The sequence below is a fragment of the Enterobacter cloacae complex sp. 394I7 genome (assembly GCF_057320345.1).
In genome coordinates this window covers 1-56,284 of record NZ_JBXWCR010000002.1, presented here as the reverse complement: position 1 = coordinate 56,284, position 56,284 = coordinate 1, and the positions used below count along the sequence as shown (strand labels likewise).

Here is a 56,284-nt window from a genome sequence, read left to right as displayed (position 1 = left end):
CGTCGTGCCATCTCCTCGCCGACGGCAGCAAGATCCTCGCGGAGCCTGACCTGCGCATCTTCGTTCGACCTGGCAATCCGCTGTGCTTCGGATAACTGCTGAAGCAGCGTGTTGATAGTGTTTTTTTGATCGCGGGCGATCTGGTTGGCTTTAGCAAGAGAGCGGGACAGGTTCACGTTGTCATGACGAAACCACAGCGTGATGGCCAGCAGAACGGCCAGTACCAGCAGAAGAGGTTTCATGGCATCCCCTTCAGGCACCAGGCCTTCTCACGAGCTCGACGGTTTTCCAGTCCGGCATTTTTGACCCCATTGACGTACACCCAGCGGGTAAGCTGATTGCACGCCTGCGGCCACTGTTTACGCTTAATGAATGACACCAGCGTGGAACGGCAGGCAGCCCCTGTTCCAACGTTAAAGGCAAAACTCACCAGCGCATCATAGACACGGGGCGGCATCTCCACCGGTGCGCATACAGCCAGCCGTCTTTCAACGTTCATCACGTCGACAACAAGGTTCGCTGCCGCCTCACGCTCTGTAATTTCCCGTCCCGGCACGACGCCTGACGTATGGCCAATGCCTGATGTCCATACGCCCGCACTGCAACGATAAGGCGACAGGCGACACCCTTCGAGATCAGCAATGAGCGCCAACCCCTCCGGTGAGGTGTTCAGTAACCGGAAGTCAGGCATCAGCACCGCCAGGGCCAGTACGCCCGCGGCGCTGCAACGCTTAATGATTGAGTTCACGAATACTCTTCTTATCGAGTCCAAGAGAGGTCAGATAGCGATAGGTTTTCCGCTTAAACCAGTAATTCGTCAGCGCGGTAAAAATGGCGCAGAGGCTTCCCACGTATAGCGCGACTTTTTCAGGAGACATCGCCCCGAACCAGGCCAGCGCTACGGCCAGCCAGTAGGCGATAAACGTGGTGATTTTCTCAAGACTCAGTCCCATAGGTTCACTGATTCTTTAGTCGGTGCGCTATCAACCTCTGGCATGTCTATCGGCGTGCCATGAGGTAAGATGACCCCCAACTCCGCGAGGCCAGAATTGGCGTTCAGAACGGTTTCAACCACCCCTGCCGTGCGCCCATAATAACGGGCACAGATGGCATCAAGCGTGTCCCCCTGCATTGCATAGATTTTCATCAGACGCTCCCAACATCCGGATTTCCAGGTACCGTTGAGTTTCCAGCGCTGGCGCCCTTTTTGCTATCGCTGCAGGATGGACAATCGCGGACACAACAGACTGCCCGCGAGATGGCAGAGGGCCTAGCGCCAGCTCTCGTCTTCCCAGACTTCCCGGAGGATATTGTCCAGCGCTTCGCGATCGGCCTCTCTTTCAATCCCCTGCAACTCCACGCCGGTCATGGATCCTTTTTTGACGGTAACCAGCGTTGACGGAAAAACGGATCTTATCCTGCGGGTTAATTCATCCTGAAACGCCTCCACGACGGACGGACCAATAAGCTGATCCTTATCCAGGGTAATGTTCACCCGCACGCTCGCCTCTTTTTGATTCTGTCCGGAACGGGTGATGCCGAGAAAACCACGGTAAACGCGTTGTTCCTGATTAAATTTCCTCTCGCAATCTCAGCGATCAAATTCAGGGCAATTTCACGATCTCTTTCCTGACACGTTCCTTCTGTCGTCAGCCGCGCAATCATCTCGACGCGTTCAATCATGACTTGCTCGTTCAACTCTCTGTCCACACAACCTCCACCACGAGATACTGTATAAACATACAGTATCATGTATTCATAAAAAGAGTGAAGCAAAAAATCAGAACCATGCGAGGTATGTACATGATATCGATGAAGATTAGCGAATCCCTTTGCTTATCAAATGCGTTAAATACCTCATACGTTCAAGGATTTTCCGGGCCTTTTGCTGATAAGACGGTGCCGCAGGAAATAGCGATCCGTCTGCAGATCCCCGGCACCATTTGTCGTTAAAACGGCTAATGCCCCCCGCCATAAGATGCAGGGCTTCCCCCCGGCTGATCGTTATTCCGGTGGCGAGCCGTATCTCATCAATCACTCTCTCTGCCACTCCGTTCTGCGGATCCTTGTCATAGACAAAGGGAGTCTTTGCAACCGGTCTGGGGAGGGTTATGCGTGCGGCTAACGCGCGTCTCGCACGCCGGCTGAGGGGTTGAGAGACGTCGCTCACCGTACAGTTATTGACAGAACTCCAAGAACGCGCAGCGGTGCCGTTAAGGTCAACGGCCAAATCAACGGCACGCTTCGGCACAATTTTCCACTGCGTGAGGCGGGTCAAAATCGGCGAGCCCGGGCCGAGTGCGGCGTCGTAAACGCCGCGAATACAGACTCGTTCTTCGCCGTACTGATTATATTCGGCACGGGGCTCATACAGCGTGCGCACCTGCAACGCGTCCCGACGGACAAACGGTCCTCCCTGTGCATTGACGTATCCTGCCCAGTCTCCGGCGTCCGCGGCATCATGCGCTGCCGCAAATTCTACGCTCAGACCGTGTGCGGCCTGCGTATCAGTCAAACGGCGCAGCTCGCGGTAGACGGTCACCGGTGCACCGCCGATAAACTGAAACTGACGGATATGCCAGCGCGCCGCCCAGGCCGAAACAGCAGATGCAGTCACTTTAAGCAACTCGCCGCTTTCGTTATCTGTCTCGCCATCAAGGGCATAGCCGTCGATATTCTTGGAGATGTATTTAGCGATATAACCGGTGGCGCTGCCCTTTTGCGGGTCTATAGCTTCAGCGTGAAAGCGAGCTTTTCTGACGTTATCGCTTTGCAGTTCAAAAGCGTCTTCCTCCTGTGTGTATTCCTCCATAATGCGGCGAACGCGCTCAACGTTTTCGGGCAGCATGAACATCAGCATGTGCCAGTGAGGCGTACCGTCATGGTGGGGTTCAGCAACGCGGATGCCAAACAGACGAATCGCCTGCCGGTGGAGTTTTGCCCGGATCCGCGCCCACAGTTTTGTCAGGTAGCTTTGTGTATCCGCAGGGCTCGCCCCGTTCCATTTGCCGTTACGATAGCCGGTGTTCAGGGTGGCGTGATATTTCGACGGCGCGGTTAAGGTATAGAACTCGCCCACGTAGCCAAGCTCATGGCAGATATTTTCAAACCCGCGGATGCGGGTCATCAGTTCGCAGCGACGTATCGCGGGATTGGCCACCGAGCCATCGTGCCTGGCAATCAGGCTTATACGGTTGCCCTCTTCATCCTCCAGTTCCAGACCTTTAAGAAATTCACGCGTGCGCCGCTTCTGTTCACGCCAGTCAGTGATGCAGCGTTTACTTGCATAGGCAGACTTCTTTTTGCTGACGTTTCCAAGTGCAATCTGCACATGCTCACGCCAGGCGGCCGCCATGCGACGCAGTCGTCCACGCCACCAGTCTTCGGAAAACATGCGGATCACCGCTGGCGCAATGTCCTCTTTGTTAAAGAGTATCTTCGACACGCGCTCCCAGTGAGGAGGCAGTACATTGAACTGGCGGGTGATTAATCCAGCGCGCTGATACCAGACATGAAGGGTTTGAAATTCGCCGAGGCCAGCGTCATTGATATTCGCCAGCTCGGAACGAATAAAGCCAGCGATGTCAGCGGCCAGCAAATCAATATCGGCGCGGGACATATCCGGGAGACGGTTGAAGCGGGCAATCAGCGTAACCATCCGCGATGCAAGATATTGCGAAAGCGGCGTGTCGAAGTGTCCACCAAAAACGGCGGTGGAGACGTTACGGTCAACACCTGAACAGGCATACCGTGCAGAGACCTGCTGCAGACGTGGTAATACCCTGTTGCAGAACCGAATCAAAAAGGCATTGGCTCGCAGGCTGCCCTGATGGAGTTCAAGAGCATCAACCGTGCGCCAGACGTCAAAACGCACGCAGTCAGGCTGCAGAGCGAGCGCTTTTCTGGCTTGCAGCAGCGCCGCGAACAGACGGTCGCGACGCTGTAATTGGGGGTGAGTCAGGTAGGGGCTGGCAATAGCCGATCGGGGTTCATTCCACGGATAAGCAAATGACATCACCAATTTATCCTCCCCGGAAATGTTTGTTTTTCAGCTCCGTTATCTCCTGGCAGGTGACGCATAAGGCCACTCCAGGTAACGCCTTTCGCCGCGCCTCGGGGATGGGGATGTCGCACTCCTCGCAGGTAAAACGCGAGGGCGATGCGCATCGCTGGCGGGCGCTATTAATATGACGTTCGCGATCTTCAAGCTCACGCTCCTGCGCCAGATCGATAAAATCGGCCATCAGTGCAGCTCCTGGGATTCGCGTTCGTAACGGGCAGCCTCGTGACACAGCAGTTCCGCTGCGTCTTCGCCACACATTCCGGTCTTATAGATGTGACTGGCTAAAGCCTCCAGCCGCAGGGAGACGGCGAGTGCGAGTGCCCTGCGCTCCTCCATCTTCGCCTGCACCAGCAGGTGCTGGAGTTCCTCGCGCCCGTTCAGAAAAGTGCGGTTTTCGCTATTTCGCATCACTCATTCTCCTTAATTCAGGCAATAAAATGCCCGGCGGGTTTACGCCATTACGTTTTGGGGTGGATTAAAGCGGCATGGTCAGCCGTTCAGGAAATAAACTCACGACTGCACGGAAATGATTCATGGCTCCGATAAGCGCTCTTTTCTCCTCAGTCGTCAGCTCGTTGATACCGCATTCGTGACGGGCGGCGGGTAATTTAGCCAGGAAAAAGATGGCCGCCAGCGCCCTGTTATTCTCCTCAAAACTGGGATCGCGCTTATCACGCATCTCGGCCAAAAACCGCGCCAGCGCTTTCTCGTTATCGCCCCAGTACCTGGCACGCAGTTCGGCCACGTGATTAAGCCCGGAAAGACGTGCCCCCACCTTGAGTGGGACCGTTGCACGTGTCGCTTCTATTGCCATAACGTCCCTCGCGTTGATTCACACTGTGTGAATTACTCACCCGTAACGGGCTGAAAACGGGATTGGCCTACTCGTTACGCCACTTTCCAGCGCAGCGAACTGCGCCAGCCTAACGACAGGGCTGGCACTTTGATGATTGCGATTTCAGAAGCCATGTTGCATGATTCCCATTTTGATAATGTCTGCAATCATTAGCCTCTGTTTGCCAACTTCTGCCGCTGATTGCCCGAATTCGCATTGATACTAATACCCAATTGAGTATTAGTAAATACCCAAAGGAATATATTTTGATTTTAGATTCTCAAGTGAATAATGAAGAGTTACTCGATAGAATCTGTCAGGTATATGGTTTTACCCAAAAAATCCAGCTGGCTCGGCACTTCAATATTGCCGCCAGTTCCCTTCAGAACCGCTACGCGCGCGGCACCATCTCCTACGACTTCGCGGTACAATGTGCACTGGACACAGGGGCCAGCCTGCGCTGGTTGATGACCGGACAGGGTGCCCAGTTTGAAGGTAACCCTGCGCCTGGCGATCCCGTTGCTGTTGTAACATTCACTCTCAGTGATGGTCAGCTGGAAGAAAATTCCACTTTGAGTATCGATTCACATCTCTTTAGCAAACCGCTCACTCGCGGTATCGCAGTCCGGTCTGAGGCAAAGCTCCACTTTGTTGAAAAAGGGGCGTCATTAACCGACGGGCTATGGCTGGTTGAGATTGAAGGCACTATCAGTCTTCGTGATTTAACCCTGCTGCCGGGGAAAAAACTCCACGTCGCGGGCGGCAAAGTCCCCTTTGAATGCGGTATCGATGAGATAAAAACACTGGGCCGTGTGGTGGGCATCTACAGCGAGGTGAACTGATGGCGGGTCGTATGGTACGTATGGCATCATTCGATTTCGCTATGCAGGGCATTCAGCCTTAGGTATTCCTTCAGGACTGGCAGAACAAGAACCGGGGCCAACGCTCCCCCGCCAGCCTTTCGGCTTCCTGTTCGTGCCACTCTTCTTCACAAACCCTAAAAACTAAAGAAATCCCCCATCGCGCCGATCATCATCCGTGTGTATTATTTCCTGTAGCGTTTACAACAATTAACCTTAACTCAAATACTTAAGCGCCAAAGCGAAAGGCATCATGAGCACACCGATCAAACGGCTAGAAATCATAAAAAATGCGATTGAACTGGAAGACGACGACATCATCCAGAGCCAGCTGACACGGCTGAAAAATGAAGCGTTTGACGATGAGCTACAGGCAATCGTCGCGGCGCTTGAGCAGAAAAACTATACCGTTGCCATGGCGGCGATCGCTGCCTGGCTACAGGGCCAGCGCGCCATGACGCAATGGCGTGACCCGCAGGTGGCGGCCAGCAAGATGGAGCTAAAAGCGCTGGAAGAGCGCCTCAGGGATTTGATTGACCGTCGCAATGCCCGCGTGCAACAGCTCGATGAATTCAACGATCTCTATTTCTCCCGCCTCGGACCGCTGATGCAGCAGATCCTCGCCCTGCGTAAAACGCTGGCGGAGCTGAACCTGCGACGTCAACAGGCGGAGGCGCGTCGACGTGAGGAAGACTACCGTCGCTGCCAGCGCTATATGGCGCAGGCGGTGGAGGTGCTGGCGATGCTGACCCAGCGCTGGCGCGATCTGCCTGCGGATTCCGTACAGGCCGCCGAGGCGCGTAAGCAACTGCAGCAGCAAATCAATCTGATTGCTAACCTGCTGGCCGAAGCGCTGGAGCTGGAGAGTGGCTTAACGCGCGAAGAAGAGCCTGCACGTCAGGCGCGCGACGAGGCCAATGAAGAGTACGAGAAATACCGCGAGCAGCATCACGATGCCGAAATGCGTCTGCGTAAAGGCAAGAACCTCTCCGAGGAAGATCAGAACGAACTGAAGCGTCTCTGGCGTCAGGCGAGCAAGCTCTGCCATCCGGACCTGGTCGCTGACGATCTGAAAGAAGAGGCCAACGCGATGATGGTGCAACTCAACCAGGCCAAACAGCGTGGTGACGTTAAAGCCATTCGTTCGCTGGTGGCACGTCTGCAGCAGGGCTTTGAGCCGCTGATGGCCAGCGACAGGCTGAACGATCTGGAACGTATCCGCAAAAAAATGGCGCAGGTTCGCGAGCAGATTGACACGTTAGTGAACGAGCTGGCGGAGCTGGAGAAAGAGGAGTCCTGGCTGCTGGTCTCGTCGCTGAGCAATATGGAAGCCTACTTTGCCCAGCAGGAGAAGGCGCTGCACGACGTTCGCGCCTCGCTCGAACATCAGGTGAGCGAAGCGCAGCTGGAGTCCGCAGCCTGATTATTTAGCGTGCCAGTATGCACTGGCACGCACCAGCTGCTGGTCGATTGCGTCGGTTTCAAACTGACGGCTCAGGTTTTTCACCACCTTCCCTTCCCCGGTCAGCCAGATAAAATAATCTTCCGCAGGCACCGTCAACGCCGCCAGACGCTCGGCCACCGCCTGTTCGCTGTGGCCGACAACCCAGGTGATGTTGAACGCGCTCAGATGGGCCAGATAGTCCTGATACGACGCATCACCGACCGTCACCACCGCATGAATGTCCGGGCGAACCGGCAGTGTTGCGATGCTTTCCAGGCGACGGCGCAGCGCGGGCATGCCGGATTCATCGCACACGTACAGTTGCCAGGCATAATCTTCCGGCACAACCAGCGAACCGCGCGGGCCGCCAATCGTGAGCGTGTCACCCACTTTTGCCTCTGTCGCCCAGTGACTTGCAACGCCGCCATCGTGTATGAAGAAATCGAGCACCAGCTCATGCCGTTCGGCATCGTACAGGGGTGTATAGTCTCGCGCCTGCGGACGCACACCGTCGCCCCAGTCGATACCTTCATCGGTAACAACCGGTGGTACAAAGGTCGCTCCCGGGGCCGGGAAAAACACTTTTGTGTGGTCGTCGAAACCGCGAGAGCTAAAGCCCTCCAGCGCCTCGCCGCCTAAAACAATGCGCTGGAAACCTGCGCTGACACGCTCAACGCGAAGCACGTCCAGCTTGCGAAAACGGAGATCATTACGAACACGTTGTGGGTAACGGGTGGATGTCATGGTGAGACCCTTCTCAGGTGAATACGATATATCTAAATCAATTTTAAATGATAATGATTGCTAATCAGCAAGAATGCAAGATCTTTTAGATTGCATCTGAATATATCTAAGATATAGTTTAGATATATCAATTTGAAGGGATGAGTATGCGAAACGAACACGACGGCGGCGGACGCCGACCACGCTTTTTTGGTCACGGCGATCTGCGTCTGGTGATACTGGATATCCTGACCCACAACGCGAGCCATGGCTACGAGTTGATCAAGGCGATCGAGAACATGACGCAGGGGAATTACACCCCAAGCCCTGGCGTTATCTACCCGACCCTCGATTACCTTCAGGATCAGACCTATATCACCATCACCGAAGAAGAGAATGGCCGCAAGAGAATTGCGATTACCGTGGCCGGTCAGCAGTGGCTGGATGAAAATCAGGAGCAGCTGGCGCAAATTCAGGCGCGTATCAAAGCGCGCTCCGTCGGCTTCCAGCTGAGAAAAAACCCGCAAATGAAGCGGGCTCTGGATAACTTCAAAGCGGTGTTAGACCTGAAGGTGAACCAGGGCGAACTCAGCGATGCGCAGCTTAAGCAGATCATCGGCGTGATCGACCGCGCAGCGCTGGAGATCTCCCAGCTGGATTAAGCCGGTACGCGATCGCTCACGCGGAAGACGCGGACAAGGTCTTTCAGGTGCATCGCCTGTTCGTTCAGGGACGCTGCTGCCGCGACAGACTCCTCCACCAGGGCGGAGTTCTGCTGCGTGGTGGCATCAATCAGGCCGATCGCGCTGTTAATCTGCGAGATCCCTTCCGTCTGCTCATGGCTGGCCTGGCGGATCTCACGCAGAATGACATCCATCTCTTCCACGTTGCCGACCATACCGTTAATCAACTCGCTCGCTTTCTCGACCAGGTTCATCCCGTCCTGCGTCTGGCTGGTAGAACTTTCGATCAGCTGACGAATTTCACTGGCGGATGACGCACTCTTCTGCGCAAGCTGACGCACTTCGCCCGCCACCACCGCAAAACCACGACCGTGCTCGCCCGCACGTGCCGCTTCCACCGCCGCGTTCAGCGCCAGAATGTTGGTCTGGAAAGCGATGGCATCGATCAGGTCGATGATGTCGGACATCCGGTGAGAGGTCTCGTTAATCAGGCGCATTTTGCTGGTGACCTGCTTCATCATCTCGCCGTTGTTTTTGACCACCATGGCGGCGTCCGCCGAGAGGTGAGTTGCTTCTCCGGTGTGTGAGGCGGTGTTTTTTACCGTCGCCGTGATCTGCTCCATCGAGGCAGCGGTTTGTTCAACAGAGCTGGCCTGCTCTTCGGTGCGCGCGGCAAGATCCTGGTTCCCCGCGACAATCTGCGCGGCGGCACTCGAGATATTCTCCGAACCGGTCTGGACCTGCTGCACAATGTCCAGCAGACGCGTTTTCATCTCCATCAGCGCATGCAGCAGCAGGCCGGTTTCGTCTTTACCGTGCGGCGTGATGCTGCCGGTCAGATCGCCTTCAGCAATGGCTTTTGCAAAATCCACCGCCTCGCCCAGCGGACGCGTGATTGAGCGCACGATAAACCAGCCAATCAGGCTGCCGGTCGCGACGCTAAAGAGCGTGATCAGGATCAGCAGCAGGCGGTTCGATTTGAAATCGCCCTCGACCTGCACTCCTGCGCTTTGCATTTCCTGGTTCTGAATCGCGATCAGCGCCTGCACGTTGGCTTTATAGGCCTGCTGTAGCTTCAGGGTGTTGGTCATCATCTCCTGAATAGCGCCCGCCCGATCGTTATTCTGCACCGCCTGCAAAATGCGATAACGCGAGTCCAGATACTGCTGACGCACGCCGCGTATCTCAGCAAGAACCCGCTGTGATTCTGGATCCTGCAGCGCAGTATTCAGCTCGCCGAGGATCACCGTAATCTGTTCGCTGATCGCTTTAAGACGCTGCTGTGACTGCGCTGTATACGTTCCCTGTTCATCCAGTAACATCAGCTGCTGAGTGCCAATAAATTCCTGGAAGTTGTCGATTAACTGGTTCGCTTTTACCGTGGTCGGATAATCACGGGTAATGATGGATTGCATTCCGTTGTTCGCCCGGTTCAGGCTTAGCAAGGATAAACTCGCACTGACCACCATCAGGACAATAAAGAATCCAAACGCCAGAAATAATTTCGTGCCGATCTTTACGTCATGTAAGAACATATTTTCTCCATCGATGTGATTATTTCTCAAACGATCACCGTTATCGGTAACGAAACCGCTAACTTTATGACTTTGATCGTTTTTTTATTTCATAATCACGGCAATGGATAGGTGTAGACTATTAATATCCGCAAATCGATCGTTACCTCACCCTTAGATGAGGCATTTTCAAAATAGCATCGGGGAAAACGGACTTAGGCTGGGGTAAATATCTGATGTGCTTTCTTTAGTTACTTAATATAAAGTTAACAATAAAAGACATTAATAATTACATTCAGAAAAAATAAAGCCGCTTATTCCTGATGAAATAAACGGCTTTCTGGAACCTTACTGGCTCAATGGAGCACGGTTACCGCATCCTTAAGACGCCCGGCGCGATGCTTCACCATTGCGGATATGTGGGCACTTTCCTCAACCAGATCGGCATTTTTCTGCGTGATGCTGTCCAGCTCGGCCACCGCACGGGTGAGCTCTGACAAGCCGGTAGCCTGTTCAGAGGTGGAGTGGCTGATCTGCGCGATAAGCTGCGTCACGTTTTTCACCTGCTCGACGATATCATCCATTGTACGACCGGCGGCATGAACCTGATCAGAGCCGGACTGCACCTTGCTGGCGCTGGCATCAATCAGCTTGCGAATATCGTTGGCTGCACTGGCGCTACGGCTGGCGAGATGGCGCACTTCGCCGGCGACAACCGCAAAGCCTTTCCCCTGCTCACCGGCTCTTGCCGCCTCCACCGCCGCATTCAGCGCCAGAATATTGGTCTGAAACGCGATGTCGTTAATAAGGGAGGTAATCGAGCCAATCCGCTGCGTGCTATCCGCGATGTCATCCATGGTTTTCACCACCGTCTGCATCGCGTTTCCGCCTTTGGTCGCCGCGCTGCTGGCGGCCACTGACAGCTTGTCCACTTCGGCGGCGGTTTCTGAATTACTCTGCACGGAGGCGGCCATCTGGTTCATTGTCGCCACGGTCTGCTGCACATTGGCCACGGTCTGACGCGTCCGATCGTTCAGATCTTCATTCCCCTTTGCCAGCCTGTCGCTGCCATCACGCACGCTCACCACCTGGCTTGACACATCGTTAATCAACCAGCGGCACATCAGCCCCAGTTGCCCGACCGCACGCAGGGTCAACCCCAGCTCGTCGCTGCGGTTCAGGTGCTGCACGCTGTTGCGCTCGCCGGTGGCGACTTTCAGCGCCTGACGCGCCACGTTTTCGATCGGACGAACAATCTGCTGCTCGAACAGCAGCGTGCCCAGCAACATGACTACCGCGGCGGCAGCCAGCGGGTACGCACCCGCTGAGGTGGCCACCAGTGTGGCAGCCAGCACCGCAAACAACCCCGCCATCACGCTGCGCACGCGCCAGCGCAGCGGCATTGCCGGAAGTTTCCCCAGCCAGCCTTTCCTTACCACCAGTCCTTTGTGAATACGTTTCTTGCAGCGCCCGTCATTTAGAGCACGATAGAGCGGCTCCACGCCAGCAATCTCTTCTGCCGTGGCTTTGGTGCGAATCGACATATAGCCCGTCACCTGCCCGTGACGCACCATCGGCACCGCGTTGGCGCGCACCCAGTAGTGGTCGCCATTTTTACGTCGGTTTTTGACAATGCCGCTCCACGGCTCGCCCTTTTGCAGGGTGTACCACATATCGGCAAACGCCGCTTTTGGCATATCGGGGTGGCGCACCAGATTGTGCGGCTGGCCCATCAGCTCATCAAGCTGATAGCCACTCACCTGCACAAAGGTGTCGTTGGCGTGGGTCAGGTAACTGTGGATATCGGTGGTCGACATTAAGGTGGTGTCATCGTCCAGAGGATATTCATTCTGGGTGACAAAGGTTGGAGCGGACATCGTGAGCATCCCTTGCAGGTTATTTGAATGTTAATTTTGTGGATTAATGTTTTTTCGGCGGTAAAGAATTTATCTTTAGTTGTTAAAGTTGATAGAGATCGCAGATTTCACTTAAACCGCACTTTTTGTAAGATTTTATAATTCATTGATTTCAAATACTTTCGTAGAGAAATTACCTGCAGAGTATGACGCGTTAACGCCCACTTAAGTCGCAGCGTCTGCACTCTATAAGTGCAATGGCCTTTTAATCGCACCTCCCCAGGCCTTTTCCGCCGTACCGCTAAATCCCGTATCGGTTATATCGGCATGATTAAATTTTGCGCAACATAATGTTAACCTGGTGTTTATCCTGATTTTCGTTAAGGCATCTGAAGTGGCGTAATCCCTGCAATACTTAATCCAGTATCATGTGATACGCGATCCCCAGGAGCACATTTTGAACAGGTTACCTTCCAGCGCCTCGGCTCTTGCCTGTACCGCGCACGCACTGAATCTCATTGAGAAGCGAACGCTTGATCATGAGGAGATGAAACAACTTAACCGAGAGGTCATCGATTACTTTAAAGAGCATGTCAATCCAGGGTTTTTGGAGTATCGCAAATCTGTTACCGCCGGCGGGGATTACGGAGCCGTAGAGTGGCAAGCGGGAAGTCTTAATACGCTTGTCGACACCCAGGGACAGGAGTTTATAGATTGCCTGGGTGGTTTTGGAATTTTCAACGTGGGGCACCGTAATCCAGTTGTGGTTTCCGCCGTACAGAATCAACTTGCGAAACAACCTCTCCATAGCCAGGAACTGCTCGATCCGCTTCGCGCTATGCTCGCGAAAACGCTCGCGGCCTTAACGCCCGGCAAACTGAAGTACAGCTTCTTTAGCAACAGCGGCACGGAATCGGTCGAAGCGGCGATTAAACTCGCCAAAGCGTACCAGTCGCCGCGCGGCAAATTCACGTTTATCGCCACCAGCGGCGCGTTCCACGGAAAATCGCTGGGCGCACTGTCGGCTACCGCCAAATCTACTTTCCGCAAACCGTTCATGCCGCTGCTGCCGGGCTTCCGCCACGTGCCGTTTGGTGACATTAGCGCTATGCGCACCATGCTGAGCGAATGCCGTAAAACCGGCGACGACGTGGCAGCGGTGATCCTGGAGCCTATTCAGGGTGAGGGCGGCGTGATCCTGCCCCCGCAGGGCTATCTGCCTGCCGTGCGTCAGTTGTGCGATGAGTTTGGCGCACTGCTGATCCTCGACGAAGTCCAAACCGGGATGGGGCGTACGGGCAAGATGTTTGCCTGCGAGCATGAGAACGTCCAGCCGGACATTCTCTGTCTGGCAAAAGCGCTGGGCGGCGGCGTGATGCCGATTGGCGCGACGGTGGCGACCGAAGAGGTCTTCTCGGTGCTGTTCGACAACCCGTTCCTGCACACCACGACGTTTGGCGGTAACCCGCTGGCCTGCGCGGCCGCGCTGGCGACCATCAACGTGCTGCTGGATCAAAACCTGCCTGCACAGGCGGAACAGAAAGGCGATATGCTGCTGGACGGTTTCCGCCAGTTGGGCCGGGAATATCCGGATCTGGTGCAGGATGCGCGGGGTAAAGGATTGCTGATGGCCATTGAGTTTGTCGACAACGAAATCGGCTACAGCTTCGCGAGCGAGATGTTCCGCCAGCGTGTCCTGGTTGCCGGAACGCTCAACAACTCGAAGACCATTCGCATTGAACCGCCGCTGACGCTGACGGTTGAACAGTGTGAGCAGGTGCTGAAAGCGGCGCGTAAAGCGCTGGCAGCCCTGCGGGTAAGCGTGGAAGAAGCGTGATATCCCCTCCCCCTCCTGACGGAGGGGGCGTTTTTAGCGGTGAAACTCCGCCACCGTCATGGTAAACCGCAACACATTTTCGCCCTCATTCGCGTAGCCGTGTGCCGCTTCCGTTTTCGCCACCGCCGAAGCGCCTGCCGCCACCTGCGTGACCGCCTCTTCGACCGTCAGGGTCAATCCTCCCTCAGTGACATGCAGCAGCTCAAACGTTCCCGCCGGATGCCCCGGTGAGGTAAAACGCTCCCCCGGATGCATTACCCACTGCCAGAGTTCAATCATATCCGGGCCAGACGTGCCCGCGAGCAGCCGGGCATATCCGCCCTGTGGGCCCTGCCACAGAACCGGGATCGCCGCTTCTTCTATGACGTGCACCCGCGGCTCGCTGGAGACGTTTACGATATCCGCCACCGAAACGCCCAGCGCGGCAGCCAGCTTGCAGAGAATGGCAATGCTGGGATTCGCCGCCCCTTTTTCAATCTCCACCAGCATGCCTTTGCTGACGCTGGCGCGGCGTGAAAGCTCATCCAGCGACAATTTTTTCTCTTTGCGCCAGTTGCGAATGCGGGTGGCGACGGCCAGGCTTACCTGGGCGATATCGGCACCCGAATCGGTCATTATATTGACTTTATCAGTCATTGGTCACTACCATAGTATAAAACAGTCAATACAGGATTATTTATGTCTCTCGTTACGCCGTCAATAGACCCGCGTCTTACCGGGATTGCCCCCGGCTTTCGGGCGCTGAGCATTCTGGTTGAAGCCGCCCCGATAACCCAGCCGGACGTGGCCTCTGCCGCGCTGGAACAGGCCTGCCAGCAGGTCCTCACTGATGATGTCGCCTGGGCGGAAGCGCACCTCAGCGCCTGGGATGACGTGTTCAGAGCGTTTGGTGCGAAACCGAAACGCACGCCCTGCTCGGCATCGGCCCTGCGTAAGCGAGTGCTGAAAGAGGGCGCACTGCCCCCGCTCGATCCAGTGGTCGATATTTACAATGCCATCAGCATTCGTTACGCCATTCCCGTCGGGGGTGAGAACCTTGCCGCTTATGCAGGCGCACCGCGTCTGACGCTTGCCGAAGGTAATGAACCGTTTGATACCCTGAAAGAGGGCCAGCCGGTTATCGAATACCCGGATGCGGGCGAAGTTATCTGGCGCGATGATGTCGGCGTCACCTGCCGTCGCTGGAACTGGCGCCAGGGCGTGCGTACACGTCTCGATAGCCAGGCGCAACACATGTGGTTTATTCTCGAAAGTCTGCCGTCGATGCCGTTATCGGCGTTGCAGGAGGCTGGCGATGAGTTAGTCAGCAACCTGCAGCGGCTGATGCCGGGCTCCACTGCTCACCTTCAACTGATTGAACTCTAAAAGGATAAGCGGATGTTTCACGGGTTAAGCGCATTCCCTCTGACGCCATTGCGAGAGGGGAAATTTGATGAGCAGGCGTTTGTGCAGTTGCTGCGCCCGCTGGTGGATGCCGGTGTCGATTCGCTGGGGATCCTCGGTTCGACGGGCAGTTACGCGTATCTGATGCCTGAAGAGCGCACGCATATCACCCGTTGCGCCGTGTCGCATGCCGACAACATTCCGGTGAGCGTAAGTATTGGCGCGCTTCGCCTCGACGATATTCTCCGTCTTGCGGATGAGGCGCAAAGCGCCGGCGCCCGCGGGGTGTTACTGGCCCCCGTGTCGTACCAGCGCCTGACGGCAGAGGAAGTGTTTACCCTGTATGAGACGGTGACCCACCGCATCTCTGTTCCGCTGTGCATTTACGACAACCCGGCCACCACCGGGTTCGAGTTTAACGACGATTTGCTGTATGCCGTGGCGGCGCTACCGAACGTCAAATCCGTCAAGCTCGGGCGCATACCGGACGATATCGCCCACATGCGTGCCCGTCTTCCTGAAAACGTCACCCTGGGCATCAGTGGCGACTGGCGGGCGGCGTCAGCCCTGCAGGCCGGGTTTGATGTCTGGTATTCGGTTATCGCAGGGCTCTATCCGCAGACGGCACTGGCGATTGCCCGAGCCAAAGACACCGCCCCCTCAGACCGGCTGGCACCGCTGTGGGCGCTGTTCCGCCAGTACGGCAGTTTGCGGGTGATGGCCGCAGCAGCAGAAATGTCAGGGAAAGTGGCCGCGCCTGCACTGCCGTTCCCGCTTGCGTCGCTGAGCGGGAAACCGCGCGAAACGCTGGCGGCGATCCTGGCGGACCTGGCCCTCGCCTGAGCATCGCCGGGCTAGCGTAAGCGCTACCCGGCGGTCTGTTACTCCGGCAACAACCCGACAAAACTGCGTTTTTTGCGCGGCTCTGACATCAGGTCCTCAAGCTTATCCACGCAGGCAAGATAGTGCGGGGTTTTCTTGTGCGCCAGCACCGCCTCTTCATCCTTGTAGGCTTCGTAGATAAAGAACCGGGTTTTCACGCGCGGATCCTGTAAAACATCAAAGCGCAAATTGCCCGGCTCCTGAATCGCCCCTTCGTGGTTAGCGCGAAACACCTCCAGAAACTCATCGACCCGCTCGGGTTTGATGTTGATTTCCACTAATGTCACGTTCATTTTGCTTCTCCCTGTTTCTCTTCCTGCCAGAACTGGAACGCGTCCCGCGCGCTCATGTTCTCATGTACCACTTTTTTCACCGCTTTCAGCATGGCCAGCGGGGCGCTGGACTGGAAGATATTGCGGCCCATGTCCACGCCGGACGCCCCCTGGTCAATCGCCCGCCAGCACATCTCCAGCGCGTCGTGCTCCGGCAGCTTTTTGCCTCCGGCAATCACGATCGGCACCGGGCAGCTGGCGGTTACTTTTTCAAACCCTTCGTCGACATAATAGGTTTTGACGAACTGCGCCCCCATCTCGGCCGCGATACGGCTGGCAAGCGAGAAATACCGCGCGTCGCGCGCCATCTCTTTGCCAACGCCCGTTACCGCCAGGGTCGGCATGCCATAGCGCGCACCGGCATCCACCAGTTTGATGATGTTGTTGATCGACTGATGTTCAAACTCACTGCCGATGTACACCTGCGCCGCCACCGCGCAGACGTTCAGGCGCAGCGCATCTTCCATCGCCACCGCCACGCACTCGTTGGAAAGTTCCCCTAAAATCGAATTGCCGCCGGAGGCGCGCAACACGACGGGTTTATTGGTGGCGACAGGCACCTGGCTGCGCAAAATACCGCGGGTGCACATCAGCACGTCGGTTTCCCCAAACAGCGGGGCGATAGAGAGATCGATACGCTCAAGGCCGGTCGTCGGTCCCTGGAAATAGCCGTGGTCAAAGGCCAGCATCACCGTGCGGTTGCTTTTTGGGTTGAAGATGCGCGCCAGCCTGGACTGCATTCCCCAGTCCAGCGAGCCGCACCCCTTCAGGGTAAACGGCACGTTCTGCTGCGGTGTGCCGATGCCAAAATCTTTGCCGTCTTTGATGTCGTCTAAATCAGCCATTTGCTCCCCCGTCAGAAATCGTATTTGTTGATGTTCTCTTTGGTAAACACCACCCGCTCCGGCAGCAGCACAATGCCGTTGCCCTTCGCTTCATACTGGTAGCCCTGCACGCTGTTCGGCTCGACCTTCAGCGTACCGATATCTTTCACGTCCACGCTGTCGCCAACGTTAAGATCGCCTTTTTTCAACAACCGATCGGCGACATTGACCGCAATTTTGCCCTGTTGCACCACATCCCACAGGCCGAAGGCTTTCACCGTGCCGCGCTCTACGTACGGACGCATCACGTTAGGCGTGCTGAAGCCGACAATCGCCACCCCTTCTCGCTTCAGGTTTTCCGCCGCCTGCGCCGCCGCCGGCAGGGCGTTGGCATCCGGGGCGATGATCGCATCCAGATCCGGATACGCTTTTAAGATCCCCTCGGCGGTTTGTAGCGATTTGGTGGCATCGTTATAGCCAAACTGCGTGGTCACGACCTGCCACTGCGGATGATCTTTCTCGATTTTGGCCTTCGCCTCTTTCACCCACTGGTTCTGGTCGGTAACGGTCGGGCTGGAGTAAAAGAACGCCACTTTGGCATTCGGTTTGGTGACCTGTTTACCGGCCATGTCGACCAGCAGGCCGCCGAGCTGCGCCGGGGTGCCCTGGTTGATGTAGATGCTGCGGCATTCCGGTTTGGTGTCGGAGTCCCAGGTCAGTACTTTGACGCCACGCTGCATCGCGCGCTTCAGCGCAGGGCAGAGGCCATCCGGCGACACTGCCGAAACGATAATGGCGTTATAGCCCTGGTTAACGAAGTTATTGATGAGCTGCACCTGGCCTGAGACGCTGGGCTCGGTCGGGCCGTCGTAGGTGACGTCCACGCCGAGATCTTTACCCGCCTCTTTCGCGCCATTGCCGCCGCTGGTAAAGAAGCCAACGCCCACCAGCTTGGGGATAAAGGCGATGCGGTCCGCGGCCTGTGCCGACGCGAAGCTGAGTGCCATCGCCAGGACTATCAGTTTTGTTTTCATCTTACGCTCCGGGTATGTTTTGTGAGGAGAGAGCGCACCCATTCACGGTGCAAACTCAGTGAACGTCCCATCACCACCACAACCAACAGCGCCCCTGACAGCGCGCTCGACACCTGGTTGGGGATGCCGACCATCTGTAAACCCTGCTGCAGATACCCCACCAGCAACGCCGCCAGGGCCGTACCGATTACCGACCCCGAACCGCCATAGATATTGGCGCCGCCGAGGACCGCTGCGGTCAGTGCAGGCATCAGTAAATCGCGTCCCAAATCCGAACGCGCCGAACCGAAATAGGAGACCATCACCAGCGCAGCAATGGCCGAAGCAACGCCCACCAGGCCATACAGGGCGTAGGGCATCCCGTTGACCGAGAGCGCCGCATAGCGCGCCGCGCGTGGGTTCTGCCCAATCAAAAACAGATGGCGGCCAAAGCGTCCGCGATGGGTAATCAGCCAGAAGAAGACGGTAATCACGGCGAACAACACCAGCGGGATTGGCAACCCCAGGAACGTGAGGTTAGCGAACGCGGTAAAGCTGTCCGGGAAGCCACCGATGCCTTCGTAACCGGTCGCCCCCGCCATGCCGGAGAGCAGCAGTGCGCCACCGCCGTAGAGATAGAGCGTGCCGAGGGTGATAACCAGCGGGCTGATGCCGGTGTAGTGGATCAGCGCAGCGTTGACCAGACCGCACAGCAGGCCGAGCAGCAGCGTCAACGGTATGGCCAGCGCCATCGGCCAGCCCGCCTGCATCATCACTCCCAGCGCGATGGCACACAGGCCGATGGTCGAACCGAGAGAAATATCAATGCCGCCGCTGATGATCACCAGGGTGAGCGGCAGCGCCACAATGCCAATGCAGATAAAATCACTGGTGCTGAACAGCAGCATGTTGATATCGAGCATGCGCGGATTGATGGCCCCAAAGAGCAGGATTTCCAGCACCAGTAATATCAGCAGCGCGCTTTCCCAGTTAAGCTTCATTTACGCCACCTCTTTTTTGTGTTTCGTAAACGGGGTGACATGCTTCCCCCCTTTGTTACCGGGCTGGAAGCGGCTGTACTTGAGTGCCCGCTGATGCCGGGCCAGCGCCTGGCGCAAGCGCCCGTCGAGCACCAGCACACCGAGCAACACCAACCCGGCGATAAAGTCATTCCACCACGCGGGCAGCCTGAACAGCACCAGCACGGTGTCGATTTGAGTCAGGAAAAAAGCCCCCAGTAAGGCGCCAATAAGCGTCCCGGTACCGCCCAGCAGAGAGATCCCCCCGAGTACGCAGGCGGCAATGGCTTTCATCTCCAGCCCGCTGCCGGTCTGGTTAGGTACAAAGCCAATCTGCGAAGCGAAGACAATCCCCGCACACGCGGCCAGCATGCCGTTCAGCGTAAAAGCGATCATTCGCGTCCGGTTCACCGCCACGCCCAGCTGGCGTGCGGCGGCAAGGTTGTCGCCCACGGCGTAGAAATCGCGTCCGAAGGCGGTGCGCGACAACGTCCATGCGCCGACCGTGGCTAAAAACACCACGCCCATTCCGAGCGGTGAAATACCCATAGCGGCAGGTTCAGAGAGCGATTTCAGGCTCGGCGGTAGCCCTTCAATCCACTTTCCTCCCGTCCACAGCAGCATCGCCCCGCGATAGAGACCCAGCGTGCCGAGGGTGGCCACAATTGCCGGAATACGCAGCCCCACCACCAGAAAACCGTTAAATGCTCCCGCCAGTGCGCCAATCGACAGCGCAAAGAGAATCGATACCGGCAGGGTGTAGCCGCTGTTCAGGGCCACCCCCACGGCAATGGCAGACAGCCCGACGGTAGAGCCGACGGAAACATCAATATTGCGGGTCAACATCACCAGCGCGGCGCCGAGCGCCAGCAGGATCAGGATTTGCGAACTGGCGAAGATCATCCCCAGCGTTTGCAGGCTGAAATAGGCCGGATTGAGCCCCACCAGCACCGCGAACAACGCCAGAATGGCGATGAACGCGCTCAGTTCGCGATTTTTCAGTAAGGTCTTCATGACTGCCCTCCGAATGCCAGCGCCATCATTCTGTCGAGACTGACCGCGTGCCGGGACAGCTCGCCGCTGAGCACGCCCTGGTGCATCACCAGCACGCGATCGGCAAGCCCGGGGAACTCATCCAGATCGCTTGAGATCATCAGCACCGCCACGTTCTGCGCCGCCACGCTTTTGATGAGCTGATAGATATCGGCCCGCGCCGACACATCCACTCCGCGTGTCGGTTCATCGACGATCAACAGCAGCGGATTCGCCTCCAGACAGCGCGCCAGCAACACCTTCTGCTGGTTGCCGCCGGAGAGCGTGCGCACGGTTTGATCCGCATGGTTAAGCTTGATCCCCAACGCCCGGTGATAGCGCTCCACCACCGCCGACTCCCGTTTGCGCTGCTGCCAGACCGAGGGCTCATTCAGCGCCACGGTGTTCCAGCGAATCGGCGCATCCAGGAACAAGCCGGAAACCTGTCGGTCCTCTGGCAGGTAGACCAGCCCTTTCTCCAGCCGTGCCGCCACGGGTTCGCCGGTTATTTCCTGATTTTCCAGCCAGACTCGCCCACCGCGCACCGGTCGCAGCCCATACAGCGTTTCCGCAAATTCGGTGCGCCCGGAGCCGACCAGCCCGGCGAGGCCAACTATTTCCCCGGCATAGATTTCCATGCTGAGATCGATAAACCCCTCACCGGTAAGCTCTTCCACCCGCAGCACCGGGAAATCCTGCGGCTGCGTGCGGCGATTGCCCGGCAGCGCCAGCCACAGTTTTTGTGCATCACTTAATCCTTTTTCGCGGCTCACCGGCGTCATGGCCGCAATCAGGGCGTTATCGTCAAACTGTGCAGTTTCACCGCTGAGCACGATCGCGCCGTCGCGCATTACCGAGACGTGGCTCGCCAGCTGGCGGATCTCCGGTAATTTGTGCGAGATAAAAACAATGCCGACGCCCAGCGCCTGCAACGCGCGGATCTGGCGAAACAGCCGTTCGGTTTCCCCCGGGGTGAGCGACGCCGTGGGTTCATCAAGGATCAGGATCTTCGCGTTACGCATCAGGCCGCGCAGGATCTCCACCATCTGTTGATCCGCCACTTCCAGGGTGCTGGCGGTGGCATCAAGATTGAGCTGACACTGCAGCTGCTGGAGTTTCTCCGCCAGCCGTTCCCCCATACCGGCCTCACGCGGCAGGCGGAAAAGGATGTTTTCCCGCACCGTCAGGTTGGGGAAAAGCAGGGGTTCCTGCGGCACCAGATAAATCCCCAGCCTGTGGGCCTGCGCGGGCGAAAGCCGCGCAAACGCGTGGCCGTCAACCGAAAGTTCACCGCTGTCCGGCGTTTCCACCCCGGCGATGATTTTCATCAGCGTTGATTTTCCCGCGCCGTTACCGCCCATCAGCGCATGCACCTGACCCGCAAGCAGCGTGAAATGAATACCTTTCAGGACCGGTACGCCGGAGAACTGCTTGCTGATATCACGTGCTTCGATAAGTGGCGTCATTATCGCTCCGCTATTGAACAAATGATTTTTAGATTTAATAATGTTCAAAAGCGTAGACGGTGAACTATATTTAGAACCGTGCAGGGATCACAAATTTATCGATTAAGATCCACACAGACACAAATCAATCTAAAAGATCTGTTTTGTCGCGTGGTTCACACTTTCTTTCTGCGCGATCACGAACATATGATCTAAATTTTTATAAGAGTTCAATTATGAGCGATAAACGCACTGCGGAAGAAGGTCGTTTTGCCGGGCTGGCACTGGCGGAAGAAGAGCTGGTTGCCCGCGTCGCCTGGTGCTACTACCACGACGGATTAACCCAGAATGACATCGGCGAGCGGCTCGGACTGCCGCGCCTGAAGATCTCGCGTCTGCTGGAGAAAGGACGCCAGTCCGGGGTGATCCGCGTGCAGATCAACTCCCGTTATGAGGGGTGTCTGGCGCTGGAAACCGAGCTGCAGCAACGCTTCGGGCTCAAGCTGGTTCGCGTGTTGCCGGCCCTGAATACCCCGCCCATGAATGTCCGGCTGGGCATTGGCGCAGCGCAATCGCTGATGGGCGTGCTGGAGCCCGGCCAGCTGCTGGCGGTGGGATTTGGTGAAACCACCATGAGCAGCCTGCAGCACTTAAGCGGTTTTATCAGCTCGCAGCAGATCCGCCTTGTGACGCTTTCCGGCGGCGTTGGGCCGTATATGACGGGCATCGGTCAGCTTGATGCCGCCTGCAGCGTCAGCATGATCCCCGCCCCGCTTCGCGTTTCCTCCGCCGAAGTGGCCGGGATCCTAAAACGCGAATCCAGCGTGCGGGACGTGATCCTCGCCGCTGCCGCGGCCGATGTGGCGGTGGTAGGCATTGGTTCAGTAAACCAGCGCCGGGACGCCACCATATTGCGCTCCGGCTATATCAGCGAAGGTGAACAGCTGATGTACGCCCGCAAAGGGGCGGTGGGCGATATCCTCGGCTATTTCCTGAACGCCGAAGGGGAATGCGTGCACGAGCTGGAGATCCACCGGGAGTTACTGGGCGTCACGCTCGATGAACTGGCGCAGTTGCCCACCATCGTTGGCGTGGCCGGAGGTGAAGAGAAAGCCGATGCGATTTATGCCGCACTCAAAGGCCGCCGTATTAATGGCCTGGTGACGGAGGAGACGACAGCCCGCGCGGTGCTGGCTCTGGCGAGCTAAGAGCCTGTCCTGCGCCTGACACGAGGCATGCTCATGAGTTACCTTTTAGCGTTAGATGCAGGGACAGGCAGCGTTCGCGCCGTAATTTTCGATTTGCAGGGCAACCAGGTTGCCGTCGGCCAGGCCGAGTGGAAACACCTGAGCGTGGAGAATGTGCCGGGCTCGATGGAGTTTGATCTCGACATTAACTGGCGGCTCACCTGCCAGTGTATTCATCAGGCGCTGGAGCGCGCCCGCCTGAGCGCAGCGGATATCCAGTCCGTGGCCTGCTGCTCAATGCGCGAGGGGATCGTGCTGTATGACCGCAACGGCGACGCCATCTGGGCGTGCGCCAACGTCGATGCCCGCGCCAGCCGCGAGGTAGCCGAACTCAAAGAGATCCACGACTACCGTTTTGAATCCGAAGTGTATGACGTCTCCGGCCAGACCCTGGCCCTGAGCGCCATGCCGCGCCTGCTGTGGCTGGCGCACCATCGTCCGGACATCTACCGCAAAGCCGCCACGATCACCATGATAAGCGACTGGCTGGCGGCAAAACTGTCCGGCGAGCTGGCCGTTGACCCGTCCAATGCCGGGACTACCGGTATGCTGGATCTCTTCTCCCGTGACTGGCGTCCGGCGCTGCTCGACATGGCCGGGCTGCGTGCCGATATCCTCTCTCCGGTGAAGGAGACCGGCACCGTGCTCGGTGCGATCACCAAAGATGCCGCACAACAGAGCGGCCTGCGCGAAGGCACGCCGGTGGTGATGGGCGGTGGCGACGTGCAGCTTGGCTGTCTTGGGTTAGGCGTCGTGCGGGCCGGGCAAACGGCCGTGCTGGGCGGTACCTTCTGGCAGCAGGTGGTCAACCTGCCGCAGGTACGCACCGACCCGGAGATGAACATCCGCGTGAATCCGCATGTGATCCCCGGCATGGCGCAGGCGGAGTCGATCAGCTTCTTTACCGGCCTGACCATGCGGTGGTTTCGTGACGCCTTCTGCGCGGAAGAGAAACTCATCGCGGAGCGGATGGGAATGGACACTTACTCCCTGCTTGAGGAGATGGCCAGCCGCGTGCCTGCCGGTTCACACGGTGTTATGCCGATCTTCTCAGATGCTATGCACTTCAAGCAGTGGTACCACGCCGCGCCGTCGTTTATTAACCTCTCCATCGACCCGGAAAAATGCAACAAAGCCACGCTGTTCCGTGCGCTGGAAGAGAACGCGGCGATTGTCTCGGCGTGTAACCTGACGCAGATCTCACGGTTCTCAGGGGTAACGTTCGACGGTCTGGTGTTTGCAGGCGGTGGCTCGAAAGGCACGTTGTGGAGCCAGATTTTAAGCGACGTGACCGGTTTGCCGGTGCGTGTCCCGCAAGTGAAAGAGGCGACAGCGCTGGGCTGCGCGATTGCTGCCGGAACGGGAGCCGGGCTGTTTTCGGATATGGCGGCGACAGGCGAACGGCTGGTGAAATGGAGCCGCGAGTTCACGCCAAACCCGGCGCACCGGGAGCTGTATGACGGTATGATGCAGAAGTGGCAGGCCGTTTATGCCGACCAGCTTGGGCTGGTGGACAGCGGACTGACGACATCGATGTGGCAGGCACCGGGTTTAGTGCGAGCCCCCTCTCCCTGAGAGCTATAACGCCCCCTCTCCCTCGGGGAGAGGGGGTCAGGCCACACCAATATTTGAATCCCATCACAATCGCCGCATTCCCCTTTTCCCTTTTACTCATCGCTGGCTAAATTAGTAACTCATCCGACCACATAACAATAATTTTACACTGGAAGAGACTATGAGCCACTACCCGTCGTTATTTGCCCCCCTCGAGCTGGGGTTCACCACCCTTAAAAACCGCGTGCTGATGGGTTCAATGCATACCGGGCTTGAAGAACATCCGGACGGGGCCGAACGTCTGGCGGCCTTCTATGCCGAGCGCGCGCGTCACGGGGTGGCGCTGATTGTTACCGGCGGGGTGGCCCCTGCGCCTTCTGGCGTGGGGATGGAAGGCGGTGCGGTGCTGAACGACGCCAGCCAGCTGCCGCATCATCGCGTGGTCACTGACGCCGTTCACCGGGAGGGCGGGAAAATTGCCCTGCAGATCCTGCACACCGGGCGTTACAGCTATCAACCGAATCTGGTCGCACCGTCGGCCATTCAGGCCCCGATTAACCGCTTTACGCCCCATGCCCTCAGCCACGATGAGATCCTGACGCTGATTGACGACTTCGCCCGCAGTGCAGCGCTGGCGCGTGAAGCGGGCTATGACGGTGTTGAGGTGATGGGCTCGGAAGGCTACCTGATCAACGAATTCCTCGCGGCCCGCACTAACCAGCGCGACGATGAGTGGGGTGGCGATTACGCGCGCCGTATGCGCTTTGCAGTGGAAGTGGTGCGCGCCGTGCGTGAACGTGCCGGGGCGGATTTTATTATTATCTACCGCCTGTCGATGCTCGACCTGGTGGAAGGCGGCGGGACGTTCGACGAAACCGTACAGCTGGCGCAGGCGATTGAAGCCGCCGGCGCGACCATCATCAATACCGGCATCGGCTGGCACGAGGCGCGTATTCCGACTATCGCCACGCCGGTGCCACGCGCGGCGTTCAGCTGGGTCACGCGCAAGCTGAAAGGGAAAGTGTCTGTCCCGCTGGTGACCACTAACCGCATTAACGACCCGCAGGTGGCGGAAAATGTGATTGCCGCCGGTGATGCCGACATGGTCTCCATGGCGCGTCCGTTCCTTGCGGATGCCGAGCTGCTTTCCAAAGCGCAGAGCGGGCGTGCAGATGAGATTAACACCTGTATCGGCTGTAATCAGGCCTGTCTGGATCAGATTTTTGTCGGCAAGGTCACTTCGTGTCTGGTCAACCCCCGCGCCTGCCACGAAACCAAAATGCCGATTTTCCCGGCGGTGCATAAAAAACGCCTGGCCGTGGTCGGTGCCGGCCCGGCGGGTCTGGCGTTTGCGGTGAATGCCGCCTCGCGCGGCCACAGCGTGACGTTGTTCGATGCCGCCGCTGAGATTGGCGGGCAGTTCAATATCGCCAAACAGATCCCGGGCAAAGAAGAATTTTACGAAACCCTGCGCTATTACCGCCGAATGATCGACCTGACGGGCGTGGATCTGCGCCTCAACCAGTTTGTAAACCCGGTGGATGTAATGGAGTACGATGAGGTGATCCTGGCAAGCGGGATCGCACCACGCAGGCCTGCGATCGAGGGCATCGATCATCCGAAAGTCCTGAGCTATCTGGACGTTTTGCGTGACAAAGCGCCGGTGGGGGCAAAAGTGGCGATCATCGGCTGCGGCGGGATCGGGTTCGATACCGCGATGTACTTAAGTCAGCCCGGCGAACCCACCAGCCAGAACATTGCCGACTTCTGCGTGGAATGGGGTATCGACACCAGCCTTAACCAGTCCGGCGGCTTGCGGCCGGAAGGACCCCAACTGCCGAAAAGCCCGCGTCAGATCGTCATGCTGCAGCGTAAAGCCAGCAAACCCGGTGAAGGCCTGGGCAAAACCACGGGCTGGATCCATCGCGCAACCCTGCTCTCTCGCGGGGTGAAGATGATACCGTCGGTGAGCTATCAGAAGATCGATGACGCGGGGCTGCACGTGCTGATCGGCGGTGAGCCGCAGCTGCTGCAGGTGGATCATGTGATTTTGTGTGCGGGTCAGGAGCCGAAGCGCGATCTGGTGGATCCGCTGCGTGAGGCGGGAAAAACGGTACACCTGATCGGCGGATGCGACGTGGCGATGGAGCTGGATGCGCGACGCGCCATTGCGCAGGGCACAACGCTGGCATTGAGTCTCTGAGTGACGCAACGCTCACCGGGCCTGCACGCGAGGCAGGCCGGTGTAAACTCAGCGCCCCGCGTTAGCGGCGGCGACCCAGCTTGACGGATTTCAGCACCACGAATTTGTTATTGGTGGCAACCGTGGTGCAGTTACCGAAGATCTTCTTCAGCTTGTGGAAGTAGTCCAGGTGACGGTTCGCCACGATATACAGCTCGCCGTTAATTTTCAGGCAGCGGCGTGCATGGTGGAACATCTCCCAGGCGACGTTATCCGTCAGGGCGTGTTTCTGGTGGAACGGGGGATTACAGAACACGGCATTAAAGCGGAACGGCTCAACGCCCGACAGCGCGTTATTAATCATAAACTCGCAGCGATCCAGCGCGTCCGGCATGTTAATTTCAACGTTCAGACGACTGGAGGCCACCGCCATCGGCGACTCATCACTAAATACAACGCTCGCGTCAGGGTTCTTCGCCAGCAGCGTCAGGCCAATCACACCGTTACCGCAGCCCAGATCGACGATTTCGCCTTCCAGGTTATCCGGCAGATTTTCAATAAAGAAACGCGCCCCGATATCAAGGCCGGTGCGGGAGAAGACGTTCGCGTGGTTGTGGATTGTCCAGTCAGTGCCTTCCAGCGTCCAGCTCAGGGTTTCTGGCGCGTCGGCCAGTTCCGGGGCACTGAAAGTACAGTTAATGAGACGCGCTTTTTTCCAGGCCAGCGTCGTGGTGGTTGGGCCGAGCACTTTCTCGAACAGTTCCAGCGTTGAGGTATGGATATCACGCGCCTTGGCCCCCGCGATAATACGCGTTTGTGGGGTTACGACGTTGCGCAGTGCGCGCAATTGTTGTTCCAGCAGCGCCATTGTTTTCGGCACTTTGATCAGCACCACGCCCGGCGCCTGCGGGTAGTCCGCGGTGCTGTCGAGGAACTTAACGCTGGATTCGTCGATGTCGTTGTGGCGCAGGTTTTCCCGCGTCGCCAGCTCGCTCAAGTAGGAATCACCGATGCTGTAAGGCGTGTGTTCTGCCAGAGCACAGCCCAGCGCGCCAAACGCGTCATTCAGGATCAAAACCGGGCCGCTGATTTCAGTGTCATCCAACTGTTGCAGCAGATATTCATCCGCCGCTTCCCATGCCTGAAGCGGGTTAACGTCGTCCGTTTCCGGGAAACGTTTAAGGTTGAGTGAACGGAAACCGTTGTCTAAGTGGCTCATCGGCCCTCCTGAATGGTAAAATTTCGGCGTTATCCCTGAAAAGGGTGCGTGAGTATACCCGTTTTATTGTCAAATTGGGGCGTTGATGAACCAACTAACTTATCTCCAGGGCTACCCGGAGAACTTACTTTCTCAGGTTCGCAGCTTAATTGCCGAGCAAAAGCTGGGCGCGGTGCTGGAAAAACGCTATCCGGGTACGCATGACTTCGCGACCGATAAGGCGCTCTGGCAGTATACCCAGGATCTGAAAAACACCTATCTGAAGAGCGCGCCACCCATCAATAAGGTGATGTACGACAACAAGATCCATGTGTTGAAAAACGCGCTCGGCCTGCACACTGCCGTTTCCCGTGTTCAGGGCGGCAAGCTCAAAGCGAAAGCGGAGATCCGCGTTGCCACCGTGTTTCGTCACGCGCCGGAAGCGTTCTTGCGGATGATCGTGGTGCATGAGCTGGCACACCTGAAGGAAAAAGAGCACGACAAGGCCTTCTACTCTCTGTGCTGCCATATGGAGCCTCAGTACCACCAGTTGGAGTTCGATACCCGTTTATGGCTTACGCATTTATCGTTAAAGAGTAATGCGCAGTAGCGCACTGGTTTTGCAATAATCACGTGCTACAGTGGCTAAAGGTTCCCTGCTACGGAGTACGTAAACGTTTATGATACGTTTCGCAGTTATTGGCACGAACTGGATCACCCGCCAGTTCGTCGACGCCGCCCATGAAACCGGCAAATTTAAGCTCACCGCAGTCTATTCCCGCAGCCTGGAGCAGGCGCAGAGTTTCGCGAACGACTATCTGGTTGAACATCTGTTCACGTCGCTCGATGAGATGGCGCAAAGTGACGCCATTGACGCGGTCTACATCGCCAGCCCAAACTCCCTGCACTTTCCGCAAACGTCGCTGTTTCTCAGCCATAAAAAACATGTGATTTGCGAGAAGCCGCTGGCCTCGAACATTCAGGAAGTGGAAGCCGCGATTCAGCTTGCCCGCGACAATCAGGTGGTGCTGTTCGAAGCGTTCAAAACCGCCAGCCTGCCAAACTTCCTGCTGTTACAGCAGTCTCTGCCGAAGATTGGCAAAGTGCGTAAAGCGTTTATTAATTACTGCCAGTACTCGTCGCGCTATCAGCGTTATCTGGACGGTGAAAACCCGAACACCTTTAACCCGGCCTTCTCTAACGGCTCGATTATGGATATCGGTTTTTACTGTCTGGCCTCTGCCGTGGCGCTGTGGGGCGAGCCGCACAGCGTCACCGCCACGGCCAGCCTGCTGGAAAGCGGTGTGGATGCGCACGGCATCGTGGTGCTGGATTACGGTGATTTCAGCGTTACGCTGCAGCACTCCAAGGTGAGCGATTCCGTTCTGCCCAGCGAAATTCAGGGCGAAGCGGGCTCACTGGTTATCGAGAAGATTTCCGAGTGTCAGAAGCTGAGCATTGTCCCACGCGGCGGCAAAGCGCAGGAGCTGACGCAGCCTCAGCATATTAACACTATGCTCTATGAGGCAGAGGTCTTCGCCCGTCTGGTGGAAGACAACGAAGTAAATCACCCTGGGCTGGCGGTCAGCCGCACCACAGCGAAACTGCAAACCGAGATCCGCCGTCAAACCGGCGTGGTCTTCCCTGCAGATGGCGTGGGCGCAGAAGCTATCGCGTAAAGCTGTGTAATGAAACGGTGCAGACCATTGACGAAATCACTGGTCTGACATATTTTGTTACCTGCAAAGGGGAGTAACTTCCTTGCCGGTGGATCGTCATTACGATGCGTGCAAAACCGCATCCGGTCGCCGGGCAATCAAAAAGCCCGTCTTTTTGGTTGTAAGTGAGACCTTGCCGGAAGGCGAGGTCTATGCATAAAAAGCTAACGGCTATCGTCTTCTGACCATGGCCGTTTTTGTTTTTTATGTGTAAGGAAAATAGTATGCATTCTGTCGGCACTCCCATGTTGTGGGGCGGATTCGCGGTTGTCGTGCTCATCATGCTGGCGATCGACCTCTTTTTGCAGGGGCGTCGCGGCGCACATGGCATGACCATGAAACAGGCTGCGGCCTGGTCACTGGTGTGGGTCACCCTCTCCCTGCTCTTCTGTGCTGCCTTCTGGTGGTACCTGGCCTCAACGGAAGGCCGCGCGGTTGCCGATCCTCAGGCGCTCGCGTTCCTCACCGGCTATCTGATTGAAAAAGCCCTGGCGGTCGATAACGTCTTCGTCTGGCTGATGCTGTTCAGCTACTTTGCCGTGCCTGCGGCCCTGCAGCGTCGCGTGCTGGTGTACGGCGTGCTGGGTGCGATTATCCTGCGTACGATTATGATCTTCGCCGGAAGCTGGCTGATTACGCAGTTCGAATGGCTGCTGTATGTCTTTGGCGCATTCCTGCTGTTCACCGGGATCAAAATGGCGCTGGCAAAAGAAGATGGCTCCGCTATTGGCGACCGTCCGCTGGTGAAGTGGATCCGTGGTCATCTGCGCATGACCGACAAGATCGAGAGCGAGCACTTCTTCGTGCGTAAGAATGGCCTGCTTTTTGCCACGCCGCTGCTGCTGGTGCTGATTCTGGTTGAGCTGAGCGATGTGATTTTCGCGGTAGACAGCATTCCGGCTATCTTCGCGGTCACCACTGACCCGTTCATTGTGCTGACATCTAACCTGTTCGCCATCCTCGGTCTGCGTGCCATGTACTTCCTGCTGGCAGGCGCGGCTGAGCGCTTCTCAATGCTGAAATATGGTCTGTCGGTGATCCTGGTGTTTATCGGTATCAAGATGCTGATTGTCGATTTCTACCACATCCCTATCGCTATCTCGCTCGGTGTGGTGTTTGGCATTCTGATCGTGACGTTGCTTATCAATACCTGGGTTAATCGTCAGCACGATAAGAAGCAACAGGTGGAGTAATTACGGTCCTTCCTGCTGCCTTTACGCTGGCCCTCTTTCCCCCAGGGAGAGGGTCAGCACACTTTTGTAAATGAATAGTTAAAAACTATGACGCAACACGTAAAATGCAGCATTTTACGCTTCCCTCCGCATCCGGTTTCCCTATACTCAACCAGGCAAACATTTTCTTACATCCGGACATAAATGTGACTTAGAGCACATAAAGGATGGAACGCAATTTCACTTAGGAATTTTTATGAGCACACAATCAACTGGTCTCTTTGCGCGCCTGGCGCAAGGCAGTCTCGTTAAACAAATTCTGGTAGGGCTGGTACTGGGGATTCTGCTGGCAATGGTGTCAAAACCGGCTGCGGAAGCGACGGGGCTGCTTGGCACCATTTTCGTTGGCGCACTGAAAGCCGTGGCACCGGTGCTGGTGCTAATGCTGGTCATGGCGTCAATTGCCAATCATCAACACGGACAAAAAACCAACATTCGCCCTATCTTGTTCCTGTATCTGCTGGGCACCTTCTCTGCAGCCTTAACAGCCGTCGTTTTCAGCTTCCTGTTCCCGTCCTCGCTGCACCTGACCAGCGCTGCGGGTGATATCACCCCGCCATCCGGTATTGTGGAAGTGCTGCGCGGCCTGCTGATGAGCATGGTCTCTAACCCGATTACGGCACTGATGAACGCTAACTACATCGGCATCCTGGTCTGGGCGATCGGTCTTGGTTTTGCCCTGCGTCACGGCAACGAAACAACGAAAAACCTGGTCAACGACGTGTCGAACGCCGTGACCTTTATGGTCAAAATCGTGATTCGCTTTGCGCCAATCGGCATCTTCGGTCTGGTCTCTTCCACGCTGGCGACCACCGGCTTTGGCGCACTGCTGGGCTATGCGCAGTTGCTGGTGGTACTGATTGGTTGCATGCTGCTGGTTGCGCTGGTGATTAACCCGCTGCTGGTGTTCTGGCAGATCCGCCGTAACCCGTATCCGCTGGTGTTAACCTGCCTGCGCGAGAGCGGTGTGTATGCGTTCTTCACCCGCAGCTCTGCGGCAAACATTCCGGTTAACATGGCGCTGGCGGAGAAGCTGAATCTGGATCGCGACACCTACTCGGTTTCCATCCCGCTGGGTGCGACCGTGAATATGGCGGGTGCGGCAATTACCATTACCGTGCTGACGCTGGCGGCTGTGCATACGCTGGGCATTCCGGTCGATCTGCCCACGGCGCTGTTGCTGAGCGTGGTGGCGTCGCTGTGTGCGTGTGGTGCATCGGGTGTGGCGGGTGGTTCGCTGCTGCTGATCCCACTGGCGTGCAATATGTTCGGTATCCCGAATGAGATTGCCATGCAGGTAGTAGCCGTCGGCTTTATCATCGGTGTATTGCAGGACTCCTGCGAAACCGCGCTGAACTCCTCAACGGACGTGCTGTTCACCGCAGCGGCATGCCAGGCGGAAGACGCGCGTTTAGCGAAGAACGCGTTACGCGGGTAAACAAAAGCCCGGTGACAAAACGTAAAGCAAAACGGCAACCGAAGGTTGCCGTTTTAGTATTTGACCCTCTCCACAGGGGTGAGGGCATCACCCGCACCACACTTACAGCGTCACGCCACTCTTGAAGATCGCCAGTTCGCGGAAGTCATTCTTCTCGTTACAGGTCTGTCTGCCGTTGGCAAACTCCACAATGGTATCCACGAATTCCGTCAGCAACTGCGGCATCCCTTTGCCGTGGATTAACTGGCCTGCATCAAAGTCGATCCAGTGTTTTTTCTTCGCTGCCAGCTCGCTGTTGGTCGCGATTTTGACCGTCGGCACAAAGCCACCGTACGGTGTCCCGCGCCCGGTGCTGAACAGCACCATGTGACAGCCGGCGCCGGCCAGCGCGCTGGTCGCAACCGCATCGTTACCCGGTGCGCTGAGCAAATTCAGACCGTGCGTTTTCAGACGTTCACCGTAGCGCAGGACATCAACCACCGGGCTGGCACCCGCTTTTTGCGTGCAGCCGAGAGACTTCTCTTCAAGCGTGGTGATCCCGCCCGCTTTGTTACCCGGAGACGGGTTTTCATAAATCGGCTGGTTGTGGGCGATAAAGTACTGTTTGAAGTCGTTCACCATGGTGACGGTCTTCTCAAACGTCTCTTCGTCGCGACAGTGGCTCATCAGAATACGTTCAGCACCGAACATTTCCGGCACTTCTGTCAGCACCGTCGTACCGCCGTTGGCGATCACATAATCTGAGAAGCGGCCCAGCATCGGGTTCGCGGTGATCCCGGACAGGCCATCAGACCCGCCGCACTCCAGGCCGAACTTCAGCTCACTCAGCTTGCCCGGCTCACGCCTGTCGTGACGCATCACCTCATACAGCTGGTGAAGGTGCTCAATGCCCGCTTCCACTTCATCATCCTGGTGCTGACACACCATAAAGTGCACGCGCTCGGGGTCAAACTCACCCAGCGTGTCGCGAAACGCATCCACCTGATTGTTCTCGCAGCCCAGGCCAATCACCAGCACCGCGCCCGCGTTCGGGTGGCGGACCATGTTTTGCAGCATGGTGCGGGTGTTGATGTGGTCGTCGCCAAGCTGAGAACAGCCGTAGGTGTGGCTGAACAGGTGCACACCGTCCGTACCTTCGGCGTCGTGGGTCTCTTTCAGGAAACGCGTCTGGATTTGACGCGCGATCCCATTCACGCAGCCGACGGTGGGAAGGATCCACAGCTCGTTGCGGATCCCCACCTCACCGTTCGCCCGGCGGTAGATCTGTACCTCGCGATCCGCCGCCTGCGCTTCTTCCGCCGCTAAATCAGGTTGATAGCTGTACTCGTCCAGATCGCTCAGATTGGTGCGGGTGTTGTGGGAATGAATATGCTCACCCGGCGCAATATCCGCCAGCGCATGACCAATCGGGAGACCGTATTTAACAACGTTGTCTCCTTGGGCGATCGGCTTCACGGCAAACTTATGCCCGCGAGTCACCGCCTGACGCAGGATTATCGTCTGGTTATCAACGGTGACAACTTCACCTTCGGCCAGATCCGCCAGCGCGACGGCAACGTTATCCAGCGAATGGATTTTGATGTATTGCATATCAACCTCAAACGGCCTTAGTTCAGTTCAATGGCGAAGTAGTCGCGCGCATTGTTAAAGCAGATGTTTCTCACCATTTCGCCCAGCAACTGAATATCGGCAGGGGCCTCACCCGCGGTCACCCAGCGGCCAATCATCTGGCACAGAATGCGGCGGAAATATTCGTGGCGCGTGTAAGAAAGGAAGCTACGGCTGTCGGTCAGCATGCCCACAAAGCGGCTTAACAGACCCAGCTGTGCCAGCTGCGTCATTTGACGCTCCATCCCGTCTTTCTGGTCATTGAACCACCAGCCGGAACCGAACTGCATCTTGCCTGGCATACCTTCACCCTGGAAGTTACCGATCATGGTACCCAGCACTTCGTTATCGCGCGGGTTCAGACAGTAGAGGATGGTTTTTGGCAGCAGATTTTGCTCGTTCTGTTTGCTCAGCAGCTTAGAGAGTTCTTCCGCAAGCGGGCGATCGTTGATGGAGTCGAAGCCCACGTCCGCGCCCAGCAGTTTAAACTGACGCTGGTTGTTATTGCGCAGGGCACCAATGTGGTATTGCTGCACCCAACCGCGGCGAGCATATTCCGCACCGAGGAAGACCAGCACCGCCGTTTTGAACTGTGCCACTTCGTGCTCGCTCAGGGATTCACCGGACAGGCGACGTGCCAGAATGCTATCAAGCTCAGCTTCATTTGATTCCGCAAACATCACCACATCCAGCGCGTGGTCAGAGACTTTACAGCCGTGTGCCGCGAAGTGGTCCAGACGTTTGGTCAGCGCGCTCTGCAGGTCTGCAAAACGACGAATGTCGGTGTCAGACACTTCCGCCAGCTTCGCCATGTAATCATTGAACGTCGCCTGTTCGATATTAAAGGCTTTATCCGGACGCCAGCTTGGCAGCACTTTAATATCAAACGAGGTATCGCGGGCGACCACCGCGTGATGTTCCAGGGAGTCAATCGGATCGTCAGTGGTCCCCACCATCTTCACGTTCATCTGCTTCATGATACCGCGGGCGGAGAAGGTATCCTGCGCCAGTAATTCATTGCACCGATCCCAGATTTCATCGGCGGTAGCCGGGGAGAGCAGCTTTCCGGTGATGCCGAACGGACGGCGCAGCTCAAGGTGCGTCCAGTGATATAACGGGTTGCCGATGGTGTGCGGAACGGTCGCCGCCCAGGCGTCAAACTTCTCGCGGTCGCTTGCATCACCGGTACACAGGCGCTCCGCCACGCCGTTGGTGCGCATCGCACGCCATTTGTAGTGGTCACCTTTCAGCCAGATGTCATACAGGTTTTTGAAACGGTAATTTTCGGCAACCTGCTGCGGCGGTAAATGGCAGTGGTAGTCGAAAATTGGCTGGTCTTTGGCGTAGTCGTGGTACAGGCGGCGAGCAAATTCGGTATCTAACAGAAAATCTTCGGTCATAAACGGTGTCATTATCGTCTTCCTCGTAACGAGAGCGTCAGAAAGCTTATGCTCAGATGCTGCAAAGTTATCACACCAATTTCCAGAGACAGAACATTTTTTCGTGAGTTAGATCAATAAACGCAGACAAATTAATTACCTCAAATGAGGTAAACCCTTCGCCAGGCCGCGCCAGAACTGGCTTTATCCGTAACACATAATGTCCCTACAAATAATCATGCATTTGTGATGTCACTCACCTTTTAAAGTTGTATGACAAGTTATCTTTTCGCCGTCGCAAACACTAAGCCGACGGAATGCATTCCCGGTGTGAAAACATCGGTTTTAACGGTACGGATACCGACTTATGCACGCTTACTTATGGCAAGGTTCGGGCCGTTCCGGGACATCTCCCGGTTAAGCCCCTCCCGTTACACAACCGCTCCCGGACACGGTCGAGAGGTTGCCGTGCAAGGCACGGAATTAACATAACGATGAGGTTTTAGATGCGTAAAATTAAAGGGTTACGTTGGTATATGATCGCACTGGTGACGTTAGGCACCGTGCTGGGCTACCTGACACGTAACACCGTGGCAGCCGCAGCCCCGACGTTGATGGAAGAGCTGCATATCTCCACTCAGCAATATTCCTACATCATTGCTGCTTATTCCGCGGCTTACACCATCATGCAGCCTGTCGCAGGCTATGTTCTGGATATTCTCGGGACCAAAATCGGCTACGCCTTCTTCGCCATCGCCTGGGCTATTTTCTGCGGCGCCACGGCGCTGGCAGGCAGCTGGGGCGGTCTGGCGCTGGCACGTGGTGCGGTAGGTGCAGCGGAAGCGGCAATGATCCCGGCCGGGCTGAAAGCCAGCTCTGAGTGGTTCCCGGCGAAAGAGCGTTCTATTGCCGTCGGCTATTTCAACGTCGGTTCTTCCATCGGTGCGATGATTGCACCACCGCTGGTGGTGTGGGCTATCGTGATGCACAGCTGGCAGATGGCGTTCATTATCTCTGGTGTACTGAGCTTTGCGTGGGCCATGGCGTGGCTGATTTTCTATAAACACCCGCGCGATCAGAAAAAACTGTCTGAAGACGAACGCGAATACATCATTGGGGGTCAGGAAGCTCAGCATCAGACCAACAACGGCAAAAAAATGACGGTCTGGCAGATTCTGGGTACCCGTCAGTTCTGGGGTATCGCCCTGCCGCGCTTCCTCGCCGAACCCGCCTGGGGGACCTTCAACGCCTGGATCCCGCTGTTCATGTTTAAGGTCTATGGCTTTAACCTGAAAGAGATTGCGATGTTCGCGTGGATGCCAATGCTGTTTGCCGATCTGGGCTGTATCGTTGGCGGTTATCTGCCACCGCTGTTCCAGCGCTGGTTTGGCGTGAACCTGATCGTTTCCCGTAAAATGGTCGTGACGATGGGCGCAGTGCTGATGATTGGCCCGGGCATGATCGGCCTCTTTACCAGCCCGTATGTGGCAATCGCCCTGCTGTGCGTCGGTGGTTTTGCTCACCAGTCACTGTCCGGTGCGCTGATTACGCTCTCTTCTGACGTCTTCGGGCGTAACGAAGTGGCTACCGCTAACGGCCTGACCGGTATGGCTGCCTGGACGGCGAGCACCCTGTTTGCTCTGGTGGTGGGTGCGCTGGCGGACACCATCGGCTTCAGCCCGCTGTTTGCCGTACTGGCTATCTTCGACCTGATGGGTGCAGTGGTTATCTGGACGGTGCTGAAAAGTAAGTCGGCAGAAGAGGTGCTAAAAGAGTCCCTGGGGGGACCGGCAACGCAAAGTTAGCGCCCTTCCTGATGTCACAGAAGCCGCCTCCGGGCGGCTTTTTTCATGGCAAAATCTGGAGACTGGCACGCAAAAGTGGTATAACAAATAATCCGCCGTACCCTGCCTGGAGCGCATATGGAAATCACCGAACCACGTCGTTTATATCAACAACTTGCTGCCGAGCTGAAAGATCGCATCGAGCAAGGTGTCTACCTTGTCGGTGATAAACTCCCCGCTGAGCGCTTTATCGCTGATGAAAAAAGCGTAAGCCGCACCGTGGTGCGTGAAGCGATTATCATGCTGGAAGTGGAAGGCTACGTTGAAGTTCGCAAAGGCTCCGGCATTCACGTGATTTCTAATCAGCCGAAACACTCCCCGGTCGCCGACGAAAGTCTCGAATTCGCCAGCTACGGTCCGTTTGAACTGCTCCAGGCGCGCCAGCTTATCGAAAGCAATATTGCGGAATTTGCAGCGACCCAGGTGACCAAGCAGGACATCATGAAGCTGATGGAAATCCAGGAAAACGCGCGCAAGGAAAAATGTTTCCGTGATTCAGAGTGGGACCTGCAGTTCCACGTTCAGGTCGCGCTGGCAACGCAAAACACGGCGCTGGCGGCAATCGTGGAAAAAATGTGGACTCAGCGCGTTCACAACCCGTACTGGAAAAAACTGCACGATCACATCGATTCCCGCACCGTGGATAACTGGTGCGACGATCACGATCAGATCCTTAAAGCGCTGATTCGCAAAGATCCCCATGCGGCAAAACTGGCGATGTGGCAGCACCTGGAAAACACCAAGCAGATGCTGTTCAATGAAACCAGCGATGACTTCGAATTTAACGCTGACCGCTATCTTTTTGCCGATAATCCTGTCGTTCATCTCGATACGGCAGCCAGTGCGGCAAAATAGTTTACCTTTTCGCTGGCAGGCGCTTCGCTGCGCCTTCTGGCAGAGGTGGGTAAGCAAAACATATATAGTGTCAGCCTTTGTAAATCCCCTCGCTCCCCTCCATGGCTTACGCCAAAATCATCACACCCCTGCAAATTCTGTGACGCAGAACCTTGGGCTTTGTTACAATTGGATTCAATTCGTTATTTTGTAAGTTAGTGCTTGCTAACCAGCCAATTAACAGGGAACAGTGTTGGCCACACCTCAATGTGTCCGCGAGCGACCATAATGAAATCACAACAATGTCGCCGTGCTGTTTGTCCCGGATAACAGGCGTGACGTTAACCGATTTCCAGGAACACTGAATGGAACTTTTGACCCAACTACTGCATGCCCTCTGGGCGCAGGATTTTGAAACGCTGGCCAACCCTTCCATGATTGGCATGCTCTACTTCGTCTTATTTATGATTCTGTTCCTTGAGAACGGTTTACTGCCTGCCGCCTTTTTACCTGGCGACAGCTTACTGGTGCTCGTCGGCGTGCTGTGTGCCAAAGGGGCAATGGCCTTTCCGCAAACCATTTTATTACTGACCATCGCCGCCAGCCTTGGCTGCTGGGTGAGCTATATCCAGGGACGATGGCTGGGCAATACGCGTCTGGTGCAGAATTGGCTCTCCCACCTTCCTGCGCATTATCACCAGCGGGCGCACCATCTTTTCCATAAGCACGGGCTTTCCGCGCTCCTGATCGGCCGCTTTATCGCCTTTGTACGCACCCTGCTGCCTACCATTGCGGGTCTTTCCGGATTAAGCAGCACCCGTTTCCAGTTCTTCAACTGGATGAGTGGCCTGCTGTGGGTTCTGATCCTGACCACGCTGGGCTATGCGCTGGGCAAAACGCCGGTCTTCATGAAATATGAAGATCAGCTCATGTCCTGCCTGATGCTGTTACCGGTGGTTCTGCTGGTCTTTGGTCTGGTCGGTTCGCTGGTGGTGCTGTGGAAGAAGAAATACGGGGCCAGAGGTTAACGATGGTTATCTCACCGCTTGCCGTGCGCCGTTTTGCCGTGGCCATGATTGCCCTGGGCTTGCTCAGCCTCATGTTCCTGGCCTGGACGACGCTTTCGCATCAGGAATCGACGCTGGCCATTCGCCCGGTGAGTCAGGGTGTCAGCGTGCCTGACGGTTTTTCGGTGTGGCATCATCTTGATGCCAACGGCATCCGCTTTAAGAGCATCACCCCGCAGGACGATGTTTTACTGATTAAGTTTGATTCCCGCGCGCAGAGTGCCGCCGCGAAAGTGGTGCTCGACCGTACGCTGCCGCACGGTTATATCATTGCCCAGCAGGAAGATGACAACCAGCCTGCAGCCTGGCTGTCACTGATTCGCGATTCGTCGCATAGATTTGGATAATTACCAGGATTCCGAATCTTTTCACTCACTTTGGTGAATCCCCCGTTTACTTACTATGCTTAAGTACGCGGAGCACCCCATGTATGTACTCCGCTTGACTCTGGATAGCGGCTCACGCCGCAACACAATGGAAGGTTTCGATAATGAAATTCCGCATTACTCTGGCTCTGGCCCTTTTTTCTTTAAGCACAGCGTCCTTCGCCAACTCTCTCTGTCAGGAGAAAGAACAGGATATTCAGCGTGAGATCAGTTATGCCGAAAAGCATAACAATCAGCATCGTGTTGAGGGTCTCAAAAAAGCGCTGAGCGAAGTGAAAGCGAACTGTTCTGACAGCAAGCTACGTGCCGATCACCAGAAAAAAATCGCTGAACAGAAGGACGAGATAGCCGAGCGCCGTCACGACCTGCAGGAAGCGAAAGAGAAAGGGGATGCGGAAAAAATTGCTAAGCGCGAGAAGAAGTTGAAAGAAGCGCAGGACGACCTGAAAGCGCTGGAAGCTCGCGATTATTGAGTTAACGGAAATCTCAACAGGAGAGAATCATGTCAAAAGATACGACGTCTGAAAATCTGCGCGCTGAACTGAAATCCCTGGCCGATACCCTGGAAGAGGTGCTGAACTCCTCTGCAGATAAGTCAAAAGAAGAGGTCAGCAAACTGCGCAGCAAAGCTGAGCAGGCGCTGAAAGAGAGCCGTTATCGCCTGGGTGAAACCGGTGATGCACTGGCGAAACAGACCCGCGAAGCGGCAGCTCGCGCGGACGAATATGTTCGCGATAATCCGTGGACGGGTGTAGGGATTGGTGCCGCGGTAGGTGTGGTACTGGGTGTCCTCCTGACGCGTCGTTAATATGGAAGATCCTCGTCACGCACAAGGGCCTGCTAATAACGTCCTCGGCATCGGCCAGCGTATTCTGACGACGCTGGTCGGGATTGCCGAAACGCGCGTCCGACTGGCAGTGGTTGAACTGGAAGAGGAGAAAGCGAACCTTTTCCAGATGCTGCTGATGCTCGGGCTTACCATGCTCTTCGCCGCGTTTGGTCTGATGAGCCTGATGGTGTTAATCATCTGGGCCATTGACCCGCAATATCGACTCAACGCGATGATTGCCACCACCGTTGTTCTGCTGGTTGCGGCACTGATTGGCGGCATATGGACGATGCGTAAAGCACGCAAATCCACTTTCCTGCGCCATACGCGCCAGGAACTGGCCAACGATCGCGCCCTGCTGGAGGATGACAAGCCGTGAGCGATAAAGCCGAACGTCAGAAGCGAAAAGCATTCCTGCTCAGTCAGATCCAGCAGCAACGGCTGGATTTGTCTGCCAGTCGTCGCGACTGGGTTGACGCGACGCGTCGTTTTGACCGGGGCTGGAATACCTTCCTGAGCCTGCGCTCATGGGCGCTGGTCGGAAGCAGCGTGATGGCTATCTGGACGGTTCGTCATCCAAATATGCTGATCCGCTGGGCCCGCCGCGGCTTTGGTGCCTGGAGCGCCTGGCGTCTGGTGAAAGCGACGATTCGTCAACAACAGCTGCGTTAGTTCTTATGCCGGGTAGCGTTTCGCTTACCCGGCACACTTTCCCCCTTCCCCGTTACTCAATATCTTTGAAGAAGATTGACAGTTTTCCTTGCTAACAATTCCCATCTGCCCCGTTTACACTCCTCTCCATCGACAGCAAAGACGCGGTATCTACCCGAATTTGCACACAAATAAAGTTCAGCCGCTGATGTGGTTTCCTGGAGAGTAAAATGAAAAAATTAGAAGATGTTGGTGTTCTGGTAGCGCGTATTCTGATGCCGGTTCTGTTTATCACCGCAGGCTGGGGCAAAATCACCGGTTATGCGGGCACGCAGCAATACATGGAAGCCATGGGTGTTCCAGGGTTCCTGCTGCCACTGACTATTCTCCTTGAGTTCGGCGGCGGCCTGGCGGTACTGTTTGGCTTCCTGACCCGCACCACGGCACTGTTTACCGCAGGCTTCACCCTGCTGACGGCGTTCATCTTCCACAGCAACTTTGCGGAAGGCGTGAACTCCCTGATGTTCATGAAAAACCTGACCATCGCGGGTGGCTTCCTGCTGCTGGCCATCACTGGCCCAGGCGCATACAGCATCGACCGCGTTCTGAATAAGAAGTGGTAAGCACGCTATACTGAATGAACACAAAGCGAGGAGATATCTCCTCGCTTTTGCTTATTGACGGAGGAGAAAAAAATGGGACAACTCGTAGACGGCGTCTGGCAGGATGTCTGGTATGACACCAAATCCACCGGGGGACGCTTCAAGCGCTCTGTTTCGGCCTTCCGTAACTGGCTAACCGCCGATGGCGCACCGGGCCCAAGCGGCGAAGGCGGCTTTGCGGCTGAGAAAGACCGTTATCATCTCTATGTTTCTCTGGCCTGCCCGTGGGCGCACCGCACGCTGATTGTGCGCAAGCTGAAAGGACTCGAATCCTTAATTCCGGTTTCGGTAGTCAACCCCCTGATGCTGGAAAACGGCTGGACGTTTGACAGTGATTTCCCGGCCGCCACCGGTGATGACCTCTACCACCACGATTTTCTCTACCAGCTCTATCTGCGCGCCGATCCGCACTACACCGGACGCGTGACCGTACCCGTGCTGTGGGACAAGAAAAACCAGACCATTGTCAGCAATGAGTCCGCAGAGATCATCCGCATGTTCAACACCGCGTTTGATGCCCACGGGGCCCGCGCCGGGGATTACTATCCGGTTGAGCTGCGCGATAAGATTGATGAGCTGAACAGCTGGATTTACGACAACGTGAATAACGGTGTCTACAAGGCCGGCTTTGCCACCAGCCAGGAAGCGTATGACGACGCAGTGGGAAAAGTATTTGAATCGCTGGAGCGTCTTGAGCAGATCCTCGGCCAGCATCGCTACCTGACGGGCGACCGCCTGACGGAAGCAGACATTCGTCTGTGGACAACGCTGGTTCGCTTTGATCCAGTGTATGTTACCCACTTCAAGTGTGATAAACACCGCATCAGCGATTACCTGAACCTGTACGGTTTCCTGCGCGATATTTATCAGATGCCGGGCATTGCTGAAACGGTCGATTTCAACCATATCCGCACCCACTATTTCCGCAGCCATAAGACCATCAACCCGACGGGTATTATCTCGGTGGGTCCGTGGCAGGACCTGGATGAACCGCACGGTCGCGACGTGCGTTTCGGATAAATATCAAGGGCATCAATTGATGCCCTTTTTTAATTCACAATCTCCATCTATCCTTACCTCGATCGCTTAAAAAACAAGTGATTGACTGACTAATGAGGCAAGGAAAATGGACTGGTATTTAAAAGTACTGCGCAACTACATTGGATTTGGTGGCCGCGCTCGCCGTAAAGAGTACTGGATGTTCGTTCTGGTGAACTTCATCCTCATCATGGTGCTGGGCATTATCGATAAAATTCTTGGCTGGGAACGAGCCGGCGGTGAAGGTGTTCTCACCACGATTTACGGCCTGCTGGTCCTGCTTCCCTCATGGGCCGTGCTGTTCCGACGGCTACACGATACCGATCGTTCAGCCTGGTGGTTACTGCTGCTGCTGATCCCGATTGTGGGCTGGCTGGTCATTCTGGTCTTCAACTGTCAGGCCGGCACGCCGGGCGAAAACCGCTTCGGGCCCGATCCAAAACTCAACGCATAAAACAAAGCCCGGTGGCATTTCGCGTACCGGGCTCGATTTTTTATTTGTTGTGATGGGCAAAGAGCTTGGGTATTTCGCGCAGGCACCACGATTTGGCCTCACCCATGCTGTCGCGCCGCCACGCCATAATGATGTCCACTTCGCTGGTGTACTCCGGGCTGACCACGCGTAGCCGCCCTTCTGCAATATCTTTTTCGACAAACGGATACGGCATCGTTGCCACGCCCAGGCCTGCCAGCAACGCCTGACGTTTGTCTTCAAGCGACGTGACGGTCAGACGCGGTTGTTTATCCAGCAACTGCACCGTTAACACCGGACGCTCGCGGGCTGTGTCTGCGACCGCGACCCCGCGGTATTTCACCCGCGTCACTTCCGAGAGCGGCTCCGGCTCCTGGTGAATCGGGTGATCCGGTGCGGCGACATAGACGTTCATCACGCTGTAGAGCTTGCGGGAGTTGATTTCAGATGAGGAACGGAAGTGCATATCCGGGGCAATGACGATATCCGCCCTGCCCGTCTCCAGTCGCTCCCAGGCCCCGGCCAGCACCTCGGTGATGATCGATAACTGGGTGTTTGCTTTATCGGCCAGCCGGTTCACCAGCGGGAACAGCGCCTCGGTGGGCACCAGCGCTTCCGTCACCAGCGTCAGATGAGTTTCCCAGCCGCGCGCCAGCGCTTCGGCGTCCGTCGTCAGCTTGTCCGCCGCTTCCAGCAGGACGCGACCACGCTCCAGCAGCATCCGTCCGACGTTAGTGAATTTTGTTCGATGACCGGAGCGGTCAAAGAGCACCACGTCCAGCTCTTCCTCCAGCTTCTGCATGGTATAGCTGAGCGCAGACGGAACGCGCCCCAGTTCATCTGCCGCCGCGGCAAAACTGCCACGCCGATCAATTGCGTCCATGACGCGAAGCGCCTCAAGCGTCAATGCTCTCTCTTTAGCCATCTCGTTCTCATTCAGGAAATTTGAACATACCGGGCAGAATATCTGGCTAACAATGAAGCGTCCATACCTTTACCATTGTTTAGTGTAAAGAGAGGTCAAGTTTATGATTACGACAAGAACAGCTAAACAGTGCGGACAAGCCGATTTCGGTTGGCTGCAGGCCCGCTACACCTTTTCCTTTGGACACTACTTTGACCCTAAACTGCTCGGTTACGCTTCATTGCGCGTATTGAATCAGGAAGTGCTCGCCCCAGGCGCGTCCTTCCAGCCGCGTACGTACCCGAAAGTCGATATCCTGAACCTGATCCTGGAAGGCGAAGCAGAATACCGCGACAGCGAGGGCAATCATGTCCAGGCGAAGGCCGGCGAAGCATTATTAATCTCCACGCAGCCGGGCATCAGTTACAGCGAGCATAACCTCAGCAAAGATAAAACGCTGACCCGTATGCAGCTGTGGCTGGATGCCTGCCCTGAGCGGGAAAACCCGCTGGTACAGAAGTTAGATTTGACGGGCGACAGGCAGCAGCTGATAGCCTCCCCGGACGGCAGTCAAGGCAGCCTGCAGTTGCGCCAGCAGGTGTGGCTGCACCATATCGAACTGAAGAAAGGGGAACAGGCGAGCTTCCAGCTTCATGGTCCGCGCGCCTATCTGCAATCGATTCACGGTACGGTGCATGCGGTGACGCATACGGAAGAGAAAGAAGCGCTCACCTGCGGTGACGGGGCGTTTATTCGCGACGAAGCGAATATCACGCTGGTTGCTGATTCGCCGCTGCGCGCGCTGTTAATTGATTTACCGGTTTAACACCCGATAATCCTCTCTCCCCGGCGGGGAGAGAGGAAACCGTTACACTTTACGTGCCATAATCTCAATAATCTGCCGGTCCGTCGCCTGCATGGAGCGGCACGCCAGCGAACACAGGTTCGCGATCGACTGCTCCACATCGTGCGCCACAATCCCTTCATTGCCCGTTACCGCCGAATCATCCAGCGCCATCATCACCGCTTTCCAGGCACTACCAACGCTGGTTGAGACCTTCATGGCACAACTGTTGGACGCGCCATCGCAGATCATCCCGCTGACATCGCCAATCATGCTGCTGATTGCCATTGAGAGCGTCTGATAGCTTCCGCCCATCAGCCAGGCCATGCCTGCCGCCGCCCCCATCGCCGCCGTGGTAGCCGCACACAGCGCCGACAGGCGCGGAAGCTGGGCGTGGATATAAATAGCCGAAAGGTGTGAAAGCATCAGCGCCCGGGCAAGACGTTCATCATCCGCCTGGACATGTTCCGCCACCACCACAACCGGCATGGTGGCCGTGATCCCCTGGTTGCCCGATCCGGAATTGCTCATCGCCGGCAGCGTCGCCCCGCCCATTCGGGCGTCCGAGGCCGCGCTGGTGCGAATGACAATATCCGAGCCCAGGTCCTGCGCTATCCATCCGCGAGCGCGCTGCTTATTGAGCGTCGCGCCAATGTGCAGCCCCCATTTTCCGCTTAAACCTTCACGGGAGAGCGCATCATTTAATTGTCCGGCAGCCAGGATAAAGCGGATCGCGTCAAACGGCACCTGCTCCACAAACTCAAGGATCTGCGATAGCGTGGCGTTTGAAAGTACCGCCAGCGGATCGTCGTTCCTCTCGTCGGGTTGAGAATCAAGCGTAAAGCGGGTTTCGCCCTGACAGACAATCTCCACCACCCGCGTATGCCCACCGGCGATGGTCACCATCGCCGAGGCCTGTCCGGCGTGAACGCAGGCGCGGGAGTAGAGGATGTCATCGCACGGCTCCTGCAGCTTGACCTGTACCTGGCCGGCGTCCAGCAGCGCTTTGGCACGCACCAGCGCATCGGCAGTGGCATCTTTCAGTACCTCCAGTCCGGCGTGCGCGTTGCCGCCAATAGCCCCCAGCGCCGCCGCAATCGGCAACCCGACCATCCCGGTGCCAGGTACCGTCACGCCAAGGCCATTTTTCATCAGATTCGGTGAAACCCACGCCTCAATCTGTGTGACGTCACCCGGCAGAAGCTCCGCGGCCATCGCACAAGCCAGCGCCAGAGAGATCGGCTCGGTACACCCCAGTGCAGGTTTAACTTCCTCCTGCACCGCCCGAATAAATTGATTCCATAAAGATTGAGTTTGCTCTGACATCGTTACGACCTTGTTTGCCCTTAAGAAAACGCGAGGAAAGGAGAAACACACAGCAGCAGACCGGTGATGATAATGATCACCAGCGACACGCCTTTATATTTGTGCAGCGCCGGCACTTTGTAGACCAGCCACGCCGGAATCAAACACCCCACCATGCCGAAGATGGGGCTGCAAATAGAGGTGAAGCTCAGTACCGGCGCGTTTAACACAATCGCGCTCCATGCCAGCAGAATGGCAAACAGCATGATGCCGCGCTGTACGGTGTTTTCGTTGATTTTCTCTGCCGGCATTTTGCGGCGCAGAATGTTCATTACAATGCCCTGCGTCGCTTCACGAAAGCCCAGGTACACGCCGAAGAACGCGGTCATGACGGCAAAAATATTCAGGATAACGCTGACAATTTTGACCCAGCCGGCACCGTCGCCACTGATAAACTGCGCGGCAATTGCCAGTGCGGAAATATTCTGTTCGTAGGCTTTGACCGCCTCATCATGCCCCATTGCCAGGGTGAACGAGACCGCGTAGAAAAAGACCGTCACGAAGAGGATCGCGAAGGCGATGTTCATCGCCCGCAGCGCTTTATGGCGCGCCACTTCAACCGATTTTTCGCGTGAACGATAGGAGATCACCATCGGGCTTAATGTCTGAATAAACAGAATCGACGTTAAGGTAAACGGCAACGTGATAATCGCGTTTTTAATGAGTAGCCCCACGGGTGGCAGCATGCCCACGTTGGCTAAATGCCAGAGGCCAATCATCGACAACCCGAGCGCCGCCACCACAAATAACTTGGTCAGCACCATCAGGCTGGAGACTTTAAACAGCAGTTTCTCGCCACGGGAGGAGATCGCCACCAGGATGCAGATCAGGAACAGACCGTAGAACGGATTTTCAGAGAGCAGCCCCTCCGTCACGCCGAAGGTGTGTAAATAGGAAGCGCTGTCGTTGGTGATGGCGGTGGAGTAGACGAACATCCAGATAACCAGCATCACGAAATAGAGCGCACCTAATAAGATACCCCAGTTCTTACCGAGGTAGCCGCTGATGACGCTTGGATAATCTTTGCACTCCGGCGATTCTGCCAGCGTGTTAATAAACAGCCGCTGAAACAGGTACATGGCCGGATAGCCAATCACTGACGAAAGCAGAAACACCCACAGTCCCATCAGCCCCACCTGTACCGGGAGAAAAACAATCCCCGCGCCGATGGCCATTCCGATACTCATAATGACCCAGCCCGTATCGGTGCTGTCGAATTTAATGGCCTCCTGCCACTCGCTTTCACTCATCCCTGCCCGCTTTGCCGCGGGTGAATCGTTCACAATCACACTGCTGTTTGTTGCCGTATCCATAAGGCACTCGCTTATTTTGTAGGGTAACCAGTTGTTTTTATGGGATTCTGACCACCAGCGATAATGAGCCAGACTGCTGCAGGTGTGTGTTATTGGAATGGACAAATCATACGTGGAGAGCGGGAGAAAAAAGTCACAATATTTATAAGGCTTTTCGCAAGCGAGAGAAATAAATACTCTGATATGATGAATAATCGATGTGTTTTTCTAAAAGTGATGCCGATCAAGAAATAAAAAACCCGCGACATGCGCGGGTGTGTCATCAGTTAGCCAGCGCATTCGCCATATCGGTTTTCACCTGTTTACGCTGCTCCGCTGTCAGAACCTGGCTGACATCAAAGTAGTATTTGACGCGGTAATAGCGGGTCTGCTCTTCAATTTTACTGAATGCGGCAAGCTGGTTTTTCACCGTGCTTTCATCCCATTTCCCGGTCTGGAACATCTCGATCAGCGCACCGTCTTTCACGCCGGTCATCGGGATCTTGCTGACATTTTGTTCCAGCGTCTGATGCAGCGCGTCGATCTTCTTAATCTGATCGTTGCTCAGCTTGAGGTGTTGCACCAGCGGATCCTGCGCCGGGGAGGGGGCAGCTTCAACGTCAGCGGCCTGTGCGGCAAAACTGCACGCCACCAGCGAGGCAGTAACCAGGGTGATACGGGTCATTTTCATCATCTTACTGTCCTTACATACTGTTTCAGGGGAAAAGCAGGCGCATTGTTTTTCAGAAGCGGATGAAGATGTGTGAGTAATTATATAAACATTTTTGTATGTTCCGCGGACAAAAAAGCCCCCTTAACCAAAGGGGGCCTGTTTCAGACGACGATCACAGTGCCTGGGTAAACGTCCTTGAGATCACGTCCTGCTGCTGCTCGCGCGTCAGCGCATTAAAGCGCACCGCATACCCTGAGACACGAATGGTCAGGTTGGGATAGTTCTCCGGGTGCTCAATCGCCTCCATCAGCATCTCCCGGTTCATGACGTTAACGTTGAGGTGCTGTCCCCCCTCGATGGCCATTTCGTGGTGGAAATACCCGTCCAGCAGCCCTACAAGGTTGGTTTTGCGCACCCTCTCATCCTTGCCCAGCGCCTGAGGCACGATGGAGAAGGTGTAAGAGATCCCGTCTTTCGCATAGGTAAACGGCAGCTTAGCGACGGAGGTTAACGAGGCCACCGCCCCTTTCCTGTCTCGTCCGTGCATCGGGTTCGCGCCCGGTGCGAATGGCGTACCGCCGCGGCGTCCGTCCGGCGTATTGCCGGTCTTCTGGCCGTAGACCACATTCGACGTAATGGTCAGGATCGACTGGGTCGGCACCGCGTTGCGGTAGGTCGGCAGCGCCTGAATTTTCTTCATAAAGCGTTCCACCAGGTCACAGGCAATGCTGTCCACGCGGTCATCATTGTTACCGTACTGCGGGTAATCCCCTTCAATCACAAAATCGACCGCCAGGCCGGTATGGTCGCGTACGGGTTTTACCGTGGCGTATTTGATGGCGGACAGCGAGTCCGCCGCCACCGACAGCCCGGCGATACCGCAGGCCATGGTGCGGTAAACGTCCCGGTCGTGCAGCGCCATCAGTGAGGCTTCGTAGCTGTACTTATCGTGCATGTAATGAATGAGATTCAGCGCGCTAATGTACTGCACCGCCAGCCAGTCCATAAAGTGATCCAGACTCGCCATCACGGTGTCGTAATCCAGCACCTCATCCAGCAGCGGCGCGGTTTTCGGCCCGACCTGGATCTTCAGCTTCTCATCCACCCCGCCGTTGATCGCATACAGCAGCGTTTTCGCCAGGTTAGCGCGGGCGCCAAAGAACTGCATTTGCTTGCCGATCACCATCGGGCTGACGCAGCAGGCAATGGCGTAGTCGTCGCTGTTGAAATCCACGCGCATCAGGTCGTCGTTCTCATACTGCAGCGACGAGGTGTCGATCGACATCTGTGCAGCGTACTTCTTGAATGCGACGGGCAGTTGTTCGGACCACAGGATCGTCAGGTTTGGCTCCGGTGCAGGTCCCATCGTGTGCAGGGTATGCAGGTAACGGAAGCTGTTTTTGGTGACCAGCGTGCGGCCATCCAGCCCCATTCCGCCAATCACTTCGGTGGCCCAGACAGGATCGCCGGAGAAGAGCGTGTCGAACTCCGGAGTACGCAGGAAGCGCACCATGCGGATCTTCATGATGAAATGATCGATCAGTTCCTGCGCCTGGATCTCACTCAGGCGACCCGCCTGCATATCGCGTTCGATATAAATATCCAGGAACGAGGCCGTGCGTCCCAGCGACATCGCCCCGCCGTTCTGGGATTTCACCGCGGCCAGATAGGCAAAGTAAACCCACTGTACCGCTTCCTGCGCATTCATCGCCGGGCGAGAAATATCGAAGCCATAGTTCGCTGCCATCTGCTGGATCTGCAGCAGTGCGCGTTTGTGTTCCGCCAGCTCTTCACGCAGGCGGATCGTCGCCTCCAGATCTTCACCCCGTTCGAGTTTGCCCTGCAGATCCGCGAACTGGCGCTCACGCTCGTGCACCAGATAGCGGATGCCGTACAGCGCCACGCGGCGGTAATCGCCGATGATGCGCCCGCGTCCGTAGCCGTCCGGTAGCCCGGTCAGCACGCCTGATTTACGACAGCGCATCATCTCGGGGGAGTAAACGTCAAAGACACCCTGATTATGGGTTTTGCGCAGTTCGGTAAAGAGATATACGAACTGCGGATCCATCTCACGGCCATAGGCTTCGAATGAACTGCGGATCATATTGATCCCGCCGTACGGATGCAGCGCACGTTTGAGCGGCTTATCGGTTTGCAGGCCGACTATCGTCTCCAGCTGCTGGTCAATATAGCCCGGTCCATGGGCCGTGATGGTGGTGGCAATGTTGGTGTCAAAATCCACCGGCGCATGGGTGGCATTCTCCTGACGAATGCCCACCATTACCTTCTCCCAGAGCGCCGTCGTTGCTGTCGTCGCCTGCGCGAGGAAAGTTTCGTCGCCTTCATAAGGGGTATAGTTATGCTGAATAAAATCGCGCACGTTGACGGTGTCTTTCCATTCTTCACCGCGAAACCCGGCCCATGCGTCGCTGTAAGGGGCAACGCGCGTATCGATTGCTACTTTCATGAATTTCTCGCTCTGTCAGGCATAAGCCGCAGCCGGAGTGACCTTCCCAAGACGGAGGGCATCCAGCGCGATCATTTTTTCTTCGTTGGTTGGGATCACCGCGCAGGCCACGCGGGACGAATCGGTAGTGATCACACGCTCACCTGCGCTGCACGGCAGGGCATTTTTGGCTTCATCGAGGGTGATGCCAAAGACGGCCAGGTGTTCCGCCACCAGCGTGCGGATCAGTCTGGAGTTCTCACCAATCCCGCCGGTGAACACCACACCGTCCAGGCGGTGTAACGATGCCGCGTGCCCGGCAATATGCCGTGCGATACGGTGAACAAAGGTCTGGATCGCCAGCTGTGCCCGCTGATGTCCCTCATGCCAGGCCTTTTCGAGGGCTCGCAGATCGGAGGATATTCCCGAGATCCCCAGCAGGCCGGACTCTTTATTGACGACGCGTTCCAGATCCTCAAATGACTGTCCGGTCTGTTGGGCTATCCAGGCCATGGCGCCGAAATCAACGTCGCCACAGCGGGTCCCCATGATCAGACCTTCCAGCGGCGTCATGCCCATGGAGGTATCCACGCTCTCACCATTGCGTACCGCGCAGATGGATGCCCCGTTGCCGAGATGGGCAATCACCAGCCCGCTGTCCTCAGGCGAAATCCCGAGCAAGGCATGCGCCTGCCCGGCAACGTAGCGGTGGGACGTACCGTGGAAGCCATAGCGCCGCACGCCAAGCTCTTCAAAATAGCGATACGGCAGCCCGTACAGATAGGCCTGCGGGGCCAGCGTCTGGTGGAAGCTGGTGTCAAACACCGCCACCTGCTGTATGCCCGGAAACAGGCGTTCGGCTGCCTCGACGCCGCTTAAGTTGGCGTAGTTATGCAGCGGCGCCAGCGAGGAAACCTGGCGGATCTGCTCAATAACCTGTTCCGTGATAAGGGTCGACTCGCTGAAGAGGTCGCCGCCGTGCGCAATACGATGGCCAATCAGGGCCACGCTGCTCATCAGGTCACGCTTCTCCAGCTCCAGGGCGATGGCTGCCAGCGCCCCTTCGTAGTCATGGTGAGCCAGTCTGGCTGGCTCACCCCCGTTCACGGAAATAAAGGCTTTTTCGGTGTTAATCCCGTCTGCAATGCCCGTCATCAGGGCATCACAGCTGCTGGCATCGAGTACTGAAAACTTAACAGAGGACGATCCGCAGTTAATAACCAATACAACCGGAAACTCAATCATGGTGTTACTCCGCTCTTCCTGAGCCAGGGTTTAGAACAGTTTGTAGACGATGTTCAGGATGGTCAGCAGGCCCACAACCGTGACGAAGATGTTCTCGGGTCTGCCCTTATATTTCGCCATTGCCGGCGCTTTACGAATGGCATACATCGGCAACAGGCACAGCAGAGAGGCGATGATTGGCGCCCCCATGGCTTCGATAAGGTCGAGAATGTTCGGGTTGGCATAGGCAACGACCCAGGTCGACCCCATGATGAATACCATGCTGATGGTGTTCAGTTTGCCCACGGAGACTTTCTTCTTATCGCCTTTATAACCGAACTTCAGGATCAGGCCGTTCAGCCCTTCCAGCGTGCCCAGATAGTGGCCGAAGAAGGATTTGAAGATAGCGACCAGCGCAATGATGGAGGCACCGTATTCCAGCACCGTGGCAAACGTTGATTTAGTGCCTGACATGGTCGCAAAGTGGTTCGCCAGGTAAGAAAGCACGGGAATATTCTGCGCTTTGGCATCGGCCATGTTCTGCGGCGAGAGCGTGAACAGACAGCTAAAGGCGAAGAACATCACCACCGCGACCATCAGCAAGCTGGCGCGACCGATGATTTTGGAACATTTCTGCTCGGTAAACGCTTTACCGAACTCGGGTTCGTACTCTTCACGTTTCGAGACCACAAACGAGGAGACGATGGGCGAGAAGTTGAAGGAGAAGACCATGATGGAGATCCCCAGCCAGACCGTCACCAGAATGCCGTCATGCCCGGTAAACGCGATATCACTCAGATTGACCTGGTCAATCACCGACGAGTTCCAGTAAGGGATCAGCGACAGGGAAATCAGCACCAGGCTGGCGATAAACGGGAACACCAGGAAGCTCATCACCTTCACCATCAGGTCTTTACCAAACCAGATAACAAAGGCCATCAGCAGCAGCAGGAACAGCGCCACCACGCCGCGGTTAAGCGCGGGCAGCTGGAGCTGGTTTTCCCAGAAGGTCATAAAGGTGTTCGTAATGGTGACGCCGTAAATCCACAGCAGCGGGCAAATGGCGAAGAAGTAGAGGAACGTGATCACCACCCCACCGGTCTTACCAAAATGCTCTTCCACCGTTTCGGTGATGTTGCCAGATACGTTACTGCCGGACAGACACAGGCGCGCCAGCGCCCGGTGGCAATAAAACGCAATCGGGAAAGCGAGCACCAGCATCAGCAGGATAGGAATCAAGCCGCCGAAGCCTGCGCGAATCGGGAAGAACAGCACACCTGCGCCAATGGCGGTTCCAAACAGGCCAAGCGTCCAGGTGGTATCAGACTTACGCCAGGAGGACGTTTTTGTCTGGCCAACGATAATGCTTTCTGTGTTGCTCATAGGTCATCCTTTATGCGTCAACGAAGCCGGTAATTTGGGATACGCGGGAGAGATCGATATTGCCGCCGGAAATAATGCAGACGGTTTTACGCCCCTGAATATAGTGATCAAGCTTGCCGCTTAATAACGCCGCACAGGCCAGTGCGCCAGCACCTTCTGTAACCACTTTATTTCGCTGAATGAGGGCAATCATGCTGTTACGAATATCGTCTTCGCTGACCAGCACAATGTCATCGACTAATTCACGAACAATCTCGAAGGTTAATTTACCCGGGCGAGACACATCACATCCGTCGGCTAATGTACCGGTAACGCGGTGGTTAATGATTTCTCCTGCCTGATACGATGCGGCCATTCCATGTACGTTTTCAGACTGCACGCCGATAATATTAATGGTCGGGTTGATGGATTTAATGGCCGTTGCAATTCCGGCAATTAAACCGCCACCGCCGATGGGTACAATCACGTTATCCACATCATACAAATCTTCGAGAATTTCCAGACCAATGGTGCCCTGGCCGGCAATCACTTTCGGATCGTCATACGGTGGGATAAAAATGCGCCCTTCCAGCTCCACGATTTCGCTGACTTTGGCGATGGTGTCGTTGAAGTTTTCGCCGTGCAGCACCACTTCAGCCGAGTAGTCACGGGTGGCGGCGACTTTAGATTTCGGCGCGCCCATCGGCATGACCACTTTGCCGTCGATACCGAGCATTGCACAGGAGAGCGACACGCCCTGCGCGTGGTTGCCTGCAGAACAGGCGACCACGCCTTTACGTTTTTCAGCCTCGGTCAGCGAACTTAATTTATTAAACGCACCGCGGATCTTGAAGGAGCCAGTACGCTGCATATTTTCAAACTTCAGAAATATCTCACCTTTACAGCGTTCGCTGAGATAATTTGAGCGCGGCATGCCGGTTTTATATATTTTGCCTGCCAGTCGTTTTCTGGCGTCCTGAATATCTTCAATGGTCACCGGGAGATCGTAGGTAATATGCATAATATCCTCGTTATAATAATTCATTTTCTTCAGGCAAAGTCAGGGTATCAGAGCACGGATAAAATAAGCTCTGGGTGTTTTTAAACAGGTTAACGCGTTATCAGAGGGTTATTTAATCATCGTCGTCTTTCACTGGTCAGTGACGCGTATTGTTTTGCCAGTTCGACTAATACTGACGCCGATTTCTTAATTCTGTAATTTTTTGACCACACCGCGGCATAACGCGCTATGGGTAATTCATCTTCCACCGGCAGTACAATAAACTGGTCGGAACCGAATGGCGCAATCATGTCGCGGGGAATAACCGTCAGGTAATCGGCATTCAGGACAAGGTTATAAATGGTCACGACGGAATCGGTCTGGACGATGTTTTCAATGCTGATGTGATTGTCTTGCAGGGTGGTCAGAAGTTCTTTGTAGTAGCCCATATCGGTTTGCGGCATCACCCACTGTTCATCCGTGAGTGATGCCAGTGTAGTCGAGCCGGTGCACGTTCGTGATTTGTTGGCCACCAGGACAAACTCAGACTCAAACAGCGGCTCGACATGAAGATCCTGCAGCAGCATTTCATCACTTAAGGTGCCTATGGCAAAATCCAGCCGGCCGTCGCGAATGGCCGGCAGGAAAGAGGACAGCTGAGCTTCGTACATCGAGACACGCGCTTTCGGGAACACTTCCTTGAATTTTTTGATCATTTCGGACAGGAAGGTGAAGCCAATGAGCGACGGGTAACCAAATGAGACATCCATGACGGTACTGAAACTGAGGCTGTTAATCTCGCTCACCATGTTTTTCATCTCACGGGTGATCGACTCAGAGTACGAGAGTAATACCTGGCCTGCCGCAGTCAGTTTAACGCCGGTGTTTTTGCGCACCATGACTTCAACGCCAAAGTAAGATTCGATATCGCTGATAATTTTGCTGACGGCAGGTTGCGTCAGGCCCAGTTGTCTTGCAGCAGAACCAATGGAGCCACTTTTAATGACTTCCTGAAATACCACGAGGTGCTGTGTTTTCGGTAGAATAATAGTGTTCATAATATTCTGCGCTTATTTCCCTATGACGGGGTGGATTCTACTCAATATGGCTGACGGGGGTATGTGCTGTTACTCACAATTTGCTTTTTCACACCCTTAATCAGCATAACGACAACCCTTTAAAACACCTTACTATCAATAAGTTACATTAAAATAAATACGCCATAACGCTGATATTGATCAACAAAAAGAGCAGTAATAAATTTATTTTATGGCGATAACACAGGTAAATTTTTCGGCGTTAAAAAAATCGATAAAGACTATCTTTCAGGCAATTAAAGATTAATAAGTAACCGTAATTCGTTTAAAACATTCTTTCAATTTATCAAATTTGTCTGGGGTGATTTTGCTGACTTTCGGTAAACAGTGGAATGCATCACACATTCATGAGCTAAATGTTTTTGAATTCAATATACATATATCAAATAAGAAAACATTCACGATCATAAAAGCAACATTCATAACAAATTAACAATACTGCAGAATCAGGATTATTTAGCGCGAAATTTTGTGATTACGATCGCCAGCAGATGCGAAAAAGACACAGAAGGGATGAAAGCAGTGAAATGTGCTTAATGTCGCAAATGTGATAATTGATGTCGTGTGAGCGATGCATCGGGTGGCCCTTGCTTGCAATTTCTAAGGCCGATAAAAGAAAAACCCCGCCGAAGCGGGGTTGTGTAAAAAGTTGAAGCTGGCCGATAAGCCGCGTTCTTTCATTGAAAGCGGAGTGGACAGTCATTCATCTCATTTAGCGCAGATAGCAAAAACCCCGCCGAAGCGGGGTTTTGTAAGAAGTTGAAGCTGACCGATAAGCCGCGTTCTTTCATAGAAAGCGGAGTGGACAGTCATTCATCTCGTTTAGCGCAGATAGCAAAAACCCCGCCGAAGCGGGGTTTTGTAAAAAGTTGAAGCTGACCGATAAGCCGCGTTCTTTTATAGAAAGCGGAGTGGACAGTCATTCATCTCATTTAGCGCAGATAGCAAAAACCCCGCCGAAGCGGGGTTTTGTAAGAAGTTGAAGCTGACCGA

At 55.8% G+C, this 56,284-nt stretch carries 55 protein-coding genes and 1 pseudogene (1 of these 56 cut by a window edge); 25 read left to right on the top strand and 31 right to left on the bottom strand.

Annotation, left to right across the window (positions count from 1 at the left end; translation table 11 throughout):
- The 9 genes and pseudogenes from lysB to AC2FAP_RS11265 form a co-directional block, all read right to left on the bottom strand.
- A protein-coding gene (lysB, locus tag AC2FAP_RS11305; protein WP_032670153.1) for an Rz-like lysis system protein LysB crosses the window boundary here: on the bottom strand, positions 1-242 show its 5' portion. 172 nt of this gene lie to the left of the window's left edge; only the first 242 of its 414 coding nucleotides appear in the window; the start codon lies at positions 240-242; its stop codon lies beyond the left edge, outside the window.
- Complete coding sequence (locus tag AC2FAP_RS11300) at positions 239-748, bottom strand: lysozyme (protein ID WP_032678999.1); 510 nt, start codon at positions 746-748, stop codon at positions 239-241. Before AC2FAP_RS11300 ends, lysB begins: the two co-directional genes overlap by 4 nt.
- Positions 732-953: a phage holin family protein gene (locus AC2FAP_RS11295; protein ID WP_014171693.1), complete on the bottom strand. Its 222-nt coding sequence runs from the start codon at positions 951-953 to the stop codon at positions 732-734. Before AC2FAP_RS11295 ends, AC2FAP_RS11300 begins: the two co-directional genes overlap by 17 nt.
- Positions 944-1,147, bottom strand: coding sequence for a tail protein X (locus tag AC2FAP_RS11290; RefSeq protein WP_020883600.1), 204 nt, complete (start codon positions 1,145-1,147; stop codon positions 944-946). Before AC2FAP_RS11290 ends, AC2FAP_RS11295 begins: the two co-directional genes overlap by 10 nt.
- A 123-nt stretch (positions 1,148-1,270) precedes the next feature.
- Positions 1,271-1,710: pseudogene (locus AC2FAP_RS11285) on the bottom strand (DinI-like family protein).
- 109 nt (positions 1,711-1,819) lie between these two features.
- Positions 1,820-4,015 carry a replication endonuclease gene (locus AC2FAP_RS11280; protein WP_449541339.1) on the bottom strand — a complete coding sequence of 732 codons (2,196 nt, stop codon included), beginning with the start codon at positions 4,013-4,015 and terminating at the stop codon, positions 1,820-1,822.
- 7 nt (positions 4,016-4,022) lie between these two features.
- Entirely contained in the window at positions 4,023-4,244 is a 222-nt protein-coding gene (locus AC2FAP_RS11275; protein WP_020883597.1) for a TraR/DksA family transcriptional regulator, read from the bottom strand.
- Positions 4,244-4,471, bottom strand: a complete 228-nt coding sequence (locus AC2FAP_RS11270) for a DUF2732 family protein (protein ID WP_040018794.1) — start codon at positions 4,469-4,471, stop codon at positions 4,244-4,246. The genes AC2FAP_RS11275 and AC2FAP_RS11270 overlap by 1 nt, the downstream gene beginning before the upstream one ends.
- A 67-nt stretch (positions 4,472-4,538) precedes the next feature.
- Complete coding sequence (locus AC2FAP_RS11265) at positions 4,539-4,877, bottom strand: DUF5347 domain-containing protein (protein WP_040018793.1); 339 nt, start codon at positions 4,875-4,877, stop codon at positions 4,539-4,541.
- Positions 4,878-5,164: 287 nt separating this feature from the next.
- Between AC2FAP_RS11265 and AC2FAP_RS11260 the strand changes: the two genes are divergently transcribed.
- Together AC2FAP_RS11260 and AC2FAP_RS11255 are read left to right on the top strand one after the other, a co-directional pair.
- On the top strand, positions 5,165-5,740 hold the full coding sequence (locus AC2FAP_RS11260) for a phage repressor protein CI (protein WP_025202968.1): 576 nt from the start codon (positions 5,165-5,167) through the stop codon (positions 5,738-5,740).
- 271 nt (positions 5,741-6,011) lie between these two features.
- Positions 6,012-7,181, top strand: coding sequence for a DNA repair protein (locus AC2FAP_RS11255; protein ID WP_485452939.1), 1,170 nt, complete (start codon positions 6,012-6,014; stop codon positions 7,179-7,181).
- Here the strand turns inward: AC2FAP_RS11255 and AC2FAP_RS11250 are convergent, their stop codons facing one another.
- A complete protein-coding gene (locus AC2FAP_RS11250) occupies positions 7,182-7,946 on the bottom strand; it encodes a siderophore-interacting protein (RefSeq protein WP_032680231.1) in 765 nt (254 codons plus the stop codon).
- Positions 7,947-8,092: 146 nt separating this feature from the next.
- Here AC2FAP_RS11250 and AC2FAP_RS11245 point away from each other — a divergent pair, with 146 nt between their 5' ends.
- Positions 8,093-8,587, top strand: a complete 495-nt coding sequence (locus tag AC2FAP_RS11245) for a PadR family transcriptional regulator (RefSeq protein WP_032679005.1) — start codon at positions 8,093-8,095, stop codon at positions 8,585-8,587.
- Here the strand turns inward: AC2FAP_RS11245 and AC2FAP_RS11240 are convergent.
- Both AC2FAP_RS11240 and AC2FAP_RS11235 read right to left on the bottom strand, forming a co-directional pair.
- Positions 8,584-10,143 carry a methyl-accepting chemotaxis protein gene (locus AC2FAP_RS11240; protein WP_485452938.1) on the bottom strand — a complete coding sequence of 520 codons (1,560 nt, stop codon included), beginning with the start codon at positions 10,141-10,143 and terminating at the stop codon, positions 8,584-8,586. The two genes, AC2FAP_RS11245 and AC2FAP_RS11240, sit on opposite strands and share 4 nt — an antisense overlap.
- Positions 10,144-10,478: 335 nt before the next feature.
- Complete coding sequence (locus AC2FAP_RS11235; protein ID WP_025202964.1) at positions 10,479-11,999, bottom strand: methyl-accepting chemotaxis protein; 1,521 nt, start codon at positions 11,997-11,999, stop codon at positions 10,479-10,481.
- Positions 12,000-12,435: 436 nt separating this feature from the next.
- Between AC2FAP_RS11235 and ygjG the strand changes: the two genes are divergently transcribed.
- The gene (gene ygjG, locus AC2FAP_RS11230; protein WP_020883590.1) at positions 12,436-13,815 is read left to right on the top strand and encodes a putrescine aminotransferase; all 1,380 of its coding nucleotides are present in this window, start codon (positions 12,436-12,438) and stop codon (positions 13,813-13,815) included.
- A gap of 33 nt (positions 13,816-13,848) precedes the next feature.
- Here ygjG and AC2FAP_RS11225 read toward each other — a convergent pair whose 3' ends face one another.
- The gene (locus tag AC2FAP_RS11225) at positions 13,849-14,451 is read right to left on the bottom strand and encodes a helix-turn-helix domain-containing protein (RefSeq protein ID WP_063214102.1); all 603 of its coding nucleotides are present in this window, start codon (positions 14,449-14,451) and stop codon (positions 13,849-13,851) included.
- A 42-nt stretch (positions 14,452-14,493) separates the two neighbouring features.
- On the opposite strand from AC2FAP_RS11225, the gene AC2FAP_RS11220 reads away from it, so the two are divergent.
- Positions 14,494-15,180, top strand: a complete 687-nt coding sequence (locus AC2FAP_RS11220) for a B3/B4 domain-containing protein (protein WP_485452937.1) — start codon at positions 14,494-14,496, stop codon at positions 15,178-15,180.
- 12 nt (positions 15,181-15,192) lie between these two features.
- On the top strand, positions 15,193-16,041 hold the full coding sequence (locus tag AC2FAP_RS11215) for a dihydrodipicolinate synthase family protein (protein ID WP_485452936.1): 849 nt from the start codon (positions 15,193-15,195) through the stop codon (positions 16,039-16,041).
- Between the two features lie 38 nt (positions 16,042-16,079).
- Here the strand turns inward: AC2FAP_RS11215 and lsrG are convergent, their stop codons facing one another.
- The 6 genes from lsrG to lsrA are packed head-to-tail and all read right to left on the bottom strand — an operon-like array spanning position 16,080 to position 21,766.
- A complete protein-coding gene (lsrG, locus tag AC2FAP_RS11210) occupies positions 16,080-16,373 on the bottom strand; it encodes a (4S)-4-hydroxy-5-phosphonooxypentane-2,3-dione isomerase (RefSeq protein ID WP_063214104.1) in 294 nt (97 codons plus the stop codon).
- On the bottom strand, positions 16,370-17,257 hold the full coding sequence (lsrF, locus tag AC2FAP_RS11205) for a 3-hydroxy-5-phosphonooxypentane-2,4-dione thiolase (RefSeq protein WP_014171710.1): 888 nt from the start codon (positions 17,255-17,257) through the stop codon (positions 16,370-16,372). Before lsrF ends, lsrG begins: the two co-directional genes overlap by 4 nt.
- Positions 17,258-17,268: 11 nt before the next feature.
- A complete protein-coding gene (lsrB, locus tag AC2FAP_RS11200; RefSeq protein ID WP_025202959.1) occupies positions 17,269-18,270 on the bottom strand; it encodes an autoinducer 2 ABC transporter substrate-binding protein LsrB in 1,002 nt (333 codons plus the stop codon).
- Positions 18,267-19,250 carry an autoinducer 2 ABC transporter permease LsrD gene (gene lsrD, locus AC2FAP_RS11195; RefSeq protein WP_014171712.1) on the bottom strand — a complete coding sequence of 328 codons (984 nt, stop codon included), beginning with the start codon at positions 19,248-19,250 and terminating at the stop codon, positions 18,267-18,269. The genes lsrB and lsrD overlap by 4 nt, the downstream gene beginning before the upstream one ends.
- Entirely contained in the window at positions 19,251-20,282 is a 1,032-nt protein-coding gene (lsrC, locus tag AC2FAP_RS11190; RefSeq protein WP_485452935.1) for an autoinducer 2 ABC transporter permease LsrC, read from the bottom strand. It lies immediately after the preceding gene.
- A complete protein-coding gene (gene lsrA, locus AC2FAP_RS11185) occupies positions 20,279-21,766 on the bottom strand; it encodes an autoinducer 2 ABC transporter ATP-binding protein LsrA (protein ID WP_020883582.1) in 1,488 nt (495 codons plus the stop codon). Before lsrA ends, lsrC begins: the two co-directional genes overlap by 4 nt.
- Positions 21,767-21,981: 215 nt before the next feature.
- Here lsrA and lsrR point away from each other — a divergent pair, with 215 nt between their 5' ends.
- The 3 genes from lsrR (at position 21,982) to AC2FAP_RS11170 (ending at position 26,749) form a co-directional block, all read left to right on the top strand.
- Positions 21,982-22,953: a transcriptional regulator LsrR gene (lsrR, locus tag AC2FAP_RS11180; RefSeq protein WP_020883581.1), complete on the top strand. Its 972-nt coding sequence runs from the start codon at positions 21,982-21,984 to the stop codon at positions 22,951-22,953.
- 33 nt (positions 22,954-22,986) lie between these two features.
- The gene (gene lsrK, locus AC2FAP_RS11175) at positions 22,987-24,567 is read left to right on the top strand and encodes an autoinducer-2 kinase (RefSeq protein ID WP_073396343.1); all 1,581 of its coding nucleotides are present in this window, start codon (positions 22,987-22,989) and stop codon (positions 24,565-24,567) included.
- 160 nt (positions 24,568-24,727) lie between these two features.
- Complete coding sequence (locus tag AC2FAP_RS11170; RefSeq protein WP_485452934.1) at positions 24,728-26,749, top strand: oxidoreductase; 2,022 nt, start codon at positions 24,728-24,730, stop codon at positions 26,747-26,749.
- Positions 26,750-26,810: 61 nt separating this feature from the next.
- On the opposite strand, the gene rlmG is transcribed toward AC2FAP_RS11170, so the two are convergent.
- Positions 26,811-27,947, bottom strand: a complete 1,137-nt coding sequence (gene rlmG / locus AC2FAP_RS11165; protein WP_121339857.1) for a 23S rRNA (guanine(1835)-N(2))-methyltransferase RlmG — start codon at positions 27,945-27,947, stop codon at positions 26,811-26,813.
- 85 nt (positions 27,948-28,032) lie between these two features.
- On the opposite strand from rlmG, the gene AC2FAP_RS11160 reads away from it, so the two are divergent.
- The 4 genes from AC2FAP_RS11160 to sstT all read left to right on the top strand — a co-directional run bounded on the left by AC2FAP_RS11160 (position 28,033) and on the right by sstT (position 32,314).
- Complete coding sequence (locus tag AC2FAP_RS11160; RefSeq protein ID WP_025202954.1) at positions 28,033-28,536, top strand: YgjP-like metallopeptidase domain-containing protein; 504 nt, start codon at positions 28,033-28,035, stop codon at positions 28,534-28,536.
- A 70-nt stretch (positions 28,537-28,606) separates the two neighbouring features.
- Positions 28,607-29,605, top strand: coding sequence for a Gfo/Idh/MocA family protein (locus AC2FAP_RS11155; RefSeq protein ID WP_047355843.1), 999 nt, complete (start codon positions 28,607-28,609; stop codon positions 29,603-29,605).
- 263 nt (positions 29,606-29,868) lie between these two features.
- Positions 29,869-30,837 (top strand): TerC family protein, encoded by a 969-nt coding sequence (locus AC2FAP_RS11150; protein WP_025202952.1) that lies wholly within the window; start codon positions 29,869-29,871, stop codon positions 30,835-30,837.
- Positions 30,838-31,072: 235 nt separating this feature from the next.
- Complete coding sequence (gene sstT / locus AC2FAP_RS11145) at positions 31,073-32,314, top strand: serine/threonine transporter SstT (protein ID WP_014171722.1); 1,242 nt, start codon at positions 31,073-31,075, stop codon at positions 32,312-32,314.
- A gap of 102 nt (positions 32,315-32,416) precedes the next feature.
- Here sstT and AC2FAP_RS11140 read toward each other — a convergent pair whose 3' ends face one another.
- Together AC2FAP_RS11140 and uxaC are read right to left on the bottom strand one after the other, a co-directional pair.
- A complete protein-coding gene (locus AC2FAP_RS11140; RefSeq protein ID WP_485452933.1) occupies positions 32,417-33,904 on the bottom strand; it encodes a UxaA family hydrolase in 1,488 nt (495 codons plus the stop codon).
- Positions 33,905-33,921: 17 nt separating this feature from the next.
- Entirely contained in the window at positions 33,922-35,334 is a 1,413-nt protein-coding gene (uxaC, locus tag AC2FAP_RS11135) for a glucuronate isomerase (protein ID WP_040018780.1), read from the bottom strand.
- Between the two features lie 473 nt (positions 35,335-35,807).
- Between uxaC and AC2FAP_RS11130 the strand changes: the two genes are divergently transcribed.
- From AC2FAP_RS11130 to AC2FAP_RS11080, 11 genes are all read left to right on the top strand, one after another.
- Positions 35,808-37,106 carry an MFS transporter gene (locus AC2FAP_RS11130; RefSeq protein ID WP_014171725.1) on the top strand — a complete coding sequence of 433 codons (1,299 nt, stop codon included), beginning with the start codon at positions 35,808-35,810 and terminating at the stop codon, positions 37,104-37,106.
- A gap of 117 nt (positions 37,107-37,223) precedes the next feature.
- Positions 37,224-38,000, top strand: a complete 777-nt coding sequence (gene exuR / locus AC2FAP_RS11125; protein ID WP_014171726.1) for a transcriptional regulator ExuR — start codon at positions 37,224-37,226, stop codon at positions 37,998-38,000.
- A gap of 344 nt (positions 38,001-38,344) precedes the next feature.
- The gene (gene yqjA / locus AC2FAP_RS11120; RefSeq protein WP_014171727.1) at positions 38,345-39,007 is read left to right on the top strand and encodes a DedA family general envelope maintenance protein YqjA; all 663 of its coding nucleotides are present in this window, start codon (positions 38,345-38,347) and stop codon (positions 39,005-39,007) included.
- A 2-nt stretch (positions 39,008-39,009) separates the two neighbouring features.
- Complete coding sequence (gene mzrA / locus AC2FAP_RS11115; RefSeq protein WP_020883575.1) at positions 39,010-39,393, top strand: EnvZ/OmpR regulon moderator MzrA; 384 nt, start codon at positions 39,010-39,012, stop codon at positions 39,391-39,393.
- Between the two features lie 143 nt (positions 39,394-39,536).
- Complete coding sequence (locus AC2FAP_RS11110) at positions 39,537-39,905, top strand: DUF1090 domain-containing protein (protein ID WP_014171729.1); 369 nt, start codon at positions 39,537-39,539, stop codon at positions 39,903-39,905.
- 29 nt (positions 39,906-39,934) lie between these two features.
- Complete coding sequence (locus AC2FAP_RS11105; RefSeq protein WP_003862645.1) at positions 39,935-40,240, top strand: ElaB/YgaM/YqjD family protein; 306 nt, start codon at positions 39,935-39,937, stop codon at positions 40,238-40,240.
- Between the two features lies 1 nt (position 40,241).
- Positions 40,242-40,640, top strand: a complete 399-nt coding sequence (locus tag AC2FAP_RS11100; protein ID WP_013098867.1) for a phage holin family protein — start codon at positions 40,242-40,244, stop codon at positions 40,638-40,640.
- The gene (locus tag AC2FAP_RS11095; protein ID WP_020883574.1) at positions 40,637-40,933 is read left to right on the top strand and encodes a YqjK-like family protein; all 297 of its coding nucleotides are present in this window, start codon (positions 40,637-40,639) and stop codon (positions 40,931-40,933) included. The genes AC2FAP_RS11100 and AC2FAP_RS11095 overlap by 4 nt, the downstream gene beginning before the upstream one ends.
- A gap of 209 nt (positions 40,934-41,142) precedes the next feature.
- Complete coding sequence (locus AC2FAP_RS11090; RefSeq protein ID WP_006178691.1) at positions 41,143-41,535, top strand: DoxX family protein; 393 nt, start codon at positions 41,143-41,145, stop codon at positions 41,533-41,535.
- Positions 41,536-41,607: 72 nt separating this feature from the next.
- Positions 41,608-42,594 (top strand): glutathione S-transferase family protein, encoded by a 987-nt coding sequence (locus AC2FAP_RS11085; RefSeq protein ID WP_020883573.1) that lies wholly within the window; start codon positions 41,608-41,610, stop codon positions 42,592-42,594.
- Positions 42,595-42,700: 106 nt separating this feature from the next.
- Positions 42,701-43,066 (top strand): DUF805 domain-containing protein, encoded by a 366-nt coding sequence (locus AC2FAP_RS11080; RefSeq protein ID WP_014171733.1) that lies wholly within the window; start codon positions 42,701-42,703, stop codon positions 43,064-43,066.
- Between the two features lie 40 nt (positions 43,067-43,106).
- Here AC2FAP_RS11080 and AC2FAP_RS11075 read toward each other — a convergent pair whose 3' ends face one another.
- Positions 43,107-44,009 (bottom strand): LysR family transcriptional regulator, encoded by a 903-nt coding sequence (locus AC2FAP_RS11075; protein ID WP_014171734.1) that lies wholly within the window; start codon positions 44,007-44,009, stop codon positions 43,107-43,109.
- Positions 44,010-44,112: 103 nt separating this feature from the next.
- Between AC2FAP_RS11075 and AC2FAP_RS11070 the strand changes: the two genes are divergently transcribed.
- The gene (locus AC2FAP_RS11070) at positions 44,113-44,814 is read left to right on the top strand and encodes a pirin family protein (protein ID WP_014171735.1); all 702 of its coding nucleotides are present in this window, start codon (positions 44,113-44,115) and stop codon (positions 44,812-44,814) included.
- 42 nt (positions 44,815-44,856) lie between these two features.
- On the opposite strand, the gene AC2FAP_RS11065 is transcribed toward AC2FAP_RS11070, so the two are convergent.
- The 8 genes from AC2FAP_RS11065 to tdcA all read right to left on the bottom strand — a co-directional run bounded on the left by AC2FAP_RS11065 (position 44,857) and on the right by tdcA (position 55,252).
- Positions 44,857-46,158: an L-cysteine desulfidase family protein gene (locus AC2FAP_RS11065; protein WP_032679024.1), complete on the bottom strand. Its 1,302-nt coding sequence runs from the start codon at positions 46,156-46,158 to the stop codon at positions 44,857-44,859.
- A 20-nt stretch (positions 46,159-46,178) separates the two neighbouring features.
- On the bottom strand, positions 46,179-47,510 hold the full coding sequence (locus tag AC2FAP_RS11060) for an SLC5/6 family protein (RefSeq protein WP_025202948.1): 1,332 nt from the start codon (positions 47,508-47,510) through the stop codon (positions 46,179-46,181).
- Positions 47,511-47,772: 262 nt separating this feature from the next.
- Complete coding sequence (locus AC2FAP_RS11055) at positions 47,773-48,183, bottom strand: Spy/CpxP family protein refolding chaperone (RefSeq protein WP_047743743.1); 411 nt, start codon at positions 48,181-48,183, stop codon at positions 47,773-47,775.
- Between the two features lie 151 nt (positions 48,184-48,334).
- Entirely contained in the window at positions 48,335-50,629 is a 2,295-nt protein-coding gene (pflB, locus tag AC2FAP_RS11050) for a formate C-acetyltransferase (protein ID WP_449541337.1), read from the bottom strand.
- Between the two features lie 15 nt (positions 50,630-50,644).
- Positions 50,645-51,853, bottom strand: coding sequence for a propionate kinase (tdcD, locus tag AC2FAP_RS11045; RefSeq protein WP_410388478.1), 1,209 nt, complete (start codon positions 51,851-51,853; stop codon positions 50,645-50,647).
- Between the two features lie 30 nt (positions 51,854-51,883).
- Positions 51,884-53,215 (bottom strand): threonine/serine transporter TdcC, encoded by a 1,332-nt coding sequence (gene tdcC, locus AC2FAP_RS11040; RefSeq protein ID WP_014171741.1) that lies wholly within the window; start codon positions 53,213-53,215, stop codon positions 51,884-51,886.
- Between the two features lie 10 nt (positions 53,216-53,225).
- Entirely contained in the window at positions 53,226-54,215 is a 990-nt protein-coding gene (gene tdcB, locus AC2FAP_RS11035; protein ID WP_032679736.1) for a bifunctional threonine ammonia-lyase/L-serine ammonia-lyase TdcB, read from the bottom strand.
- Positions 54,216-54,331: 116 nt separating this feature from the next.
- Positions 54,332-55,252: a transcriptional regulator TdcA gene (gene tdcA / locus AC2FAP_RS11030; protein ID WP_014171743.1), complete on the bottom strand. Its 921-nt coding sequence runs from the start codon at positions 55,250-55,252 to the stop codon at positions 54,332-54,334.
- Positions 55,253-56,284 lie beyond the last annotated feature (1,032 nt).

What these genes read in the sequence shown, in the direction of transcription:
- AC2FAP_RS11290 (WP_020883600.1), bottom strand. Translation starts at nt 1,147, where the DNA reads ATGAAAATCTATGCAATGCAGGGGGACACGCTTGATGCCATCTGTGCC.
- AC2FAP_RS11100 (WP_013098867.1), top strand. Translation starts at nt 40,242, where the DNA reads ATGGAAGATCCTCGTCACGCACAAGGGCCTGCTAATAACGTCCTCGGC.
- lsrA (WP_020883582.1), bottom strand. Translation starts at nt 21,766, where the DNA reads ATGACGCCACTTATCGAAGCACGTGATATCAGCAAGCAGTTCTCCGGC.
- tdcB (WP_032679736.1), bottom strand. Translation starts at nt 54,215, where the DNA reads ATGCATATTACCTACGATCTCCCGGTGACCATTGAAGATATTCAGGAC.
- lsrD (WP_014171712.1), bottom strand. Translation starts at nt 19,250, where the DNA reads ATGAAGCTTAACTGGGAAAGCGCGCTGCTGATATTACTGGTGCTGGAA.
- AC2FAP_RS11225 (WP_063214102.1), bottom strand. Translation starts at nt 14,451, where the DNA reads ATGACTGATAAAGTCAATATAATGACCGATTCGGGTGCCGATATCGCC.
- AC2FAP_RS11055 (WP_047743743.1), bottom strand. Translation starts at nt 48,183, where the DNA reads ATGATGAAAATGACCCGTATCACCCTGGTTACTGCCTCGCTGGTGGCG.
- tdcA (WP_014171743.1), bottom strand. Translation starts at nt 55,252, where the DNA reads ATGAACACTATTATTCTACCGAAAACACAGCACCTCGTGGTATTTCAG.
- AC2FAP_RS11065 (WP_032679024.1), bottom strand. Translation starts at nt 46,158, where the DNA reads ATGTCAGAGCAAACTCAATCTTTATGGAATCAATTTATTCGGGCGGTG.
- AC2FAP_RS11075 (WP_014171734.1), bottom strand. Translation starts at nt 44,009, where the DNA reads ATGGCTAAAGAGAGAGCATTGACGCTTGAGGCGCTTCGCGTCATGGAC.
- AC2FAP_RS11295 (WP_014171693.1), bottom strand. Translation starts at nt 953, where the DNA reads ATGGGACTGAGTCTTGAGAAAATCACCACGTTTATCGCCTACTGGCTG.
- AC2FAP_RS11160 (WP_025202954.1), top strand. Translation starts at nt 28,033, where the DNA reads ATGAACCAACTAACTTATCTCCAGGGCTACCCGGAGAACTTACTTTCT.
- AC2FAP_RS11130 (WP_014171725.1), top strand. Translation starts at nt 35,808, where the DNA reads ATGCGTAAAATTAAAGGGTTACGTTGGTATATGATCGCACTGGTGACG.
- AC2FAP_RS11085 (WP_020883573.1), top strand. Translation starts at nt 41,608, where the DNA reads ATGGGACAACTCGTAGACGGCGTCTGGCAGGATGTCTGGTATGACACC.
- sstT (WP_014171722.1), top strand. Translation starts at nt 31,073, where the DNA reads ATGAGCACACAATCAACTGGTCTCTTTGCGCGCCTGGCGCAAGGCAGT.
- AC2FAP_RS11155 (WP_047355843.1), top strand. Translation starts at nt 28,607, where the DNA reads ATGATACGTTTCGCAGTTATTGGCACGAACTGGATCACCCGCCAGTTC.
- uxaC (WP_040018780.1), bottom strand. Translation starts at nt 35,334, where the DNA reads ATGACACCGTTTATGACCGAAGATTTTCTGTTAGATACCGAATTTGCT.
- AC2FAP_RS11140 (WP_485452933.1), bottom strand. Translation starts at nt 33,904, where the DNA reads ATGCAATACATCAAAATCCATTCGCTGGATAACGTTGCCGTCGCGCTG.
- rlmG (WP_121339857.1), bottom strand. Translation starts at nt 27,947, where the DNA reads ATGAGCCACTTAGACAACGGTTTCCGTTCACTCAACCTTAAACGTTTC.
- AC2FAP_RS11245 (WP_032679005.1), top strand. Translation starts at nt 8,093, where the DNA reads ATGCGAAACGAACACGACGGCGGCGGACGCCGACCACGCTTTTTTGGT.
- AC2FAP_RS11110 (WP_014171729.1), top strand. Translation starts at nt 39,537, where the DNA reads ATGAAATTCCGCATTACTCTGGCTCTGGCCCTTTTTTCTTTAAGCACA.
- exuR (WP_014171726.1), top strand. Translation starts at nt 37,224, where the DNA reads ATGGAAATCACCGAACCACGTCGTTTATATCAACAACTTGCTGCCGAG.
- AC2FAP_RS11255 (WP_485452939.1), top strand. Translation starts at nt 6,012, where the DNA reads ATGAGCACACCGATCAAACGGCTAGAAATCATAAAAAATGCGATTGAA.
- yqjA (WP_014171727.1), top strand. Translation starts at nt 38,345, where the DNA reads ATGGAACTTTTGACCCAACTACTGCATGCCCTCTGGGCGCAGGATTTT.
- AC2FAP_RS11060 (WP_025202948.1), bottom strand. Translation starts at nt 47,510, where the DNA reads ATGGATACGGCAACAAACAGCAGTGTGATTGTGAACGATTCACCCGCG.
- lsrF (WP_014171710.1), bottom strand. Translation starts at nt 17,257, where the DNA reads ATGGCTGATTTAGACGACATCAAAGACGGCAAAGATTTTGGCATCGGC.
- AC2FAP_RS11105 (WP_003862645.1), top strand. Translation starts at nt 39,935, where the DNA reads ATGTCAAAAGATACGACGTCTGAAAATCTGCGCGCTGAACTGAAATCC.
- AC2FAP_RS11275 (WP_020883597.1), bottom strand. Translation starts at nt 4,244, where the DNA reads ATGGCCGATTTTATCGATCTGGCGCAGGAGCGTGAGCTTGAAGATCGC.
- mzrA (WP_020883575.1), top strand. Translation starts at nt 39,010, where the DNA reads ATGGTTATCTCACCGCTTGCCGTGCGCCGTTTTGCCGTGGCCATGATT.
- AC2FAP_RS11220 (WP_485452937.1), top strand. Translation starts at nt 14,494, where the DNA reads ATGTCTCTCGTTACGCCGTCAATAGACCCGCGTCTTACCGGGATTGCC.
- lsrK (WP_073396343.1), top strand. Translation starts at nt 22,987, where the DNA reads ATGAGTTACCTTTTAGCGTTAGATGCAGGGACAGGCAGCGTTCGCGCC.
- AC2FAP_RS11240 (WP_485452938.1), bottom strand. Translation starts at nt 10,143, where the DNA reads ATGTTCTTACATGACGTAAAGATCGGCACGAAATTATTTCTGGCGTTT.
- lsrG (WP_063214104.1), bottom strand. Translation starts at nt 16,373, where the DNA reads ATGAACGTGACATTAGTGGAAATCAACATCAAACCCGAGCGGGTCGAT.
- AC2FAP_RS11150 (WP_025202952.1), top strand. Translation starts at nt 29,869, where the DNA reads ATGCATTCTGTCGGCACTCCCATGTTGTGGGGCGGATTCGCGGTTGTC.
- AC2FAP_RS11070 (WP_014171735.1), top strand. Translation starts at nt 44,113, where the DNA reads ATGATTACGACAAGAACAGCTAAACAGTGCGGACAAGCCGATTTCGGT.
- AC2FAP_RS11280 (WP_449541339.1), bottom strand. Translation starts at nt 4,015, where the DNA reads ATGTCATTTGCTTATCCGTGGAATGAACCCCGATCGGCTATTGCCAGC.
- AC2FAP_RS11090 (WP_006178691.1), top strand. Translation starts at nt 41,143, where the DNA reads ATGAAAAAATTAGAAGATGTTGGTGTTCTGGTAGCGCGTATTCTGATG.
- AC2FAP_RS11265 (WP_040018793.1), bottom strand. Translation starts at nt 4,877, where the DNA reads ATGGCAATAGAAGCGACACGTGCAACGGTCCCACTCAAGGTGGGGGCA.
- tdcC (WP_014171741.1), bottom strand. Translation starts at nt 53,215, where the DNA reads ATGAGCAACACAGAAAGCATTATCGTTGGCCAGACAAAAACGTCCTCC.
- lsrR (WP_020883581.1), top strand. Translation starts at nt 21,982, where the DNA reads ATGAGCGATAAACGCACTGCGGAAGAAGGTCGTTTTGCCGGGCTGGCA.
- AC2FAP_RS11170 (WP_485452934.1), top strand. Translation starts at nt 24,728, where the DNA reads ATGAGCCACTACCCGTCGTTATTTGCCCCCCTCGAGCTGGGGTTCACC.
- AC2FAP_RS11235 (WP_025202964.1), bottom strand. Translation starts at nt 11,999, where the DNA reads ATGTCCGCTCCAACCTTTGTCACCCAGAATGAATATCCTCTGGACGAT.
- AC2FAP_RS11250 (WP_032680231.1), bottom strand. Translation starts at nt 7,946, where the DNA reads ATGACATCCACCCGTTACCCACAACGTGTTCGTAATGATCTCCGTTTT.
- pflB (WP_449541337.1), bottom strand. Translation starts at nt 50,629, where the DNA reads ATGAAAGTAGCAATCGATACGCGCGTTGCCCCTTACAGCGACGCATGG.
- tdcD (WP_410388478.1), bottom strand. Translation starts at nt 51,853, where the DNA reads ATGATTGAGTTTCCGGTTGTATTGGTTATTAACTGCGGATCGTCCTCT.
- lsrB (WP_025202959.1), bottom strand. Translation starts at nt 18,270, where the DNA reads ATGAAAACAAAACTGATAGTCCTGGCGATGGCACTCAGCTTCGCGTCG.
- AC2FAP_RS11215 (WP_485452936.1), top strand. Translation starts at nt 15,193, where the DNA reads ATGTTTCACGGGTTAAGCGCATTCCCTCTGACGCCATTGCGAGAGGGG.
- AC2FAP_RS11270 (WP_040018794.1), bottom strand. Translation starts at nt 4,471, where the DNA reads ATGCGAAATAGCGAAAACCGCACTTTTCTGAACGGGCGCGAGGAACTC.
- AC2FAP_RS11080 (WP_014171733.1), top strand. Translation starts at nt 42,701, where the DNA reads ATGGACTGGTATTTAAAAGTACTGCGCAACTACATTGGATTTGGTGGC.
- lsrC (WP_485452935.1), bottom strand. Translation starts at nt 20,282, where the DNA reads ATGAAGACCTTACTGAAAAATCGCGAACTGAGCGCGTTCATCGCCATT.